Raw genomic sequence first — 54,843 nt, forward strand, 5'->3', positions numbered from 1 at the left:
GCGCGACGGGGTGACGGTGGTGATCTCGCCGCTGATCGCGCTCATGCGGGATCAGGTGCGCGGCCTGCGCGAGGCGGGCGTCGAGGCCGGCGCGCTGACCTCGGGCAACACGCCCGAGGAGACCGATGCGGTGCTGGCGGCCCTACGCGAGGGGCGGCTGAAGCTTCTTTACATGGCGCCCGAGCGGCTGGCCTCCGGGGCGACGGTGCCGCTTCTGAAGCGGGCGGGCGCCGCGCTCATCGCCGTGGACGAGGCGCATTGCGTCAGCCAATGGGGGCACGACTTCCGTCCCGATTATCTGCGCATCGGCGATCTCAAGCGTCAGCTCGGCGTGCCGCTCGCGGCCTTCACGGCGACGGCGGATGCCGAAACGCGCGAGGAGATCGTCCAGAAGCTCTTCGAGGGCAAACAGCCCGAGACCTTCCTGCGCGGTTTCGATCGGCCCAACATCCACCTCGCCTTTGCGGTCAAGGACAGTCCCCGGCGTCAGATCCTCGACTTTGCCGACCGAAGGCGGGGCCAGTCCGGCATTGTCTATTGCGGCACCCGCGCCAAGACCGAGGCGCTCGCTGGCGCATTGCGCGAGACCGGGCATTCGGCGCTGCATTACCACGGTGGCATGGAGGCGGGTGATCGGCGCGAGGCCGAGACACGGTTTCAGCAAGAAGACGGGCTTATCGTCGCGGCGACCGTCGCCTTTGGCATGGGCATCGACAAGCCCGACATTCGCTGGGTCGCCCATGCCGACCTGCCCAAATCCATCGAGGCCTACTATCAGGAGATCGGCCGGGCGGGCCGCGACGGCGCGCCCGCCGAGACGCTGACGCTCTATGGCCCCGACGACATCCGCTACCGCCGCCAGCAGATTGACGAGGGGCTGGCCCCCCCCGAGCGCCGCGCCGCCGATCATGGTCGGCTCAACGCGCTGCTGGGCCTTGCCGAGGCGCTGGACTGCCGCCGCAGCGTGCTCTTGGGCTATTTTGGCGAGGCGCCCGGCGCGCCCTGCGGCTATTGCGACCTCTGCGACAAGCCGCCCGAAACGTTTGACGCGACCCAGCCGGTGCGCATGGCGCTTTCGGCGGCGCTCAGGACCGACGAGCGGTTCGGCGCGGGGCACCTGATCGACATTGTCATGGGCAACGCCACCGACAAGGTTAAGCAGCGCGGCCACGAGGACCTGCCGACCTTTGGCGTCGGCAAGGATCATTCCAAGGCGCAGTGGCAGGCGATCTTCCGGCAGATCATGGGCCGCGATCTGATGCGCCCCGACCCCGAGCGCCACGGTGCGCTGCGCATGACCGAGGCCGCACGTCCGATCTTGCGGGGCGAAGAGAGCATCACCCTGCGCAAGGACACGATCAAATCTGCACGCTCCGGGCCCAAGGTCCGCGAGATGGTGTCAGAAGAGGACGCTCCGCTGCTCTCGGCGCTCAAGGCCAAGCGGCGCGCTCTGGCCGAGGCCGCGAGCCTGCCCGCTTATATCATCTTCACCGACCGCACCCTGATCGAGATGGCCGAAACCAAGCCCGTCAACCTCGACGCGATGGCACGAATCGGCGGCGTGGGGGCCAAGAAGCTCGAAAGCTACGGGCGCGAGTTCCTTGCCGTGATCACCGGCGCCTCCGAGGACATTCATCCGGCGCGCCGCAAGCTCGCCACGCGCGGCGCGGGGTCGGTCTATGACCGGCTGATGGCGGCGCAGGCGGATCTGCTGCGCGGCGAGGAGGGGCACGACAAGCCGATGTCCTGCTCGGCCAAGGAACTGGCCCGCGTGGCCAGCGCCAAGCCGCGCGATCTGGAGGCGATGGAGCGCCTGCTCGGGCCGCGTCATGCCGAGCGCTTCGGCGCGGCCTTTCTGCGGGTCTTCGAGGACGATTCCGAGACCTCCTGAGCCGAGGCGTCACGCCGGACCCCAAGGGGCGCAACCCCCCAGAATCGTGGACAGGATGGCGATAGCCATGCCACGATCGGCCCAACTCGACAGGAGAGACGCGCGATGACCGGCACCACCGTGGCCAGCGTGATCTGGCACAGGCTCGACCGCGACGGCACCGATCGCTGCCGCCTGGCTCGGCTCGACACGGGTTGGCTGATCATGGGTCACGCGCGCTGGGACGAGGCGGGCGAAGCGGTGGCTTTGGACTATGCCCTGCGCTGCGACGCGGGCTGGAACTGCACCTCTGCGGATGTGACCGGGCTGCGTGGTGAGCGTCCGGTGGCCTATCGCATCACCCAACAGGATGCCGGTTTTGCGCTCGAAGGTTGCGCCCCGGTGCCCGCTACCGATCTCGATCTCGGTTTTACCCCGGCGTGGTTGCTGGTGCCTCTCAACCGTCTAGAGCTGCCAGAGGCCCGGCCCCATCTGGTCGAGACGGCGCGGCTGCGCGCCAGCGATGGTGGGCGGCTCGAGCCGCTCGGCCACAGCTTTGCCCGCGTGCGGGATGGCATGGATCACGCGATCCCGGCGCTGGGCCGCGACGCGCGGCTTGCGTTGCACGAGACCGGCTTTGTCACCGACGATCCGGGGCTCTGGCACGGGGCGGTCACCCGGGAGGGCTGAGACGGAGGAACCGCGCCGCGCCCGCATCGGTTGAGACCGACTGTCCGGACGCCGAAGGATTTCCCCAATGCAGTTCAATCTCGACATCAACGGCGAGACGCACGCGCTCGACCTCGACACCCGCACCACGCTTCTCGACGCGCTGCGCGACCACCTCGGGCTCACCGGGTCCAAGAAGGGTTGCGACCACGGCCAATGCGGGGCCTGCACCGTCATCGTCAACGGGCGGCGCATCAACTCCTGTCTGACGCTGGCCTGCATGCACGACGGCGATGAGATCACCACGGTCGAGGGGCTGGGCAAGCCCGAGGACCTGTCGCCGCTGCAACGCGCCTTCGTCGAGCACGACGGCTACCAATGCGGCTACTGCACGCCGGGACAGATATGCTCGGCTACCGCGATGCTGGACGAGATCAAAGCGGGCTGGCCCAGCAATGTGACGGACGATCTGGAGGCGCAGGTGGACGCCTCGATCGAAGAGATTTCCGAGCGGATGAGCGGCAACCTGTGCCGATGCTCGTGCTACCCCGGCATTGTCGACGCGATCCGGCAGGTGGCCAAAGAGGAGGCCAAGGCATGAGGGCGTTCGATTATCTGCGCGCGGGCGACACGGCCGAGGCGGTGCGCGAAGGCAGCCATGACGACACACGCTTCATTGCTGGCGGCACCAACCTGCTGGACCTGATGAAGCTCGAGGTGATGGCGCCGGGCAAGCTCGTCGACATCACAAGGCTAGATCTCGGCGGCATCGAGGAGACCGAGGCCGGCGGGCTGCGCATCGGCGCGCTCGTCACTAACTCCGACCTCGCCGCCGACGCGCGCGTGCGCAAGGGATGGCCGGTGCTGAGCCGGGCCTTGCTCGCCGGGGCCAGCGGGCAGCTGCGCAACAAGGCGACGACGGGCGGCAACCTGCTGCAACGCACGCGGTGCTATTACTTCTATGACCGGGGCGAGCCTTGCAACAAGCGCGAGCCGGGCACCGGCTGCGCGGCCAAGGACGGGATGAACCGCATCCTCGCGATTTTGGGCACCTCCGAGCACTGCATCGCCACGCATCCGTCGGACATGGCCGTCGCCATGCGTTGTCTCGGCGCCAAGGTCGAGATCGAGGGCACCCGAGGCCGCCGAGAAGTGGCGCTTGACGCTTTCTACCGCAGCCCCGGCGACACGCCGCATATCGAGACGGTGCTGGAAGCGGGCGAGTTGATCACCGCCGTGATCCTGCCCGCCCCCGCTGGTGGCCGCCAGATCTATCGCAAGGTGCGCGACCGCTCATCCTATGCCTTCGCGCTGGTCTCGGTCGCTGCCGTGGTGTCGGTCGAGGATGGCAGGATCACGCAGGCGCAGCTCGCCTTCGGCGGTCTGGGTCCGATGCCATGGCGCGATGCCGAGGTCGAAAAGGCCCTCGTGGGCGAGGTGCCGTCCAAGGCGCTGTTCGACCGCGCCGCCGATATCCTGCTGGCCGAGGCCAAAGGCCATGGCGGCAATGATTTCAAGATCCCGCTGACGCGGCGCACCCTTGCCGCCGTTCTGACGCAGGCGACGGAGACCGATCAATGACACTGGAAACCACGCGTCACCTCAAGCACGACACCCCCGACACCGACCGCCGCCTCGACGGCATGGCCCAAGGCGTGCTGGGCACCGACATGGACCGCCCCGAAGGGCCGCTCAAGGTATCGGGGCAGGCAACCTATGCCGCTGAGGCCCACCCCGAGGGGCTGGCCTATGGCTATCTCGTGGTGGCGGCCACGATCGGCCGGATCACCGGGTCGAATGCCCAGGACATCATGGCGATGCCCGGCGTGCTGCACGTGGTCGAAGACGAGCGGATGATCCGCAACGCGGCCCAAGGCATGGCCGGGAAATCCCCGATCCAGAAGCAGGGTCAGGTCTGGTACGTCGGTCAGCCGGTGGCCTGCGTCGTGGCCGAGACCTTCGAGCAGGCGCGTCACGCGGCACAGGCGATGCTGGTGACGATCGAGCCCGATGGCACCCATGTCTTCGACCCCGAAAGCCCCGAGGCCGAGGTCGAGACGCCCGAGAAGAAGCAGCTTTTGCAGGGCGACTTCGAGGGGGCCATGACCAGTGCGGCCTTCTCGATCGACAACAACTACCGCACCTCCTCGATGTCGAGCGCGGCAATGGAGCCGCATGCCTCGATCGCCCAGTGGGATGAGGACGGCGCCGTGACGCTGCGCGGCTCCTACCAGCTGCTTCGCTTCAACAAGAAGGAGCTGGCCGACGTGCTGGACCTCGCACCCGAGAAGGTCCGCATCCTGTCGCCCTATGTCGGCGGCGGTTTCGGCTCCAAGCTTGGCCTCGCACCCGAGGCGGTGGCCGCATCGCTGGCGGCCAAGGCGCTCGCCCGGCCCGTGTCCGTGGTGATGCACCGCCGACAGGTGTTCGAAACCGTCACCCGTCGCTCGGAGACCAAGCAGCGCATCCGGCTCGCCTGCGACGCGGAGGGCAAGCTCGCGGCCATCGGTCACGAGAACCTCGTGAGCCAGCTTCCGGGCGAGGTGTTCTCGGAGCCGGTAGCCCAAGGCACGCATTTCCAATACGCCGCGCCCAATCGGCTGGTGGGGCACCACATTGCCCGCATCCGACGCCCCGCCGCCGGGTCGGTCCGCGCGCCGGGCGAGGCGGTGGGCGTCACCGCCTTCGAGATCGCGGTGGACGAACTGGCCAAGAAGGCGGGCATCGACCCGCTGGAATTCCGGCTGCGCAACGTGCCCGACAAACACCCCGAGAACGGCAAGCCGTTCTCGTCTTCGACCATGGAGGCGACGCTGCGCGAGGGAGCCAAGCGTTTTGGTTGGACGCACACGGCTCCGCGTCAGCGGCGCGAGGGCGAATGGTGGATCGGCACCGGTATGGCGGGCTGCGTGCGCGTTAACTCGATGATCGAGGCGCGCGCGCGGGTCGTACTGACCGGGCAGGGCGTGCGGGTCGAATGCGACATGACCGACATCGGCACCGGCTCCTACGCGATCCTGACACAGGTGGCGGCCGAAATGCTGGGCTTTGCGCCGGCACAGGTCGAGACGGTTCTGGGTGACACCGACCTGCCGCCCGCCTCGGGCTCTGGCGGCAGCTTCGGCGCGGCCTCGACCTCGACGGCGGTCTATCTCGCCTGCATGGAGCTGCGCGAGCGGTTGGCGGCGAAGATCGGCGTCAAGGAAACCGAGCTGACGCTGAAGGACGGCCACGCGATCCACGACAACCGCAAGACGCCGCTGGGCGAGGTGCTGGACGACGAGGAATGGCGCGCGCTGGGCCATCTGGAGCCGGGCAAGGCCGGGCAGGACGTGCGGCAGGCGACCTGGGGCGCGGTCTTCGCCGAGGTCGCGGTGTCGGACATCACCGGCGAGACGCGAGTGCGGCGCATGGACGGCACCTTTGCCTGCGGACGCATCCTCAACCTCAAGACCGCGCGCTCGCAATGCCATGGCGGCATGATCTGGGGGATCGGCATCGCGCTGACCGAGGCGCTGGAGCACGATCCGCGCGACGGTCACATGGTGAACCGCGATCTGGCCGAATACCACGTGCCGGTGAACCTCGACGTGCCGCAACTCGGCGTGCACTTCCTCGAGGAGCGCGACGACTGGGCCAACCCGCTGCAAGCCAAGGGCATCGGTGAGCTGGCGATCTGCGGATCGGGCTCGGCGGTGATCAATGCCATCGAAAACGCCTGTGGCGTGCGCGTGCGCAACCTGCCCGCGACGCTCGATCAGGTGATGGAGGGGCTGATCTCCCAAGACTGACCCCGGCCCTTCGCGACACGGTGACGTGTCGCGAAGGGGGATTGGATGCCCCGCGCCGAGCATATATCTGCTAGACTGACTGGGGCATCGGTCGCTTACGGGTTCAAGGAGATCTCGATGAATTTGCTGTCACGAAGCGCGGCGATGGCTTTGGCCGGGCTGGGGCTTTGGTCGGCCCCGGCACTGGCGCAGGATGTCGCCAATGGCGAGATGCAGTTCGGTCGGCAGTGCGTGTCTTGCCATGTGGTGCAAGACCCCGATGGCCGCGTGCTGGCCGGGCGCAATGCCCGCACCGGACCCAACCTCTATGGTCTGGAAGGGCGGGTGATCGGCTCGGTCGAGGGATTCCGCTATGGCGATGCCATGGAAGAGTTGAACGCTCGTGGCGTCCAGTGGAGCGAGGAGCGGTTTCTGGGCTATGTTCAGGATCCGACCGCTTGGCTGCGCGCGGCGCTGGATGATCGGAGGGCGCGGGGCAAGATGGCCTACCGGGTGCGCGATCCGCAGAACGCCGCCGACATCTATGCCTATCTCGGGACGCTGACCTCTCAGGCCGCAGCCAGCAAGTGATAGGATCTCACAGCGCCAGCCCCGTCTCGGCGAGGTAGATCCGGAGCCACGGGGTATAGCGATCCGGGCGCGCCGCGATGTCGGCGCGCAGGGCTTCCAGCGTGATCCAGTCCGTGTCCTGAACCTCCGCCGGATCGGGCATGGGTCGGGGTTCGTGCAAAGGCTCCGCCAGAAACACTTCGACCAGTTCGTGCTCGATCAGATCCGCGCCCACCGGGGCGCGGTATTCGATCTGGCCCAGCCGCCGCAGTGGCAGATCGCGTAGTCCCAACTCCTCGTCGATCCTACGTCGGGCACAATCCTCGGCGGCCTCGCCCCAGTGCGGGTGGGTGCAGCAGCTGTTGGCCCAAAGGCCGGGGGTGTGGTACTTGGCCGCCGCGCGTTGCTGCAGCAAGGTGCGCCCTTCCCACATCACGAAGATGCTCACCGCCGGGTGGCGCAACCCGCGTCGATGCACCTCGATCTTGTCGACCGGCACCAGCCGATCGTCCACCCATGCGGGGATCTCCACATCGTCGCGGTGCTCGTCCATCGCAGGTCCCCCGAGGGTCCGGGCCAAACCCGGTCTTGGCACAATCGGATCGGTGCGGCCCGGTTTCCTGCGCCGAACGGCGCGGGACGGGGCCGCGCGAACCCCTCAGAAGCTCGCGACGGTCTCGACCGGGGCGGGACGTGTCTGCACCACCATGCGCGCGGTCGCGGCGTCGCAGGTGACGGTGACGATTTCGCCCTGGTCGCGAAAGCGCACGATGCGGCTGTCGGAGGTCTCGGCCAGCATGGCCGGCGTCTGACCGATCCGCGTCGCCGTCGCGTCGATGCGCGACAGGCAGTCGGAAAAGGCCATGGGCACGGCCTGATCGGAAGGGGCCGCCGATGGCAGCGCCTCGCAACCCGCCAGAACCGCCAGTGCTGCCAGAGCGGTCATGCCGCGCCCCGTCGATCCGACCATGCCTTCGTCTCCCGTTCGATGATACCGGCGGCAGACTGCCCCGCCCGCGCAGCGAGGTCCAGACCGCATCGGCACCCGCCCTCAGTCCACGCCGCGCAGCAAGGCATGGAAACCCGCCTGAACGCTGCGCTTGGTATAAGGCTTTTTCAGGATTACCGCCTCGGGATAGGCTTCGGCGATGCCGTCGGTGGCCCCATAGCCCGTCGCCAGCAGGAACGGCACACCGCGCGCGCGCAGCGCGTCGGCCACCGGCACCGAGGTTTCGTGACCGAGGTTCACGTCGAGCAGCGCGATGTCGAAATGCCCCGCCTCGATCAGCCGCAGCGCCTCGCCCACGCCGCTGGCGGTCGCGACATCCTCGCAGCCCAGCTCGGCCAGAATGTCGGCGCCGTCCATCGCGATGATCATGTTATCCTCGACGATCAACGCGCGCCCCGACAGTTGCATCGACTGCTCGTCGGGCATCGACGCGCCGCTCTGGTCGGGTGCCGATACCGGGCGCTCGGGGGCGGTCGAGACGAAGCGCGCCGGAATGGAAAAGCTGGCCTCCGTGCCGGTGAGCGCGAAGCGCAGCTCCGCTTCGCCACCCAGCTCGAAGGGGATCGAGCGTTCGATTACCGTGGTGCCAAAGCCGCGCCCTTCGGGGGCCTTCACCGCGGCGCCGCCGCGCTCGCGCCAATCCATCCTGAGCCCATGGTCGTTGAGCCGGGTCAGGGTGATGTTCACCGTGCCATGGTCATGCTTGAGCGCACCGTATTTCGCGGCGTTGGTCACCAGCTCGTGCACCACCAGCGCCAGTGTCGAAAACGCCTCTGGCGCCAGCAGCACGTCGTCGCCGGTGATCCGGACCCGGTCGCGCTGCGCTGAGACGAAAGCGGTGACTTCGGTCTCGATCAGCTCCTTGAGAGACGCCGCCTCCCAGTCCGAGCCGGTGAGCTGGTCATGCGCGCGGGCCAGCGCGTCGATGCGTCCGTCGAGGATGCGGGTGTAGTCGCCCACAGAGGTGACGCCCGAGCGGCTTTGCGACACGAGGCCCCGGATCAGGTTGAGAATGTTGCGCACCCGGTGGTTCAGCTCGGCGATGAGCAGCTCCTGACGCTCCTGCGCGCGCTTGCGCTCGGCGATGGAATCGTCGGCGAACTTGAGCACCACTTCGAGCAGGGTGATGCGGATCGTCTCGGCGGCGGCGATCTCGCTGTCGGTCCAGGGCGCGCTTTGGTGACGCACCGTCTCGGTCCAGGCTTCGAAACTCTTGCGCGGGGTAAGCCTCAACCCGTTGGGGCCCGGCTGCACTGGCTTGGACGGATCGCCCGCCCAAGTCACCTCCTGCACCTGTTCGCGGCGAAACAGCACGATGTAATCGCGCGGGCCGCGACTGATCGGCAGCGACAGCATCCCCGCCGCGCGCTCCACGAAGCCATCGGCCGCCGGGTAGCGGTCCATCAGGCGATCCGTGGTGTGAACCCGCCCCGCCGCCACGCCGTGCAGATGCCGCAGCAGCCCCATGAACTCCTCGCGTGTCGGCGCGGAGCCAATCGCGTGAAACCGGTCGTTGATCCAGATGGCGATGCCGTCGAAGGGGATCACCTCGCCGATCGCGCGGGCGATGTGTTCGAAGTTCTGGCCGATGGCGGTGATGTCGGTCATGCGCTCGACCAGCCCCGTGTGCAGCATCCGCGCCTGCAAGGTTTGCTGGCGCTCTGCGTCGGTCTCGACGGCGGCGATCTCGTAGGAAAATAGCTGCGTGAACAGCTCCACCGTCGAGCGTTTTTCATAGTCGATGTAATGCGGCGTGTTGTGGTGACAGGCGATGAGCCCCCAAAGACGCCCTTCGCGCAGGATCGAGACCGACATCGACGCGGCCACGCCCATGTTGCGCAGATATTCGAGATGGATCGGCGACACCGCCCGCGTCACCGACAGCGACAGGTCGAGCGGCGACCCTTCGGGGCCGAGAGCTGGCAGGATCGGCTGCGGCGCGGCATCCACATCCATGATGAGCCGGATCGGGCTGCGCAGATAGAGATCGCGCGCCTGCTTGGGGATGTCGCTGGCCGGAAAGCGCAGCCCGAGGAACGGCGTCATCCCGGGACTGGCGGCTTCTGCGATGACCGACCCGCTGTCGTCGCGCTGGAACTGATAGACCATCACCCGATCGAAGCCGGTCAGGGCCTTCATCGCGCGCGCCGCCTCGCGTGCCATCGCCGGGATTTCGCGGCGGCGGCGCACACGGGCGATCAGAGGCTGCACGAGAGACATCTCGTCTCGCATCGCCAACTGGTTCTTGGGCTCGAACTCGAACAGGTAGCTCGACCCCGAGGCGTGCACCGAGACGTCGAAAAACCGCCCGTCCTCGAACAGGTCGACGCCGTAGATCCGCGCGGCCCCCGAATCCTGCCCGAGGATCTGGATCCGGCCCCGCAGGTGATGCACCACCTCGCGCGGAAACAGCTCAAGGAACCGCGCGCCGATCGCGGCCTCGGGATCGAGGCCGAGCATGTCGTCGATATTGGCCGAGACATGCTGCACCACCCAGTCGCCGGAGACGGAGATCAGGCAGCCATAAGGCTGCACATGACCCAGAAACTGGATCTGTTCGCGGTCGCAATTGCTGAGCTCTACTGGCGCAGAGGCCGCTGTGTCGGTCATTCAGGCGGTCCGTTGGCTAGGGGAGGTGGCAATATCGCGACGCGCAGCATGACCCGCCGCCAGAAAGAGTTCAAACAGCAGGCACGCTTGCGCCAGTTCGGCGTCCGCTTCCGTACCTTCGGCGGGCCGTGCCCCGGCCGCCTCGCAATAGGCGCGCCAGCGGTCGGTCAGGGGCGGCAGCGACAGATAGGCCTCAGCCCCCTGCAATAGCGGGTCCGTCGCCCCCTGCCAGCGCCGTCGCAGCACCTGACTGCCGAGCCGGGAGCCGAGCAGCACGTAGTCCTGCGCACCGGCATGGGTCAGCGTCAGGGCGGGCATCAGTGGCGGCGGCGGCGCCTGCAGATGCCGCAGATCCGCGTCGATGGCCGCGATCATCGTATCGAGAAGGGGCTGGCCGGTGCGCCCGCCCGGTGCGGGCCGGATGGCGGCAAAGGCGGCGCGGTGCGCGCGCAAAAACAGCGAAAGGCCGGACCAGGTGGCCAGGTCTATGTCGGAAAAGAAACGGTCGAGCTGGTCGTGGCAGGGCGCGAGATCCGATCTCAGCCGCTGTCGCAGGCTCCGTGGGGGGGTCAAATCGGTGCGCGTCCTCAGGGTCTGTCGGTCCTCCAAGGTTGAAGGACGGCGGTTTGTACCTACAAAACCCCGAAACCCGCCCGCTGCACAAGGGGGCGGGTCCTTGGGGCGGGCCTGCGTCCCCGAACCCAAGGCCCGGGAAGCCTGCGACACCATTGCTGTTTCCCGCCGCCCCGAATGGCCTAGCTTGGCCACATGCTGTTGAAACTCCGTAACATCCGAAAGAGCTTTGCCGGTGCCGAGGGGCCGGTGCCGGTGCTGCGCGGCATCGACCTCGATCTGGACGAGGGCGAGAGCATGGCCCTGACCGGAGAAAGCGGATCGGGCAAGTCGACGCTGCTGCATCTGGTGGGCGGGCTGGATCGGCCCGACGCGGGGCGCATCGACGTGGGCGGGGTGGAGGTCACCGCGCTCGACGATTCCGGTCGCGCGGCGCTGCGGCGCGGCACTGTGGGGGTAGTGTTTCAGCAGTTCAACCTGATCCCCTCGCTGAATGTTGGCGACAACATCGCCTTTCAGGCACGCCTCGCGGGGCGGCACGACGCCGCGATGACGGCCGCGCTGGCCGAACGCCTCGGCCTCGGCCCGCATCTGGCGAAATACCCCGAGCAGCTTTCGGGCGGTCAGCAACAGCGCACCGCCATTGCCCGGACCCTCGCCGCGCGGCCCCGCCTCGTTCTGGCCGACGAGCCCACCGGCAATCTCGACGAGGCCACCGCCGAGGCGGTGCTGGGCGCGATGCTCGAACTGGTCGCCGAGACGGGCGCGGCGCTGCTCATGGTCACGCATTCGACGCATCACGCCGCCCGGATGGGACGGCGGCTGCACCTGCACGCGGGGCGCATCGCGTGACCCCCACCGTGCTCTGGGCGCTGCTGTCGCATTGGCGGCGCGCGCCGCTGCAACTTTTCACGCTGATCGCTGGGCTGGCGCTCGCCACGGGGCTGTGGTCCGGGGTGCAGGCGATCAACGCCGAGGCCCGGGCGAGCTACGACGCCGCCGCCGCGACCTTGGGCGAGGGGCAATACGCCCGGATCGAGGCCACGTCGGGGGGCGAGATCGCGCTCTCGGATTACGTGGCGCTGCGCCGCGCGGGCTGGCAGGTCAGCCCGGTGGTGCAGGGCCGTCTGGGCGATGTGCAGATGGTGGGGATCGAGCCCCTGACCGCGCCAGGCGGCATCGGACCGGGGGCCGAAGGAGCCGACATCGCGGCGTTTCTGGGCGGCGCGGGGCAGGTCTTTGGCCGCGCCGAGGCGCTCGCCGCGCTGCCCGAGGTCGAGGCCGAACGGGTGGTGGCGCCCGACGTGGCACCCGGCACCGTCGTTACCGATATTTCCGTGGCGCAGCGGCTGCTGGGCCGTGACGGCGTCGATCTGCTTCTGGTAGCGGCCGAACAGCCCTTGGGTCGTGCCGACCTCTTTGACATCGCGCCCGACCTCGTGCTGCGCCCGGCGCAAGGGGGATCGGAGATCGGACGGCTCACCGACAGCTTTCACCTCAACCTCACTGCCTTTGGCCTTTTGTGTTTCGCGGTGGGCATCTTCATCGTGCACGGCGCAGTGGGTCTCGCCTTCGAGCAGCGCCGCCCGGTACTGCGCACCATGCGGGCGCTGGGCGTGCCGCTGGGGCGGCTGGTCGTCCTGATGGTGGCCGAACTGGTCGGGATTTCGCTGGTGGCGGGCACGCTCGGCGTCGGCTTGGGCTGGCTGCTGGCGGCCAGCCTGCTGCCCGACGTGGCCGCGACGCTGCGCGGGCTCTACGGGGCCGAGGTGGCGGGGGGGCTGGCCTTTCGCCCGGTCTGGTGGCTGTCGGGCCTTGGCATTGCGGTGCTGGGAACGGCGCTGGCGGCGGGGGCGGCGCTGTGGCGCATCGCGACGATGCCGCTTTTGGCGGCGGGCGGCAGGCGGGCCTGGGCCATGGCGGATGCACGCAGCGCGCGCTGGCAGGGCGCGCTGGCGCTCGTGCTGATCGGTGTGGCGGCGGGGCTGGCACTCTGGGGCGAAGGGCTGGTCGCGGGCTTCGGCATTCTAGGCGCGGGTCTCGTTGGCGCGGCGCTGGCGCTGCCGCTGCTGCTGGGCGCGGCGCTGGCGGCGGCGGCACGGCTGGCGCGTGGCCCGTTGGCGCAGTGGTTCTGGGCTGACACGCGGCAGCAGCTGCCGGGCCTGTCGCTGGCGTTGATGGCGCTGCTGCTGGCGATGGCCGCCAACATCGGCGTCTCGACCATGGTCGGCTCCTTCCGCCAGACCTTCACCGGCTTTCTCGACCAACGCCTCGCGCCGGAGCTCTACATCGAGGCGGCGGACGACGCGCAGGCCCGTACGGTCGAGGCCTTCCTCGCCCCTCGCGTCCGGTCGGTGCTGCCGCTGGCCTCGGTCGAGACCCAAGTCGCGGGGTTGCCAGCCGAGTTGAACCTCGCGCGGCCCGATCCGACCTACCCTGAGAACTGGCGCTTTTTGCAATCGGTGCCGCGCCCGTGGGAGCATCTCGCTGTGCGCGAAGGCGTGCTGATCAACGAGCAGCTTTCCCGCCGCGCGGGGCTCGGCTTGGGTGACACGGTGTCCTTGGGCCCCCAGACCGCACTGCCGGTGCTGGGCATCTACGGCGATTATGGCAACCCGGTGGGGCAGGTGATCGTCACCGAGGCGCTGTTCAGGACCCTGCACCCCGAGATCGTGCCGCACCGCTTCGGCCTGCGGCTCGACCCGGAGCAGGTGCCCGACATCCGCGCAGCACTGCTGGCCGAGGGTGTGGCCGAGGCCGCGATTACCGATCAGGTGGCGCTCAAGCGGTTTTCGCTGCAGGTGTTCGAGCGCACCTTCGCGGTGACAGCGGCGCTCAACGTGCTAACGCTGGCGGTCGCGGGGTTCGCAATCCTGATGTCGCTCCTGACGCTGGCTGCACTCAGGCTGCCACAGCTGGCTCCGGTCTGGGCGCTGGGCCTGACGCGTCGCCGCCTCGCGGGGCTGGAGATGCTGCGCGCGGTGCTTCTGGCGGCGCTGACGGCGCTGGTGGCGCTGCCGCTGGGCCTTGCGCTGGCCTGGGTGCTGCTCTCGGTCGTCAACGTCGCGGCCTTTGGCTGGCGGCTGCCAATGTACCTGTTTCCGGCGGCCTATGCACAGCTTGGCCTGTTTGCGCTGCTCGCCGCCGGGCTCGCGGCGCTGTGGCCCGCGATCCGGCTGGCGCGCACGCCGCCCGCGGCGCTCTTGGGAGTTTTCGCCAGTGAACGCTAGGATCCTGCTGCTGGTCTGCCTGCCCGGCCTTGCCCAAGCGCAGGGCTTTGCCGGGCTCGGGGGCGAGGCGGGGGGCTTTGCCCTGCCCGAGAAGGGGCAGGCTCTCGCCTTTCCCGCCGATCACGGCGCGCATCCGGAGTTTCGTATCGAATGGTGGTATCTTACCGCCAATCTTACCGGCCCCGACGGCACGCCTTACGGGCTGCAATGGACGCTGTTTCGCTCGGCCCTCGCCCCGCACGAGGCGGCGGGATGGGACAGCCCGCAGATCTGGCTCGGCCACGCCGCCGTCACCACGCCCGACGACCACCTCTTCACCCAGCGTCTCGCCCGCGGCGGCATCGGGCAGGCGGGGGTGACGGCCACCCCGTTCGAGGCATGGATCGACGACTGGCGCATGGCGGGGCCGGATTTCGATGCGATGCGGCTTGCCGCCTCCGGCCCGGAGTTCGCCTATGACATGACCCTCACCGCGCAGGGGCCGCTGGTGCGGCACGGCGAGGAGGGGTTTTCGGTCAAATCCGGAGAGGGGCAGGCGAGCTATTATTATTCGCAACCCTTCTTCGATATCGCGGGACGCCTGAGCCTGCCCGAGGGGCCGGTCGAGGTCACCGGCACGGCGTGGTTCGACCATGAATGGTCCTCGCAGCCGCTCTCGGATCGGCAGACCGGTTGGGACTGGTTCTCGCTGTCCTTCGAGGACGGTGCCAAGCTGATGGGCTTCCAGCTTCGCGAAAACGACGCGGCAGGCTACAGTTATGCCAGTTGGATCGCGCCCGACGGGACGTTGACGCCCTATGTCGGGGCCTTTGAAGCCGAACCGCTGGAGACGGCGCGGCTCGACGGGGCGGAGGTGCCGGTGCGCTGGTCGGTACGCCTGCCCGCAGAGGGCGTCGCGGTCGAGGTCGAGGCGTTGAACGACGCCGCGTGGAACGCGCTGTCGCCGTCCTATTGGGAAGGGCCGGTGACCGTCACGGGAAGCCACGCGGGCAGGGGGTATCTGGAGATGACGGGTTATGAGTGACATCACGACGCTATCGGGGCTGCTGGATCTGGTGCGCAGGCGCATCGCGGCAGGGATGACGGACAAGGACGCCGCGTCCCGGCTGCCGGTGTTGGCCACACGCGACGCCCAAGGCTGGCCCACGGCGCGAACCATGGTGCTGCGCGGCTTTGACGCCGAGAACTGGACGCTCGACCTGCATTCCGACGCCGACGCCGCCAAGGTGCTGCAACTGACCGACGGGCCGCGCGCCATGTTGCAGTTCTGGGACGCCGAGGCTGCCTTGCAGGTGCGGATGCGCGCCCATGTGATCCGTCTGCCGCACGAGGAGGAGAAGGCGCTGTGGCAGCATGTGCCCGAGCCTGCGCGCGCCCAATACGGCACGGTGCCGCCGCCCGGCACGCCGATCGCCGCCGCCGACGCGTGGCATCCGAACCCGCGCCCTGCGCGCTTTGCGGTGCTGCGCGCGCGCATCATGCGGATCGAAGCGCTGCATCTGGGCGAGATCCACCGCCGTGCCCGGTTCGAGCGCGAGGAGGGCTGGCAGGGCAGCTGGCTGGTGCCATGAACCTGTGGCGCTCTGGCGCGCCGCGGCGCGCCGGGATAGATCCCCACGCATGACACCCCTCATCCCCCTGACCCGCGATCTCGTGCTCATCGGCGGTGGCCATTCCCATGCGCTGGTGCTGAAACGCTGGGGCATGAAGCCGCTGCCCGGCGTGCGTCTCACGCTGATCGACCCCGGCCCGCTTACCGCCTATTCGGGGATGCTGCCGGGCTATGTCGCGGGTCACTACGACGCGGATACCCTCCAGATCGACCTCGTGCGGCTGGCGCGTTTTGCCGGCGCGCGGCTGATCCTCGGGCGGGCCGAGGGTCTTGACCCCGCCGCGCGCGAGGTGATCGTGGGGGCGCGGCGCATCGGCTTTGACGCGGCCTCGCTCGACATCGGCGTGACCAGCCGGATGCCGCAGCTCAAAGGCTTTGCCGAACACGGTGTCCCGGCCAAGCCGCTGGGCGTCCTCGCCCACGCTTGGGGGCGGTACCGCGCAGGCGATGGCCCGGCGCGCGTCGCGGTGATCGGCGGCGGCGTGGCGGGGGCCGAACTGGCGATGGCGGCGGCGCATGGGTTGCGCCACCGCGCCACGACCGTGACGGTGATCGACAAGGACTGTGTGTTGTCCGAGGCCTCCGACAGCGCCCGCCGCCTCGTTCTGGGTCGCATGACCGCGCTCGGGGTCACGGTGATCGAAGGCACCGGCGTGGCGCGGATCGAAGCCGATCGGGTGCTGCTCGACGACGGCCGCGATGTGGCCTCGGATTTTACCATCGGCGCAGCGGGGGCGCGGCCGTATGGATGGCTGGCCGAAACCGGGCTGGCGACCACGAATGGGTTCGTCGACGTCGCACCGACGCTGGAGACCAGCGCGCCCCATGTCTTTGCCGTCGGCGACTGCGCCCACATGTCCAAAACGCCGCGGTCCAAGGCCGGGGTCTTTGCTGTGCGGCAGGCCCCGGTGCTCTATGACAACCTGCGTGCGGCGCTCTCGGGCGGCGAGATGCGCGCGTATCGCCCGCAAAAGGACTACCTCAAGCTCGTCTCGCTCGGCGACAAGGCGGCGATGGCCGAGAAATGGGGGCGCGCGGTCGCCCACCCTCTTCTCTGGCGCTGGAAGGATCGGATCGACCGGACCTTCATGCAAAAGCTTTCGGACTTGCCCGAGATGGCGGTCCCCCGGCTTCCCGATCCGGTGGCCGAGGGCGTGGTCGAGGCGCTGGGCGACAAGCCGATGTGCGGCGGCTGCGGCGCCAAGGTCGGGCGCGGCGCGCTGCGCGAAGCTTTGGGCGCCTTGCCCGCGCGCACCCGCGCCGACGTGCTGCCGCTGCCCGGTGATGACGCGGGGCTGATCGTCACCGGCGGCGCGAAACAGGTGATCTCGACCGACCACCTGCGCAGCTTTGTCGAAGACCCCGACCTGATGACCCGCATCACGGCCATCCATGCGCTGGGCGACGTCTGGGCCATGGGAGCGCGTCCGCAGGCCGCGACCGTCAGCCTGATCCTGCCGCGCATGAGCGCCGAGATGCAGCGCCGCACCATGGCCGAGATCATGGCCGCCGCGCGCGAGGTGATGGACGCGGCGGGGGCGCATATCCTTGGCGGCCACAGCTCGCTCGGCTCCGAGCTGACGGTGGGCTTTACGGTTACCGGCATCTGCGAAGGCGATCCGGTGACGCTCGGCGGGGCCAGACCCGGCGCGGTGCTGATCCTTACCAAGCCCATCGGCTCGGGCACGATCCTCGCCGCCGAAATGGCGCGCGCGGCTCCGGGGCCGGTCGTGGCGCAGGCGTGGGACATGATGCAGCGCGAACAGGGAGAGGCCTCCGCGATCCTGAGAGACGCGCAGGCGATGACCGACGTGACCGGCTTTGGCCTTGCCGGGCATCTGTCGGGCATTTGCGAGGCGTCGGGCTGCGGCGCGGAGTTGCGTCTCGCCGACGTGCCACTGATGGAGGGCGCGCTGGAACTGGCCGAGGCGGGAACGCGCTCGACGCTCTTTGCTGACAACATGTCGGGGGCGGGTGCCGTCATCATGGGGGCGGGCGGTGCGCGCGCCGACCTGATGTTCGACCCGCAAACGGCGGGCGGGCTGCTCGCCGCCGTCGCCGAACAGGAGGCCGAGCGGCTGCTGTCGGAGTTGCGGGCCGCGGGCTACCCGGCGGCGGTGGTCGGGCGGATGATCGAAGGGGCGGGGCTGCGCCTCGTGTGAAGCGATGCGCCGCGCCGCGACCTCGGAATGAGTATTTTCGGAGAAAAGTAGCCAAGGCCCGCGCCCGGGTGGGCGGGCGTCTTGCGCCTGACCTGCGGGCGGCCTAAGCCCTCGCGCCATGTTCACCGTCGCCGCCCTGTATCATTTCGCCCCGCTCGCGGATGCCGACGCGCGTCGCGCCGCGCTCCATGACTTCTGCGCCGAACGCGGCATCCTGGGCACGCTGATCCTCGCGCACGAGGGGATCAACGGCACCGTCGCCGCGCCCGACCGCAACGCGATCCTCGACCTGATCGCGCATCTGCGCGGCTGGCCGGGATTCGCCGGGTTGGAGTGGAAGGAAAGCGGCGCCGGAGCGGCCCCCTTTCGTCGGCTGAAGGTCCGGCTCAAGCGCGAGATCGTCACCATGGGCCAGCCGGGCGTCGACCCGCTGGGGCAGGTCGGCACCCATGTCGACGCCACCGAGTGGAACGCGCTGATCACCGCCCCCGATGTCGCGGTGATCGACACGCGCAACGGCTACGAGGTTGCGGTGGGCAGCTTCGAAGGTGCCGTGGACCCGCAGACTGAGAGCTTTCGCGAGTTTCCCGATTGGTGGGAGGCCAACCGCGAGGCCCTCGCGGGCAAGCGCATCGCCATGTTCTGCACCGGCGGCATCCGCTGCGAGAAATCGACTTCGTTCCTCAAGGCACAGGGCGTGGACGACGTGTTCCACCTCAAGGGCGGTATCCTGAAGTACCTCGAAGAGGTGCCGCAGGAGCAGAGCCTGTGGCGCGGCGAATGCTTTGTCTTCGATGAGCGCGTCTCGGTGGGCCATGGCCTCTCGCAAGGCACGCATACGTTGTGCCGCGCCTGCCGGATGCCGGTCTCGCCCGAGGCGATGCGGGACGCGGCCTATGTCGAAGGCATCTCCTGCCCCGGCTGCATCGATGAGCGCAGCGATGCAGATCGGGCGCGCTATGCCGAGAGGCAGCGGCAGTTGCGGCGCTGACCCCTCTACACCTCGGACGGGTGTGACGCTAAGCAGGCGGTATGAATGATGTCGTCATGTATTTGCGCGGCCTCGTGCCGGGGCGCCGCGCCGTCTTCGCGCTGGCCATCGGCGCGCTGTCGGGTTGGATTGCCAGCGTCGCGGGCATGCCGCTGCCGTGGATGCTCGGGCCGATGATCGGCAACACGCTGGCCGCGGTTCTGGCCCTGCCGGTGCGCGGGCCGGACCGGCTGCGCCCGCTGGTGATCCCGGTGATCGGCGTCATGCTCGGCTCGGCGATGCGACCCGAGATGTTCGGCGCGGCCTCGCGCTATGCCGCGAGCTTCGCGCTTTTGCTGCCGTTCCTCGGGCTGACGGCGCTTGTGTCCTATGCCATCTACCGCCGGATCGGGCGGTATGACCCGGTCACCGCGTTCTTCTCGGCCATGCCCGGCGGGCTCAACGACATGCTGATTTTGGGCGGGGCCGCCGGTGGCAACGAAAAGCGCATTGCGTTGGCCCACGCGGCGCGGGTGCTTCTGGTGATCCTCTTCGTGGTGCTGTTCTACGGCTATGCGCTCGACGTGAACTCGGGCGATGTGGCGCGCGGCACCGCGGCTTCCGCGCTCACCGGGCTCGACTGGCTGCTTCTGGGGGCGGCGGCGGTTGCGGGCGTGCCCATGGGCAAGGCGCTGCGCCTGCCCGCGCCGCAGATCACCGGGCCGATGCTGCTCAGCGGCGCGCTGCACCTCGCGGGGCTGGTCTCGGTGGCGCCGCCGAGCTTTCTCATCATCGTGGCGCAGGTGGTGATCGGCACGGTGATCGGCTGTCGCTTCATCGGGGTGAGCGCGGCGCAGATCGGGCGCGACCTATCGCTTGGCGCGCTGTCATCGGTGGCGATGATCGCGGTGGCCGTGATCTTTGCCTCGGCCCTTACCGCGATCACCGGCCTGCCGCTGTCGCTGAGCTTTCTGGGCTATTCGCCTGGCGGGCTCACCGAAATGAGCCTGCTGGCGCTCGCGATGGGCCAAGACGTGGCCTATGTCTCGGTCTTGCACCTCGTGCGGATCATGCTGGTGATCTTTGCCGCGCAGCCGGTGTTCCGGGCCACGCGGCGACGCGATCAGAGCGGAACGAAGCGGTCCTGATCGGGATCGTAGCCGTCGAGCCCGCCGCCGCCGATGTCGTTCCACAGCCCATGCAGCGTCAGCGTGCCGCCTTCGACCGCCGCCTTCACGAAGGGGAAGGTCATCAGGTTTTCGAGCGAGATCAGCACCGCCTGCTTTTCGAGCACCGCGACCCGCTCCGCAGGCGTGCCCTCGGGCAGCCGCTCGAAGCCGGGACGCAGCATGTCCATCCAGCGGCCCACGAAGCTCGACTTCTCCTCAAGCTCCGGCGCATCGCCCGAACACATGTCGTAGCAGCCTTTGACGCCGCCGCAACCCGAATGGCCCAGCACGATGATGTGCGGCACCTTGAGCGCGGTCACCGCGTATTCCACGGCCGCCGAGGTGCCGTGCTGATTGCCGTCGGGGGCATAGGGCGGCACGAGATTGGCGACGTTGCGATGAATGAAGAACTCACCCGAATCGGCACCGAAGATCGAGGTGACATGCACCCGGCTGTCACAGCACGAGATCACCATGGCGCGCGGATGCTGGCCGTCGTCGGCAAGCTTGCGATACCAGCTGCTGTTGTCGGAATAGGTGGTGGCTTTCCAGCCATGATAGCGCTTCACGAGGTAGTCGGGGAGGGGTCTGGCGATGGTCATGCGGTTCTCCATGCGTCGTCCCGCCGCAGATAAGCGGAATTGCAACAAGATTCGAGACATATCTCGGCTCTGACGCAACGGTTTCGGAACGCATTGCAGCCTAGGCTGCGCTCATGAACCTTGTCGATACACGCCCCGCCCCGCGCCCTCTCGTGCCGATGATGCCGCTCCCCGAGCCGCCCGCCGAGGCGCTGCTGCGGGCTCGCCTGTTGACCGCGCTGGGGGCGGCGCATCGGCGCGGCGTGCCGCCTTCGGCCGAGCTGTTGTCTCGCCTGACCCGAATCGAGGCGCATCTTTCGGGCTGTGCCTTTGGCCGGCTGCGCGCCGATGCGCGCGGCCTGCGCCGTCTTGCCGCGCGGCTTGGCCTGTCGGAAATGGCGCGCGTCGCGGCCAGTGTCGAGGATTGCGCCGAGCGGGGCGATGCGGCGGCGCTGGGGGCGACGGTGGCGCGGCTGGGGCGTTGCGGTGCGGGGGCCCTGAGCGCGCTCAGACGCTCGGGCTGACGCGCGATCCGGGTTGCGGCGGCGGCGGCGGGGGCTAGTCTCGCCCCCGATACTGCGCCGACACTGCGCGGTCCCCGCGCACCCCGAGGAGCCCCGATCATGCCGACACCCGATTTCGCCGCCCCCCGCACCGATGCCCTGACGCTGCGCCTCGTGGCACCCGACGGGCTGGAGGCCGCCTTGGGCGATCTGCCGCCCGTGGCACAGGCTTGGGCGCAGGCACAGGGGTTCAAGGCCGGGCCGGGGGCGGTGTTGGCCCTGCCCGACGCGTCGGGTGGTCTCTGGGGCGCGCTGGTGGGTCTTGGCGACGACAAGGCCCGCGCGCGGGGTCGTTTCATCGCGGCCTCCGCCGCCTCGAAACTTCCCGAAGGCATCTATGCCCTCGATCCCGCCACGGACCCCGATCTCGCGCGCGAGACGGCGCTGGGCTGGCTTTTGGAGAGCTACCGCTTCGATCGCTATGCCAGCCAAGGCGCGGCCAAGGCACAGCTGGTTGCCCCCGGCGGCGTCGATGTCGAGCGTATCCGCATCATCGCGGCGGGCGAGGCGCTGACCCGCGACCTCATAAACACCCCCGCCTCCGACATGGGCCCTGCCGATCTCGAGGCCGCCGCCGCCGATCTGGCGGCGCGGTTTGGCGCGGGCATGACGGTGACCACGGGCGAAGAGCTTCTGACGGGCAACTTGCCGCTGATCCATACCGTGGGCCGCGCCGCTGCCGCCGACCGCGCGCCGCGGCTGATCGACCTGCGCTGGGGCGATCAGGGCCCATCGCTGACGCTGGTGGGCAAGGGCGTGTGTTTCGACACCGGGGGTCTGAACCTCAAGCCCGGCGCCTCGATGGGGCTGATGAAAAAGGACATGGGCGGGGCGGCGACCGTTCTCGGTCTGGCGCAGATGATCATGGCGCTGGGGCTCAGGATCCGGCTGCGGGTGCTGATCCCGGCGGTGGAGAATTCGGTCTCGGCCAATGCCTTCCGCCCCGGCGATATCCTCGCCTCCCGCAAGGGTCTCACGGTCGAGAACAACAACACCGACGCCGAAGGGCGGCTGGTGCTGGCCGATGCGCTGACGCTGGGGGCCGAGGATCACCCCGACCTGATGATCTCCATGGCGACCCTCACCGGGGCGGCGCGGGTGGCGGTGGGCCCCGATCTCGCACCGTTCTACACCGATGCCGACGCCGACGCGGCGGCGATCTCGGCGGCGGCCGCACGGGTGGCCGACCCGGTCTGGCGGATGCCGTTCCACGACCCCTACGAGCCGATGATCGAGCCGGGCATTGCCGATCTCGACAACGCGCCTTCTGGCGGCATGGCGGGCTCGATCACCGCCGCATTGTTCCTGCGCCGCTTTGCCGAAGGCACGCGCTACGCGCATTTCGACATCTATGGCTGGAACCCCCGGCCCGCCCCGGCACGCCCCAAGGGGGGTGTTGGCATGGGCGCCCGGGCGCTGCTGGAGGCGATGCCCGATCTGCTGGGGCTGGAATGACCGCGATGGACCGCCGCCTGACCCCCGCCAACGGGCGCGTCGCCGCATTGGAACTGGCGGGCAAGGTCGCGGCCGACCGCTTCGTGCCGGGGCAGGGCGCGCGGGTGTTGCGGCCGGTCGTCGATCTGCTCGCCGCTCCGGATGGCGCGCGCGAGCGGCAGCTTCTGGCGGGCGAGGCGGTGGAGTTGTTCGAGACGTATGAAGGCTGGGGTTTCGTGCGCGCCGCGCGTGACGGCTATTGCGGCTATATCGAGGCCGAGGCTTTGGGCGCGCCTCGGGCCGCCACCCATATCGTCGCCACCCCGGCCACGCATCTCTATGCCGAGGCCGACATCAAGTCGCCCGATCGCGCGCATCTGTCCTTCGGTAGCCGGATCACCGTGCTGCACGAGCTGAAGACCTTGTTCGAAACGCCCGAAGGTTTCATCCCCAAGAAGCACCTGCGCGAGATCGACCGACCGTTCTCGGACCCGGTGACGGTGGCGCAGATGTTCTTCGGCACGCCCTATCTATGGGGCGGCAACTCGCGCATGGGCATCGATTGTTCGGGGCTGGTGCAGGCGGCGCTGCTGGCCTGCGGCGTGCCCTGTCCGGGCGACAGCGATCTGCAACAGACGCTGGGCCGCGACGTGGGCGATGATACCCCACAGCGCGGCGATCTGTGGTTCTGGAAGGGACATGTAGCGATGCTGGTCGATCCCGAGACGATCATCCACGCCAATGGCCATGCGATGGCCGTGACCTATGAGGATGAGCGAAAGGCCGCGCTCAGGATCGAGGCGCAGGGCGGAGGACCGGTGACGCATCGCCGCAGGCTCTGAGGGCTATTCGATCACCCGGAAACGCCGCGCCTCGAAGACCTTGAGCACTTGGGCAAGGTCGTCGCCTCGCCGCAGCACCTGCCCCTCGGGGCCGATCACCGAAAACTGCCCCTGCCGCTGGCGTAGTTTGGGGCGTTTTTCGATGCGGTAGAGCGGCGTTTCGGCGGTGCGACGAAACACCGAGAAGACAGCCAGTTCGCGCAAGGAAGAGATCGCGTAATCGCGCCATTCGCCCGCGGCGACCATGCGCCCGTAGACCGACAGGATCGGCCCCAGCTCGGTCCGGTGAAAGGCGACCTGCTCGGGAAGGCGGCCCGGAAACGGCGTGGGGGGCTGAAGCGTCATGTCTTTAGAGTTACGCGCGCGGCGCGGCATTTCAAGCCTGACGGGTATCACCTCCGGGTGCGCCACGCGAATGCCGCGAAAACGTCGCCGCATTGGCCGCGCCGCACCGCATCCGTGCCGCGACTCGCTGTCACAAGAGGGTCAGCGGCAGGCAACTCGCCCCCTCGCGGTGATAAAAGCCCCCACCTGATCCACGGCGGGGCGGGGCCTGTTCGCAAATTTCTACGGCCCGGGCGCGGCTTGACCGCGTCCGGGCCGGATTGCGTTCAAGCCACGGGGGCCGACCCGGCTTCGACCCTGCTATGATCCTGCGGGATCAGCCGCAGTAGACCCGCGCGATCCGCTCCAGGGCGTCGATCTCGAAATTGATGCGATCCTCGCGGTAATCCATCGTCACCATGCTGTTTGGCCGGATCACCCGCACCTGGCCCAGAATCAGCTCGCGCTCCAGCGCGGTGGCGGGCGCGCCGACGAGGCGCTGCCGTTCGGCTGCGCCGCATCGGCCCGGATCGGCGGAGGCAGGCGCTGGTGCAGGTGCGGGGCCGGGGGGCTGCGGCAGGGGCGCGCAGGCGGCGAGCAGGAGGGGCAGGATCAGGTATCGCATAGGGCAAACCCTGACCTGTCGTGCAACCCTGCACAAGAGGCTGCGCCATTGATCTCGGGCCCGGTTTCCGCGACCCTGCGCGCCAACGCGCGCCGCCCCCCGGCGTCCCCCATCACGGAGATCATCCCATGCGCACACGTGCCGCCGTCGCCGTCCAGGCCGGAAAGCCGCTCGAAATCATGGAGGTCAACCTCGAAGGGCCGAAGGCCGGCGAGGTCCTGGTCGAGATCAAGGCCACCGGCATTTGCCACACCGATGAGTTCACCCTGTCGGGCGCGGACCCCGAGGGGATGTTTCCCGCCATTCTCGGCCACGAGGGCGCGGGAGTGGTGGTCGAGGTCGGCGCCGGCGTCACCTCGCTCAAGCCCGGTGACCACGTCATTCCGCTCTATACGCCCGAATGCCGCCAGTGCCCGTCGTGTCTCAGCCAGAAGACCAACCTGTGCACCTCGATCCGCTCGACCCAAGGTCAGGGCCTGATGCCCGATGGCACATCGCGCTTTTCGACGCTCGATGGCGATCCGATCCTGCACTACATGGGCTGCTCGACCTTCGCCAACCACACGGTGCTCCCAGAGATCGCGCTGGCCAAGGTGCGCGAGGACGCGCCCTTCGACAAGATCTGCTACATCGGCTGCGGCGTCACCACCGGGGTCGGCGCGGTGATCAACACCGCTCAGGTCGAGATCGGCTCCACCGCCGTGGTCTTCGGCCTCGGTGGCATCGGCCTCAATGTGCTTCAGGGGCTCAGGCTTGCGGGTGCCGACATGATCATCGGCGTCGACATCAACAACGACCGCAAGGAATGGGGCGAGCGCTTCGGCATGACCCATTTCGTGAACCCCACCGAGATCGACGGCGACATCGTCGCGCATATCGTCAACATGACCAAGCGGCGCGGCGACCTGATCGGCGGGGCCGACTACACCTTCGATTGCACCGGCAACGTCACGGTGATGCGGCAGGCGCTGGAATCGGCGCATCGCGGCTGGGGCGTGTCGGTGGTGATCGGCGTGGCCCCCGCCGGGGCCGAGATCTCGACCCGTCCGTTCCAGCTCGTCACCGGGCGCACCTGGAAGGGCACGGCCTTTGGCGGCGCGCGCGGTCGGACGGACGTGCCCAAGATCGTCGACTGGTACATGGAGGGCAAGATCGAGATCGATCCGATGATCACCCACAAGCTCAAGCTCGACGAGATCAACAAGGGCTTCGATCTGATGCACGCGGGCGAGAGCATCCGCTCGGTCGTGGTCTACTGATCCCTGCTCCCCCGGGGTCCGGCTTGACGCCGAGCCCCGGGGGAGCGACAGGCGGGGAGACCCGCTACAGGAGGCCCGATATGCCCGAGACCCGTCCGCTCTATGCCGTGCTGATCGACGCCGACAACATCCCGGCGCGGTTCGCCAAGCCGATTCTCAAGGAGATCACCTCCTTCGGTGAACCCGCCCTGCGTCGCGTCTATGGCGACTGGTCCGCCGAGCGGCTGCGCGGCTGGGCCGACAATGTGCGGGCTCTGGGCCTCGTCGCGCATCAGGAGACCGCGAACACCAAGGGCAAGAACGCCTCGGATATCGGTCTGGTGATCGACGCGATGGACATCCTGCACACCGGCCGCTTCGACGGCTTCGTGCTGGTGTCGTCGGACAGCGACTTCACCGCGCTCGCCAATCGCATCCGCGAGCAGGGGCTCGACGTGATCGGCATCGGCGAGGCCAAGGCCCCCGAAAGCCTGCGCAACGTCTGCAACCGCTTCGTGATGATCGAGAACATCATGGATGAGCCGGTGGCCGCCCCCAAGCCGGACCAGCCTCAGGTCGAGGGAGAGGCCCCCGCCGCCCCTTCGGGCAAGAAGCCCCCGCTCGAGGCGGTGCCGCTTATCCTGCGCGCGATGGACAAGATCGAGCAGGACGACGACGAGTGGTATCCGCTGGGGCCACTTGGCCAGTACATCACCGCCGACAACCCCGATTTCGACGTGCGCAGCTATGGCAAGCGCAAGCTGTCGGACCTCGTGCAGGATCTCAAGCGCTTCGAGACCCGCAAGCAGGGCAATCAGCTTCAGGTGCGGCGCAAGGACTAGGTGCCATAGCGGGCAAGGAAGGTCTCGACAGCACCGCGCGCCACGCGGGCGCATTCCTCGGGTGTGAAGCTGTCGGTGACGTTGAGGATCGCCCGGTAGAACAGATCGGCGCGGCACAGCTCGTGGAACTGGTCCGCCGCAAGCGGCAGGTCGTCGATGACAAGCTCGCCGCGAGCCACGGCCTGCTCGAAATAATTGACGAGGTAGTCGCGCGCCATCTGTGGGCCAGTGCTGTAGAAGGCACGGCCAATGTCGGGAAACCGCGCGCTCTCGGCTATGAAGACCCGAAAGATCCGCAGCCCGAAATCCGAGGTGTAAAAGGCGATCATCCGCTCCGCCGTTTCGCGCAGCACTTCGGCCACCGGGCGCGCGGTGTTGATCTCCGAGAGGGCCGCCCCGGCCTGCGCCGTGCATTCGGTGCGCGTCACTTCGAGAAACAGCAGCCGCTTGTCGGGAAAGTAGCTGTAGAGCGTCGCCTTGGACACGCCTGCCGCACGGGCGATGTCGTCGACGCTCGCGCCTTCGAATCCCTCGCCCATGAAGACCTCGCGTGCGCCCTGAAGCACCTGCTCGTATTTGCGACCCTTGCGGATCTGGGTGATCTGGGCGGTCATCTGATCTCCTGCGGATTCCATGGAGTCTAGCGCGCTGTGCGTGGTACCGCCAGCGAAGCGACAGGACAGGGTTGCGGCAGGGCACAAAGCCCGTAGATTGGAATCGTTCTAAAAAGGGGTGGCGCCATGATTCCCGGATTCTCCTCCCGTCGCAGGTTCAACGATCTCAGCGAGCAGGAGATCCTTGCCCTGGCCATCTCCTCCGAGGAGGACGACGCGCAGATCTACCGGCTCTATGCCGAACGCCTGCGCGCCGGTTTCCCGGCCTCCGCGGCGGTGTTCGATGGCATGGCGCGCGAGGAGGACGAGCATCGCCGCCAGTTGATCGCGTTGCACCGCGACCGCTTTGGCGAGGTGATCCCGCTGTTGCGCCGCGAGCACGTGGCCGGGTTTCACACGCGACGTCCCGTCTGGCTGGTCGAAAATCTGGGGCTCGAAACGATCCGCGCGCAGGCCTCCGAGATGGAGCGCGAGGCGGGGGCCTTCTATGCCCGTGCCGCCGCCCATGCGAGCGATGCCGCGACGCGCAGGCTTCTGGGCGATCTCGCCGCCGCCGAAGCCAGCCATCAGGGCACGGCGCAGGCGCTCGAGGACGAGCATCTTCACGACGAGGCCCGCGAGGGCGAGGACCATGCGGCGCGGCGGCAGTTCCTGCTGACCTATGTGCAGCCGGGGCTGGCCGGGCTGATGGATGGCTCGGTTTCGACGCTGGCGCCGATCTTCGCCACCGCCTTTGCGACGCAGGACACGCATACGACCTTTCTCGTGGGTCTGGCGGCCAGCGTCGGCGCGGGCATCTCCATGGGCTTCACCGAGGCCGCCTCTGACGACGGGCAGCTCTCGGGGCGCGGCTCGCCGGTCAAGCGCGGCATTGCCACGGGGGTGATGACCACCGTGGGCGGCCTCGGCCATGCGTTGCCCTATCTGATCCCGCATTTCTGGGCGGCGACGATCACCGCCATCATCGTCGTTTTCGTCGAGCTTTGGGCCATCGCCTGGATCCAGAGCCGCTATATGGAAACGCCCTTTCTACGCGCGACCTTTCAGGTGGTGCTGGGGGGCGCATTGGTCTTCGCGGCGGGGGTGCTGATCGGCGGCGGCTGATGCGGCGGTCGTGGCGGGTTGCACCTCGCGGCGGCAGCGGAGAGACTGCCTATTCGCAGAGGGGAGGGCAGGATGAGGATCAAGTCGACGGGCTACACCCCTTCACCCCTGCCGCTTCGCCCGCAGATGGACGATGCCGAGATGGAAGCCGCCGCGCGGGCGCATCACGACGCGATGCTGACACGCCACACGGTGCGCGAGTTTTCCGACCGGCCCGTGCCGCGCGCGGTGATCGAGACCGCGATCGCCACCGCCGGGCGGGCGCCATCGGGCGCCAACCAGCAGCCTTGGCACTTTGTGGCGATCTCGGACCCTGCCATGAAGACGCGCATTCGTGCCGCCGCCGAGGAGGAGGAAGTCGCCTTCTACGGGGGTGGCGCGCCGGATGAATGGATCGCGGCGCTCGAGCCGATCGGCACCGGCGCCTCCAAGCCGCATCTGGAGGTCGCGCCGTGGCTGATCGTGGTGTTCGCGCAGCGCTGGGGCACGCGGGAGGACGGCTCGCGGTACAAGCATTACTACGTGCCCGAAAGCGTCGGTCTCGCCACCGGCTTTCTGATCGGGGCACTGCACCTGTCGGGGCTGTCGGTGCTCACCCATACGCCGAACCCGATGAAGTTCCTTACCGAACTGTGCGATCGCCCGGTGGCGGAAAAGCCGCTGATGATCCTTGCCGTGGGACACCCCGCCCCGGAGGCGACCGTTCCGGCCGCGGCCAAAATCAAGAAACCGCTCGGAGAGATCCTTACCGTGATCTCGGCGGATACGGAGACGACATGAAGACAATAAGCGAAAACACCTGTTTCGGCGGCGTGCAGGGGGTCTATTCGCATGCCAGCGAGGCCACCGGCACCGAGATGACCTTCGGGCTGTTCCTGCCCGTCGAGGCGCAGGAGGGGCCGGTGCCGGTGCTGTGGTTCCTGTCGGGCCTGACCTGCACCCATGAGAACGCGATGACCAAGTCGGGCGCGCAGCGCTGGGCCGCCGAGCAGGGCATCGCGTTGGTGTTTCCCGACACCTCGCCGCGGGGCGAGGGCGTGGCCGACGACGCGGATTTCGACATGGGGCAAGGGGCGGGGTTCTACCTCAATGCCACGCAGGACCCTTGGGCCAAACACTACCAGATGTGGGATTACGTGTCAGAGGAACTGCCCGCGCTGCTCGAAGGGCAATTCGCCATCGACGAGGCGCGGCAGGCGATCACCGGTCATTCGATGGGCGGGCACGGCGCGCTGACCATGGCGATGCGGTTGCCGGGGCGATACCGAAGCGTCTCGGCCTTCGCGCCGATCTGTCACCCGACTCAGAGCGAATGGGGCCGCCGCCAGTTCACCGCCTATCTCGGCGAGGACGAGGCGGCTTGGGCGCGCCACGACGCGACGCTCTTGATGACCAAGACCGGCTTTGACGGGCCGCTCCTCATCGACACCGGCACCGCCGACCAGTTCGGTGACAAGCTCGGGACCGAACATTTTGCCCGCGCCATGGCCGAGCGGCGCCAGCCCGGCACGCTGCGGCTCCAGCGCGGCTATGATCACAGCTACTACTTCGTGTCCTCCTTCATCGAGGATCACGTGGACTTCCATGCGGCGGCGCTCTGGGCATGATCTACGTCGATGCCGATGCCTGCCCGGTGAAGTCCGAATGCGAGACGGTGGGCACGCGCCACAAGGTCAAGGTGGCCATCGTCTCGAACGGCGGGCTGCGCCCCTCGCAGAACCCCTTCGTGGAGACCGTCATCGTCCCCGAGGGGCCGGACGTGGCCGACATGTGGATTGCCGACCGGGCGATCAAGGGCGACGTGGTGATCACCAACGACATCCCGCTCGCTGCGAAATGCGTGGAAGCCGGGGCGCAGGTGCTCAAGCACAATGGTGAGTTCCTGACGCAGGCCAACATCGGCAACGTGCTGGCGACGCGCGATCTCATGGCCGACCTGCGTGCCGCCGACCCGTTCCGACAGGGCGGCGGCAAGGGATATACCAAGGCGGACCGCTCGCGTTTTCTCGATGCGCTGGAACGGGCGTTGCGAAAGGCCAAGACCGAAGGGCCGGGGTCATGAGCGTCAAAGCGGTCGTCTTCGACATCGGCAACGTGCTGATCGAGTGGAACCCCGAAAGGTTCTTCGATGCGCAAATCGGGGCGGCGCGTCGGGCCGAGATGTTCGCCGCCGTCGATCTGCATGCGATGAACGAGCGCGTCGATCTGGGCGAGCCGTTTCGACCGCAGGTCATGGCGCTGGCCGAGGCGCATCCCGACTGGGCGTCCGAGATCGCGCTCTGGCACGACCGCTGGATCGAGATGGCCAGCCCCGCGATCCCGCGCTCGGTGCGGCTGCTGCGGGCGCTCAGGGCGCGCGGCGTGCCGGTCTTCGCGCTGTCGAACTTCGGGGTCGAGACCTTTGCGATCGCCGAGGCGCATTACCCGTTCTTTGCCGAGTTCGACGCGCGCTTTGTCTCGGGGCACCTGCGCATGGCCAAGCCCGAGGCGCCGATCTACGCGGCGCTTGAGCGGGGGACAGGTATGGCGCCTGAAAACCTGCTCTTCACCGACGACCGCGCAGACAACATTGCCGCGGCGCAGGCACGCGGCTGGCAGGTGCATCACTTCACCGGGTCCGACGGGCTGGCCGAGAGGCTGGTGGTCGAAGGGCTGCTCACGGAGGCGGAGGCCGCATGACCGAAATCGTCCCCTTCGAGGCCGAGGCCAAGCTCGACTGGATCGCCATGGCCCGTGCGATCGAGGCAGGGCACAAGTTGCCGCCCGCGCAGGTCACCGACAGTTTTCTTTACCGGGGCGAGGACACGCTGCTCAATCGCTCCGCCTGGATCGAGGGGCTGGGCATCGCCGTGAAGGTGGCCTCGATCTTTCCGGGCAACCGCGACAAGCCGAGCGTCAACGGCGCGATGAACCTGCTGTCGGACACAGACGGGACGTTGGAGGCGGTGGTCGATTTTCACCTCGTAACCAAGTGGAAGACCGCCGCCGACAGTCTCTTGGGCGCGATGAAGCTCGCACAGCCCGACAGCCGCGAGATCCTGATCGTCGGCGCGGGCAATGTGGCGGCCTCGCTGCGCGAGGCTTACGGCGCGGCGTTTCCCGAGGCGCGCTTCACGGTCTGGAATCGTTCGGTCGAAGGGGCCGAACGGTTGCAGGCCCGGCATCCGGATGTGGAGATCGCCAGGGATCTGGAAGCGGCGGTGCGCCGGGCCGACATCATTACCTGTGCCACCATGGCCAAGGCCCCGGTGATCCGAGGCGAATGGCTCAGGCCCGGCCAGCACGTCGACCTGATCGGGGCCTTCACGCCCCAGATGCGCGAGGCCGACGACCTTGCGCTGCAACGGGCGCGGATCTTCGTGGATGCACGGGCCACCACGCTCGACCACATCGGCGAATTGAAGATCCCGCTGCAAGCAGGCGCAATCACGCGCGAGGATGTGGTCGCAGAATTTTCGGAGCCGGAACCATTCAGGCGCGAGAGCAGGGAGGAGATCACGCTGTTCAAGAATGGCGGCGGCGCGCATCTCGACCTGATGGTGGCCCGGCACATCCTCGACCGCTGGCGGTCGGCCTAGAACTACCGCTGGCGGTCGGCCTAGAACTGCCGCTGGTAGTCGGTCTGGAACTGCCGCTGGCGGTCGGCCTGACGCTGCCTTTGGAGGGGGCCAAGCCGCTCCGCAGATGCGATCAGTCGACCAACCCTGGCTCGTCCAGAAGCGTCCGCCCGGCGCGGTCCTCGACCTCGATCACCCACAGGTCGGGATCGAAGCGCTTCTGCTTTTCGATGCTCGCGTCGACCTCCGGCTCCGGTCCCTCGGCCAGAACGATCCAGACCCGCGCGCCCGTCATCAGATCGAGGCTGCGCTGGAACAGCCGCGCCTGCCCGTCGAGCGTGTTGAGCTTGACCAGCACCGCCCCCGCCGTCTCGTCACCCTTGGCGGTGACGAAGGCGGGGATGTCCGAAAGCCTGAGCCGCGTCAGATAGGCCGAGACCCAGATGCCAGCGGCAAGACGGCTCAAGAATTGCCGTCCTTGAAATCGAGACCCATCTCGGAATAGCGCTCTTTCTCTTCGAGCCAGTTGGGCCGCACCTTCACCTGCAGGAACAGGTGCACCTTGCGCCCGAGGAACTCCGACAGCTCCTCGCGGGCGGCCTTGGAGACGGACTTCACCGTTTCGCCGGCCTTGCCCAGAACGATGCCCTTGTGGCCGTCTCGGGCCACATAGATGATCTGGTCGACGCGGGCCGAGCCGTCGTCGCGCTCCTGCCAGCTCTCGGTTTCGACGGTGAGCTCGTAGGGCAGCTCCTGATGAAGCCGGAGCGTCAGCTTCTCGCGCGTCATCTCGGCGGCGATCATCCGCAGCGGCAGATCGGCGAGCTGATCCTCGGGGTAAAGCCAAGGGCTCTGCGGCATCTGTTCGGCGAGCCATTCCTTGAGGTCGGCGCAGCCATGGCCACGCTCGGCCGAGATCATGAAGGTCTTCACGAAGGGATGCGCGGTGTTGAGGTCTTGGGTCAGCTGCAACAGCGCCTCGGACTTCACCTTGTCGATCTTGTTGATGGCGAGCGCGACCGGCGTGCGACCGACGCGGTCGGTCAGCGAACCCAGAATCGACTTCACGCCCTCGGTGATGCCGCGATGCGCCTCGATCAGGAGCACCACAACATCGGCGTCGGCCACCCCGCCCCAAGCGGCGGCAACCATGGCACGGTCGAGCCTGCGGCGCGGCCGGAACAGGCCCGGGGTGTCGACGAAGACGATCTGGGTGCGGTCCTCCATCGCGACGCCGCGGATGCGGGCGCGGGTGGTCTGCACCTTGTGGGTGACGATCGAGACCTTAGCTCCGACCATGCGGTTCAAGAGCGTCGACTTGCCCGCGTTCGGCTCACCGATCAGCGCGACATAGCCCGCGTGGGTCGGCCCCTGCGCGCCGTCCTGATCGCCGCCGATGGGCGCGCCGGGCAGGCCGTCCTCGTGCAGCGCTTCGGCGTCACCCTGTTGCGTTTCCGGGGTCTCGCCCTGAGCGGCACCCGGGGTGTCGTCGCCTTTCGGCGTCTCGTCGTGCTCGCTCATTCGCTCACCTGTTTCAGTAGCGCGGCCGCAGCCGCCTGTTCCGCCTGCCGCTTGGATCCGGCCGTGGCGCTGTGCGACGCGCCCGAGGCCAGCGTCACTTCGATCGTGAAGACCGGCGCGTGGTCGGGGCCCTCGCGGCCGGTTTCGGCATAGACGGGCGGCGGCTCGCCTCGCGCCTGCGCCCATTCCTGAAGCGCGGTCTTGGGGTCGCGCGCGTCGTCCTCGACGCGGTTGATCCGCTCGCCCCAGAGGCCCCGCACCACGGCCCGCGCCGCCTCGAAGCCCGCGTCGAGATAGACGGCGGCGATCACTGCCTCCATCGCGTCGGCGAGCAGCGCCTCCTTGCGGCGCCCGCCCGATTTCATCTCGGACCGGCCCAGCCGCAGCACGGCGCCGATCTCGATCTCGCGGGCCACCTCGGCGCAGGTCTCGCGGCGCACCAGCGCATTGAAGCGCGGCGCGATCTGGCCCTCGGTGGCGCCGCGGTCCGCGTCGAGCAGCGCCTCGGCCATCACGAGGCCAAGCACCCGGTCGCCGAGGAATTCGAGCCGCTGGTTGTCATCGCGCATCGGCCCGGAGATCGAGCCATGGGTGACGGCGCGCGACAATAGCTCGGGCCGCGAGAACTCGTGACCCAACCGTGCCGCGAAGGCGCGCAGTTCGGCCGAAAGCTTCACTCGACCGCCTTGAAGAAGCGGTCCGACCGCCATGTCCAGAAGGCCAGCATCGAGCGGCCCGCCGAGGAGAACATGATCCGGTCGGCCCGGCCCACGAGATCCTCGAAGGGCACGAAGCCCACGCCGCGCGCGTTCTGCGGCACCCGGCTGTCGGTCGAATTGTCGCGGTTGTCGCCCATGAAGAACAGATGCCCCTCGGGAACGGTGTAGACACCGGTATTGTCGGACGACTGGTTGCCGATGTCGAGGATGTCGTGGCTCACCCCATTGGGCAGCGTCTCGGTGTAGCGGGTCTTTTCGCAAATCGCCCCCATGCCGACCGCCCCGTTGCGGCAGCGCGGCAGGAGGCCCTGCGGCCCCTGACGCTCCATCACTTCGGTGAAGGTGCCCGCGGGCTCCTGTCCGACCGCTTCGTCATTGATGAAGAGCCGCCCCTCGCGCACCTGCAGCCGGTCGCCCGGCAGGCCGATGGCCCGCTTGATGAAATCCTCGCCGGTCACGGGATGGCGGAACACCACAACGTCGCCGCGCGTGGGATACTCGCCCCAGAGCCGGTCGTTGTCGCCCTTGGCCCAGCCGCAAACGTCCTCGGCCGAGATGTCGACACCCAAAGAGGCCAGCCGCACCGAGGGGCAGGAGGCGTAGGAGTAGCCGTAAGCCATCTTGTTGACGAAGAGGAAGTCGCCGATCAGCAGCGTGTCCTTCATCGAGCCCGAGGGAATCCAGAAGGGCTGGAAGAACAGCGTGCGAAAGATGCCCGCGATCAGCAGCGCCCAGAACACCGTCTTGACGGTTTCCCAGACGCTGTGGACGAAGCCCTGCTTCTCTGTTTCGGATCTGCTGGCCATGCGGAGGGTCCCTTGGGGTTTCGGGGCTACATGCGGGGGGCGGGGGAATTAGTCAAGGAATCCGCCAAGCGCGCGGTCTATCCCGCTCGAAAGCGCAGCGCCAGCCCCTGTGCCGCCAGCGCTTTGCCAACGCCGAAGGCCGCTTCGTGACCGCCCGGCTCAGTGCCCGGCGAGTGGCCGTGCCTCGATCACCACGAAGGCCTGCGCCCAAGGGTGGTCGTCGGTCAGCGTGACGTGGATGATCGCTTCATGGCCCACGGGGGTCATCGCGTCGAGCCGTTCCCGGGCCCAGCCTGTCACCTCCATCACCGGCTGGCCGGTGCGAAGGTTCGACACCGCCATGTCCTTCCAAGCAATGCCCATGCGCAGACCGGTGCCGAGCGCCTTGGAACAGGCTTCCTTGGCGGCCCAGCGCTTGGCATAGGTGCCCGCCACGTCGCGGCGTCGTTCGGCCTTGGCCTGCTCTACATCAGTGAAGACGCGGTTGCGGAACCTGTCGCCGTGGCGCTCCAGCACGCCGGCGATACGGTCGATGTTTGCGAGGTCGGTGCCGATGCCCAGGATCATGCCGATACCGGTAGCCTTTGCGTTGGGATGGCGCAACCTGCCGGACTGCCATGAAAAAGCGCCGCCCCCGAAGGGACGGCGCGATTGGAACCGAAAAGGTCGAAGGATCAGGCGGCGTGACGGCTCTTCTCGGACCGTGCCTCGGTGATTGCCTTGTGCACGTCGGCGCGCTGGCTCGACAGGAAGCTCCACTCGGGCTTGCCAGCCGTGGCGGCGATGGCCTCGTCGTAAAGCTTCAGGAGCTGCTCTTCGCCGGTGATGATCTCGTCATAGACCGCCTCGTCGTTGCCGGTCAGCGCATCCTTTAGCGACAGCCAGCCCCGGTGGGCGGCGGCGGCGGCGGAGCCGCTTTCGCTCACGTCGACGCCTTCGGCTCCAAGCTGGCGGTGAATCACCGAATGGAACTGCTCGCGCTCGGCGATGCGGCGGTCAAAGAAGCCGACAAAGCCGCGTTCATCCTGCACTTCGTCCCGCGACCGCTTGTAGCCGTCACGGCTGTCGATGACGCGGGTGTGGAGCTTTTTAAGCGTGTCGATATGGTCGGTCATATGTCTCTCCGAAATGGTGGGTGCCCCCTCGGGGGCCGCTTGCAGATACAACGCACGAGGCCACGGATCGGTCCGTGATTCGGGCGATATTCTGACCTGATCCCCAATGAAAAAAGGCGCCCGGGAGACCGGACGCCTTACGAAGCAAAGCTTCGGGGCGGATCAGTTGGTGACGGTATCGGTCACGGTGTCCGTCGCCGTGTCGGCCGCATCGGTGGCGGTGTCGACCGTGTCGGTTGCGTCAGCCGGGGCATCCGTGGTCTCGGTGATACCCGAGGTGTCGATGCCATTCTCGGCAGCCTGCTCCTGGGTGATGTCGCAAGCACTCTCGTCGCTGCCCTTGAACTGCTTGGCGAGCACGTTGGCGTCGACATCACAGACGTTGGCGGCGACGCCGATCGGGGCCTGCACCGTGTTGCCGTCGAGCGAGAGGTTCACGAGCCCCTCCTGCTTGCCGTTGTTGCCTTGGGCATTGTTGGTGCCGTTCGACTTGATGCCGTTCTGGGCCGCGGTCTTCTGGTCGATCTCGCAAGCGGTCTCGTCGGTGCCGGCAAACTGGCTCGACAGCACGTTCACGTCGAGGTCGCAGACGTTGGCTGCGACATCGACGGGCACCTGCACGGTGTTGTCGTCGACCGAAACATTGACGAGGCCTTCTTGGCCCTGGGCGAATGCGCCCGAAGCGGCCACGGTGAGAGCGGCAGCGGCGACGAGGCTCTTGGACTTCATGAACATGTGCGTTCCTTTCCTCCAGTGTCATGACCGCCGGGGCAGGGGGGAGTGGTGCCCGGCGGTCTCGGAGGGCAGAACGGCGGAGACGGGATCGTGTTCCTGTGCCGTATCGAGGTCGTCGCAATGGCCTGAGATGTTGAGCAAGAAGGCGCTGCCGCATCGGCAAACTCTCGCGAAATCAGGTGTTTCTGCCCCGCGCGGGCAAATCGTGATCGCCCCTTGCGGGAACCGGATCAGCGCATCACCCGTCGTGCAGCCTCCATTCGGCGGCGCATCTCGGCAATGGCAGGAGACAGGCCGCGAAAGATCGCCTCGCCAATCAGGAAGTGCCCGATGTTGAGTTCGCGGATCTCCGGCAGCCCGGCGATCGGGCCGACCGTGTCGTAGGTGAGCCCGTGCCCGGCGTGCACCTCGAGCCCGAGCGCATGGGCGTGGGTCGCCATTTCGGTGATCCGGGCAAGTTCGGCGTCGCGCGCCGTGATGTCGCCAGCGGCATGGGCGTCGCAATAGGCCCCGGTGTGCAGTTCCACCACCTGCGCGCCGATGCGGGCGGCGGCGTCGATCTGGGGGCGGTCGGCGGCGATGAAGATCGACACCCGGCAGCCCGCTTCGCGCAAGGGCGCTATGAACCGCGCCAATCGGTTATCGTCGCGTGCCACCTCGAGCCCGCCTTCGGTGGTGCGCTCCTCGCGCTTTTCGGGGACGATGCAGACGGCGTGCGGCTTGTGGCGCAGCGCGATGGCCTGCATTTCCTCGGTTGCCGCCATCTCGAAGTTGAGCGGCAGCGTGAGTGCTGCCATCAGCGCTTCGATATCGGCGTCCGAGATGTGGCGGCGGTCTTCGCGCAGATGCGCGGTGATGCCATCGGCGCCTGCCTCTTCGGCCAGCTTGGCGGCCCGGACGGGCGATGGGGTGTCGCCGCCACGGGCGTTGCGCACTGTGGCCACGTGGTCGATGTTCACGCCGAGTCTGAGGTCCGTCATGGGCAGGTCTCCTTTGGAGGCGAAGACTAGCCCGGTCCCGTGCCGTCGTCAGCCGGTGGAGGGGTGTTTTTTCCCAAGGCCTGCAATTTGGTGCGCAGCTTCTTGCGGCGGCGGTTCTGGTAGGCGGTGACCACTGGCACGAAGAGCCAGTAGCAGGCCAGCGCCGAGATCAGCCCCGGCAACAGACCACCCACGAGATAGGGCAGGAACACCTCGTGATAGAACAGCCCCAACCCACGCCAATCGGCGCGGTCGGGGCCGAACAGCGCACCGAAGTTGTGCCACAGGTCGCGCCCGGCGGCCGCGAACTTGCCCATGAGCGAGGTTTCGATCTCGCGCCCCGGTGGCCGCCCGAGGATGAAGTGCCCGGTCTGCAGTGCCACCACGCCGATCGGCACATAGGTGAGCGGATTGCCGAAGAAGGTGCCCAGAAGGGCCGCGAGCAGATTGCCGCGCCCGATCTTGGCAAAGATCAAGGCGATGATGAAATGCAGCCCGTAGAATGGCGTCCAGCTTGCCAGCACACCGGCAAAGATGCCGCGCCCGATCTTTTCGGGCGTGTCCGGCAGGCGCTGGAGCCGGTGCTTGACGTAGCCGAACGCCCGACGCCAGCCGCCGCGTGGATAGAGCGTCTCGGCCACCGCGCGGCCTACCGATCGCCTGTCGCGCCGCTTGAAGACCACCGCGCCCCCGATCAGGCCCCGGCCGTCACCGTCGGCGTCGCGGGGGCGACGGCGCGGCTCGGGTCGCGGTGGCGTTCGATCGAGGAGACGTGGCTCTCGGCCTCGAGCGCGGTCATCACCCGGTGCAGATGCTCGGCATCGCGCAGGTCCACGTCGACGAGGATGCGGTAGAAGTCGGGCTTGCGATCGAGAAAGGTCATGTCGGAGATGTTGGCCGACTGCTCGCCGATCAATGTGCAAAGCCGCCCCAGCACGCCTGCGTCGTTGGTCACGGTGAGATCGAGGCTCACGGTGTTGACGGCGGCATGGGTGCCCTCCTGCCAGCGCAGATCGACCCAGCGTTCGGGCTGTTCCTCGTAATGGGCCAGCGCCGGGCAATCGATCGTGTGGATCACCACACCCTGACCCCGAAAGGCGATGCCGACGATCCGCTCGCCGGGGACCGGCTGGCAGCAGGGCGCGCGGCGAAAGCTCTGCCCCGCGGCAAGGCCGGCCACGGCGCGTTCCTTGGAGATCTCATGCGCGTCGCCGCGCGCGGCCAGTTCGGGGTAGAGCGCCTGCACCACTTCGCGGGTGGTGAGATCGGCCGATCCGAGGCGCGCAAGTAGCTCGGTCGCACTCTCCAATCCCAGCGTCTTGGCAGCCGTGCGCAGCGCCTTGTCGGTGGAGCGGCGGCCGACGTTCTCGAAGGCCACGCGCACCAGCTCGGAGCCGAGCTTCACGAAGCGCTCGCGGTCTTCTTCGCGCAAGGAACGGCGGATCGTGGCCTTGGCGCGGCCCGTGACGGCGATCTCGATCCAGCTGGCCTGCGGGCGCTGCCCGTCGGCGGTGATGATCTCGACCGACTGGCCGTTCTTGAGCCGGGTCCAGAGCGGCACCCGCAGCCCGTCGACCTTGGCGCCGACGCAGGCCGAGCCGATCCGGGTGTGGATCGCGAAGGCGAAGTCGATTGGCGTAGCGCCACGCGGCAGCTTGATCACTTCGCCCTTGGGCGTGAAGCAGAACACTTGGTCCTGGTACATCTCGAGCTTCACGGCCTCGAGGAAATCCTCGTCGTCATGCCCCGTTTCAAGCCGCTCGGTCAGCTGCGCGATCCAGCGCGCCGGATCGACGGCAAAGCGGTTCTCGACCCGCAGGCCGTCGCGGTAGGACCAGTGCGCCGCGACCCCGGTCTCGGCGACCTCGTGCATCTCGCGGGTGCGGATCTGCACCTCGACGCGCTTGCCGTCGCGCCCCGAGACAGTGGTGTGAATGCTTCGATACCCGTTGGACTTGGGCTGGCTGATGTAATCCTTGAACCGGCCCGGTACGGCGCGCCAGCGCTGATGGATCACACCGAGCACGCGGTAGGCGTCGGCCTCGTTGTCGGTGACGACGCGAAACCCGTAGATGTCCGACAGCCGCGAGAAGCCCTGATCCTTCTCCTGCATCTTGCGCCAGATCGAGTAGGGCTTCTTGGCGCGACCGAACAGCTCGGCGGTGATTCCGGCACGATCAAGTTCGAGCCGCATATCGGAGGTGATCCTCTCGACGACGTCGCCCGCCTCCTTCTGGAGCATGATGAAGCGGCGGATGATCGAGTTGCGGGCCTCGGGGTTGAGCACCTGAAACGACAGGTCCTCGAGCTCCTCGCGCATCCACTGCATACCCATGCGGCCCGCGAGCGGCGCATAGATCTCCATCGTCTCGCGCGCCTTCTGGGCCTGCTTTTCGGGCCGCATCGAGCGGATCGTGCGCATGTTGTGGAGCCGGTCGGCCAGCTTCACCAACGTCACCCGCAAATCGCGCGAGGTCGCCATGAACAGCTTGCGAAAGTTCTCGGCCTGCTTGGTGCGGGTCGAAGAGAGCTGCAGGTTGGTGAGCTTGGTCACCCCGTCGACCAGTTCGGCGATCTCGCGACCAAAGCGCTTGGAGACCACCGCGAAGGAGGCGCGGGTGTCCTCGATCGTGTCATGCAGAAGGGCGGTGACGATCGTCGCGTCATCCATCTGCTGCTTGGCGAGGATGACCGCCACGGCAACGGGATGCATGAAGTAGGGCTCGCCCGACTTGCGGAACTGCCCCTCGTGCATCTCTTCGCCGAAAGCATAGGCGTCGCGGATCAGCGCGTCGCGGGTGGCCGGGTTGTAGCTGCGGACCAGAGCGATCAGCTCGTCTGCGGATGTCATCTGGGTCGTCCTACCCCCGGCCTTGGCGGGCTGCGATCAGCCCTCTTTCTGGACCTGCATCAGTTCGCGCAGCAGGCGCTCTTCGCTCATGTCGTCCTGCGCCGGCTTGTCGGCTTCCTGGCTCATCAACAGCGACATCGAATCGGCCTCGGGCTCGTCGACCTCGATCTGGGTCTGGTGCGCCTCGATCATCCGCTCGCGCAGATCATCGGCCTGTTGGGTCTCGTCGGCGATCTCGCGCAGCGCGACGACGGGGTTCTTGTCGTTGTCGCGGCTAACCGTCAGCGGCGCGCCTGCGGTGATCTCGCGGGCGCGATGCGCAGCGAGCATCACCAGCTCGAACCGGTTCGGAACCTTGTCAACGCAATCTTCGACTGTCACGCGGGCCATCGGACGACTCCCATCTCGGGTTGGGCAAAGGGCGGCCGCACGCGGAATCGCGCGGCACGGCTTCGAAAGCGCACGCATACAGCGCCCGCAGTTGGAACACAAGGCGCGCCGGGGCGGTCAGTCAAGCGGCTCCAGCCCGTCCAGAGCAGCAGGGGGCAGCGCGTCGCGCATCGTCACCACGTCCAGCCCGGTGACGGGGTGGCGCCAGTCCGGCGCGACCTCGGCCAGGGGCACCAGCACGAATCCGCGATCCTGAAGCCGCGGATGCGGCAGGATCAGCCGATCCGGCGTCTCGCGGGCCTGCGCCTCGGGGGTGAGATCGCGCCAGAGCGACCAAGCGGCGAGATCGGGCATTACCGCGTCATCGAGCGTCAGCAGATCCAGATCGAGGCTGCGCGGCCCCCAACGGGTCTGACGCTCGCGGCCGAACGCCGCCTCGATGCGGTGCAACTCGGCCAGAAGGTCGTCGGCGCCGCGCTCGGTGTCCATTGCCATGGCGGCATTGATGAAATCCGGGCCGATGCCCGCCGGATAGGCGGGGCTGCGCCAGAGCCTGCTGACGCGCACCTCAGATCCCAATGCAGCGACCTGCGCCATCGCCGCGCTCAGGCTCTCGGCAGGCGATCCCTGCACCGATGCCGCATTCGCCCCAAGTGCGATCAATGCTCGCCGGATGACGGGTCGCGTGCCAAGATTGTCCTGCGATATCATACGGTGTGTTTCCAGAGCTTGATTTTCACGGGCAAAGAAAGGCAGGGAAGAAGATAGCCGTGCTCGGTTTCGGGTCCCGGTCGGGCTCGGCGATATTTTAGTAGGGAATTTTTGACAATGTTTTATCGCGACGAACGTCTCGCGCTCTTCATCGACGGCGCAAACCTGCACGCCACCGGCAAGGCTTTGGGCTTTGACATCGACTACAAGCTGTTGCGGCAGGAATTCATGCGCCGGGGCCGGTTGATCCGGGCCTATTACTATACGGCTCTTCTCGACGGCGACGAATATTCGCCGATCCGACCGCTGGTGGATTGGTTGCAGTACAACGGCTTTACCATGCGCACCAAGCCCGCGCGCGAATTCACCGACGCGCAGGGCCGTCGCAAGATCAAGGGCAACATGGACGTGGAGCTCGCGGTCGACGCGCTCGATATTGCGGATCGGATCGACCACGCGGTGCTGTTTTCGGGCGATGGCGATTTCCGCCCGCTGGCCGAGGCGCTGCAGCGGCGCGGGGTCCGGGTCTCGGTGGTCTCCTCGGTGCGTTCCTCGCCGTCGATGATCTCCGACGAGCTGCGCCGACAGGCCGATAATTTCATCGATCTGGAGGAGTTGCGCGAGGTCGTGGGTCGCGCGCCGCGCCAGCAGACCTCCTCCCACGAGCGAAACGAGCACGACGACTGATTACCCCGCCCGGGCGGGGTGCTGGACCTCGCCGCCCGGAATGCTTAGCTGTGCGGCATCCCATGCGATGTCCCACGCGACCGGCCAAGCGTGCCCCGGAGGCTTCCCGATGACCGAGACCACCCTGCCGCCCCTGACCCTGCACCTTGCAGCACCACGCGGCTTTTGCGCGGGCGTCGACCGCGCCATCAAGATCGTCGAGATGGCGCTCTCGAAATGGGGCGCTCCGGTCTATGTGCGCCACGAGATCGTCCACAACCGCTATGTCGTGGAGGATCTGCGCGCCAAGGGGGCGGTCTTCGTTGAGGAGCTGGACGAGGCCCCCGACGACCGGCCGGTAATCTTCTCTGCGCATGGTGTCGCCAAGGCGGTGCCTGCCGAGGCGACCCGGCGTGGCATGATCCAGGTCGACGCCACCTGTCCGCTGGTGACCAAGGTGCACAACGAGGCGGCGCGTCACTCCGCCGAAGGGCTGCAGATGATCATGATCGGCCATGCGGGCCACCCCGAGACCGTGGGCACCATGGGCCAGCTGCCCGAGGGCGAGGTGCTGCTGGTCGAGACCGAGGCCGATGTGGCGACGGTCGAGGTGCGCGACCCCGAGCATCTCGCCTATGTCACACAGACCACGCTGTCGGTCGATGACACGGCGGGCATCGTCGCGGCGCTCAAGGCGCGGTTTCCCGCGATCAAGGGGCCCGGCAAGGAAGACATCTGCTACGCCACCACCAACCGTCAGGAGGCGGTGAAGGCGATGGCCCCTGCGTGCGACGCGCTGCTGGTCGTCGGCGCGCCGAACTCCTCGAACTCCAAGCGTCTCGTCGAGGTCGCCTCGAAGGCGGGCTGCTCTTATGCGCAGCTCGTGCAGCGCGCCGCCGATATCGACTGGCGCGCGCTCGAAGGCATCGGCTCACTGGGTCTGACCGCGGGAGCCAGCGCGCCCGAGGTGTTGGTCGAGGAGGTGATCGAGGCCTTCCGCGCGCGCTTCGACGTGACAGTGAAGCTGGTGGAGACGGCGCAGGAGAACGTGGAGTTCAAGGTGCCGCGCATCCTGCGCGAGCCCGCCTGATCCGGCCTGCTTTCGGTCGTCGTTTTCAGGCAAGCTCCGCTCTTCGATCGGACATCGCCGGGAGGGTGAGGCGTCACATGCCTGACCCAGCCCGCTCTTTGGTTTGGACGCACTGCGACGGCTGAACGCGCGCTATGGCAACTTTGCTCTTCAAATACTCAAATCCCACGGTGCCGCTCGGGCGCAGCCTTGGGATTTGAGTATTTACAGATTGAAGTTCGAGGTGGGCAGGCCCAGAGGCCCGCCCGTTTCGCTCATTCCTGCTCTGACTGGGCGCCCGATCCGGGCCTTGCACGGCCGAGGTCCGGCTTCTGGCCCAGCGGCTCGGGCTTGTCCTTCTTGGAAAAGGTGCCGCGTCCGTCGAGCGAGGGACCGGAGGTCCAGCGACCTTCGGGCGTCGGCTCGTCGAGCGAGGTATTGAGGAAGTAGTAGCTGTGCTCGGTCGCCTCATGTTCCTCGGGGGTGGAGTTCGGAATCGGCAGCGCCGCCTCCCAGCCGCCCAACTCCTCGATCACCGCGAGCCACTGCTGCTGGTGCATCGTGTCGCGCGCGATCAGGAAGGACAGCATGTCCTTCATGCCTGCATCGTCGGTCATGTTGTAGAGCCGCGAGGCCAGCACCCGGCCACCCGATTCGGCGGTGGCGTTGGCCATCATGTCCGCGGCGAGGTTGCCGGTGGCATAGACGTGGCTCATATCGAATGGCACGCCGTTGGCGTTGACCGGCATCGCCGAAAGGCCCGAGGACAGGATGTGGCGCGGGTTCATGCCGCCCAGGATCGCATGCACGATCGGGTCTTTTGCGGCCTCGTCCTGCACCTCGACCGGTGCGCCTTCGAGGTTGAGGGCGACGGCATGGCCGAGGAACTCGATATGGCTCAGCTCCTCGGTGGCGGTCATCATCAGCATGTCGCGGTATTTGGAATCGCCGCGCGCGCCCATGGCCTGAAAGAAATACTGCATCGCGACGCGGATCTCGCCCTCGACGCCGCCGATCGCCTGCTGGAGATATTTGGCGAAGGCGGGAGAGGGTTTGTCGACGCGCACCTGGTACTGAAGCTTGGAGGAATGGTGGAACATGGGGAAGGCTCCGGTTGGGGTGAAGTCACGCCGGAGAACCCTTTCACCCATAGGGTGAGTTCCCGAGGGTACGTTGCCGGACGGCAAAGCTTCGCCTAAACGGGACGCCCCGATCCCTCCGACCAAGGACGCCTCTCAATGGCCAAGATCTTCGCCTTCACCGATGGTGCCTGTTCGGGCAATCCCGGCCCCGGCGGCTGGGGCGCGCTGCTGCAGGCCAAGGACGGCGAAACCGTCACCAAGGAACGCGAGCTCAAGGGTGGCGAGCAGATGACCACCAACAACCGTATGGAGCTGATGGCCGCGATCGCGGCGCTCGAGGCGCTGGGCAAGCCCTCGAAGCTTACCGTCGTGACCGACAGCGCCTATGTGAAAGGGGGCATCACCGAATGGATGGCGGGATGGAAGCGCAAGGGATGGCGGACCTCGGCCGGCAAGCCGGTCAAGAACGAGGACCTTTGGCGCAGGCTCGACGAGGCGGCGGCACGGCACACGGTGGTCTGGACCTGGGTCAAGGGCCACGCCGGTCACCCCGAGAACGAGCGCGCCGACGAGTTGGCCCGCGCGGGCATGGCGCCGTTCAAACCGGGCCGCGCCCGCGCGTGAGCCGCCCATGATCGAGTGGCGCGAAGAGGGGGCGCTGCTCCGGGTGCGCCGCCATGGCGAGGGCTCGGCCATCGTCGAGGTCTTCACCCGTGGCCACGGACTGCACGCCGGAGTGGTCCGGGGCGGCGGCTCGCGCCGTATCGCCCCTTTGCTGCAGCCCGGCGCGCAGCTCGATCTGACGTGGAAGGCCCGTTTGGGCGAGCATCTGGGTAACTTCACCTTCGAGCCGGTCCGTTCGCGCGCGGCGCAGGTGATGGAGGATCGGCTGGCGCTGGCCGGGCTCAACGCCGTCGCGGCGCTGCTCGTCACCGTGCTGCCCGAGCGCGACCCGCATGCGCCGCTCTATGACCGGACCATGGCGCTGCTGGATCTGCTGGGCGAGAGCGAAGTCTGGCCGCTGGCCTATCTGCGCTGGGAGCTGGCGCTGCTGGAGGAGATGGGCTTCGCGCTCGATCTCGACCGCTGCGCCGTCACCGGTGCGACCGAGGGGCTGGATCTGGTTAGCCCGAAATCGGGCCGCGCGGTAAGCCGCGAAGGCGCGGGCGAATGGGCGTCGAAGCTGCTGCCGCTGCCAGCGGTGCTACGCGGTGAGGGGGAGGCCGAGGCCGCGGACATCGTCGCGGCGCTCAAGACCACCGGCTGGTTCATCGAACACCGGCTCGTGCCCGGCTCGGGCGACCGACCGCTGCCCCCGGCGCGGGGTCGGCTGATCGAGGCGATCGAAAGAGCCGGCTGAGGCCCCTTGCCCCGCTGACGCTTTCCCGCCACCAGTGCGACGATTGAACGTTCCGTGAGAGTCGCATGTATCCATTCGCCGAGCTGATGCCGCCGCAGCTTTTGTTGTTGTCCGTTCTCGTGGGCTTTGGCGCGGGCATCGTGAAGGGGATGGTGGGCTTCGCCATGCCGATGATCATGATCTCGGCGATGTCGATGTTCCTGCCGCCCGAACTCGCGCTCGCGGCGTTGATCGCGCCGACGCTGGTGACCAATGGCATGCAGGCCCTGCGGCAGGGCGGGACAGCGGCGTTCACCACCGTGAAGCGGTTTCGCGTCTACCTGATCGCGGGGGGGCTGATGCTCGCCCTGAGCGCGCAGTTGGTGCGGGTGCTGAGCACCGAGGCGCTGTTCTTGCTGATCGGCGCGCCGGTCTCTGCCTTTGCCATTCTCCAGCTTTCGGGCTGGAAGCCGAAGATTCCCGAAAAAACCACCGGCATCGAGGCGCTGATCGGCGGGTTCTCGGGCTTCGTGGGCGGTGTCTCGGGTGTCTGGGGGCCGCCGACGGTGGCTTATCTCACGGCGATCGACACGCCCAAGGGCGATTCGATCCGGGTGCAGGGGGTGATCTACGGGCTCGGCGCACTGGCGCTCTCGGGCGCGCATCTGCAGTCGGGCGTGCTGAACGGCGCGACGCTGCCATTCTCGCTGTTCATGATCGTGCCAGCGGTGGCGGGCATGATGCTCGGCGGGCTGGCGCACGACCGGATCGACCAGAAGGCGTTCAGGCAGGTGACGCTGATCGTGCTTCTGGTCGCCGGGCTCAATCTCGTGCGGCGTGCGGTGTTCTAGACCACGAACACGCGGGAGGGGTGCAGCTCCGGCCCCATGACCCGGCCCACGGCCACGGCGTGGCCCTCATGCGCGGCCCAGGCCTCTTCACCGTAGTCGAGCCCCGAGGCGATCACCGGCGCGGGGTTGCCGTTGCGGAGCCGCGTGGCCGATTCGGCCGAGCATGTCACGCGCGGCAGATCGGCGAGGCCGTCTTCCAGCGGACGCAGGAACCGGTCTAGCGCCTCGGACTTGGCCTCGGCCTCGATCTGCGCCAGCGTCACGCCCTCGGCGGCGGTGAACGGCCCCGACCAGACCCGGCGCAGTTCGCGCACATGGCCCAGGCAACCGAGCTTTTCGCCCAGATCGCGCGCGATGGAGCGCACGTAGCCACCCTTGCCACAGACCATTTCGAGCTTCGCGTGATCGGCGTCGGGCCGATCCATGAGGATCAGGCTTTCGACCCAGAGCGGTCGCGCGGCCAGCTCCATCTCCTCGCCCGCCCTCGCGCGGGCATAGGCGCGCTGGCCATCGACCTTCACCGCCGAGAAGGCGGGCGGCACCTGTTCGATGTCGCCGACAAAGGAATGCAGCGCCTCCTTGATCTCGGCATCCGTGGGGCGCGCGTCGGAGCGCGCCGTGACCTCGCCCTCGGCGTCGTCGGTGTTCGTCGCGGCCCCGAAGGTCACGGTGAACTCATAGGCTTTCAACGCGTCGGTGATGTAGGGCACGGTCTTGGTCGCCTCGCCCAGCGCCACTGCGAGCACGCCGGTGGCGTCGGGGTCGAGCGTGCCCGCATGGCCCGCCTTCTTGGCGTCGAAGGCCCATTTGACCTTGTTGACCACCGCCGTGGAGGTCAGGCCCGCGGGCTTGTCCACCACCAGCCAGCCCGAGATGTCGCGTCCCTTGCGCTTGCGTGCCATGTCGCCCCCGTTGATCCCGTAAGGTCGCGGGGCCTAGCCGCCGGGGCGCGCCTCGTCAACGGGCGACAGCACGCCGACGATCGGACCCATGGCAAAGCCGAAGTCCGAACGGTTCAGCTCGGGCGCATGCAGGCGGCTGACATTGCCGTCGAAATACAGCGCCTGCGGCAGGCCGAGATGGTCGCGAAAGAACGATCCGAACTCGTGAAACGTCACCGGCGCATTGGCGATGACAAAGACCGCGCGGTCGCCCGCATCGGTCGTGCCGACGCCGTTGCGAATATTGCGCGAGGTGCTGTCGGGCAGAAAGCGCGGGTGCAATTCGCCGTCGATCACCAGCATCGGACCGGATTGGGTGGCGTAGCGGCACGCAGGGGCCTCGGTCTCGTAGCGCAAGGTTTCGATGGCGCGGGCGGTGTCGTCGCCGATGCAGAACACACCGTTGGGCAGCATGCCGAAGTTGCCGGGCCCGGCGTTGGTGACGAGGCGCATGACCTCTTCGCCGTTCTCGAGATACTGGCCCACGGGGCGACGATCGGGGTGATACATGCCCGCGTTCATCGCAAAATCGAGCTTGGCCCCGTCGGCCTCGCGGTCGATCGCCTGAAAGCTGCCGTAGAGCCCACCGCGCGGATCGGTCAGGAACAGGCGCAGGTCATCGGCGGCGGGATCGACCTCGCAGACCGTGTAGGACAGCCCCTCATAGTCCACATCCTCGCAGGCCGATGCCTCGACAGGGGCGGGCAGGGCGCAGGCCACGCCGAGGCCGAGCACGGCCAGAGCGAGGCGCGAGATCATTCCCCGCCCTCCTCCGCGCCGCCCGAGCCGGCCTCGTTCGGCGCAACATCGTCGCCCTCGACGTCGCGGCGGACCTTTTCGTCCGACAGCAGGCGGCGGGTTTCGTCCATGCGATCAAAGGTGCGATCGATCTCGAACTTGAGGTCGGGCGCGTGCTTGAGCTTCATGTTGCGCGCCAGCAGGAAGCGGATCTCGGGCTTGGCGCGACGCAGCGCGGCCAGCATCACCTCTTCGTCGCCGCCGCCCAGCGGCAGCACGAAGCAGGTAGCGCGCTTGAGGTCGGGCGTGGCCCGGACCTCGCCCACGGTGATCGACATGCCCGACAGCTCGGGCTCGTGCAGGTCGCCACGGGTCAGCAGCTCGGACAGGCTGCGGCGGATGAGTTCGCCCACGCGCAGCTGACGCTGCGAAGGGCCACGGGGCTCGGAGGAACGGGTTTTGCTCATGCGGCTTCATCTAGTCTCCGAGGCCGGTCTTGCCAAGCGGGCGCGGCTCGCGCGAGGAAGGGACAGCATTCGAGAGGACAGGCACATGACCGAGACAGCACCGGGGATCGTGATCATGGGGGCGGCGGGCCGGATGGGGCAGATGCTCGTGCGCGCCGTCTGCGACAGCGGCGAAGCGCGGCTCGCAGGGGCCGTGGTGCGCACTGGCCACGACTGGGTCGGCCAGGACATCGGCCACGCGATGGGCGGCCCGGCCATGGGCGTCGTGGTCAGCGACGACCCGCTCGAGGCAATGGCGCGTGCGCAGGCGGCGATCGACTTCACCACGCCCGAGACGACGCTGGAGGTCGCGCATCTCGCGGCACAGGCCCGCGCCGTGCATGTGATCGGCACCACCGGCTTCGACGATGCGCAGCTAGAACGGCTGATCCCGGCCTCGCGCCATGCGGTGCAGGTGCGCGCGGGCAACATGAGCCTCGGGGTGAACCTGCTCACGGGTCTGACCCGAATGGTCGCCGCCGCGCTGGACGACGGCTGGGACATCGAGGTGGTCGAGGCGCATCACAGCCGCAAGGCCGATGCGCCCTCGGGCACCGCCCTAATGCTAGGCGAGGCCGCAGCCGAGGGGCGCGGCGTGACGCTCGGCCAGGTCGCGGACCGGGCGCGTGACGGTATTACCGGGGCGCGCATCCGCGGCCACATCGGCTTTTCGGCGATTCGTGGCGGTGACATCGTGGGCGAGCACGACGTGATCTTCGCGGGTCAGGGCGAGCGCATCGTGCTGCGCCACATGGCGACCGACCGGATGATCTTTGCGCGCGGGGCCTTGCGGGCGGCCCTCTGGGGGCAGGGGCGCTCGCCCGGCGCCTACGACATGATCGACGTACTCGGGCTCGCGCGCTGAAGCTCTAGAAGTCGATGGCGAGGCCCTGCTTTTCCCAGTCGCCATAGCGCACGGGCTCGGGGCCATCGCGGCCACCAAGCTCGGGGGGAAGCTTCGCGGCCTCGTCCAGGGCCGCCCGGCGGGCGCGCGCCTCTTCGAGGGCGCGCTTGGCGGCTTCGGGCATGTCGGGGGTCTTGTCGGCCATGGCGTCTCTCCTGAGGCGGCGCTTGTGCGGCGGATGCTCGGGATATACGTGCTGATCCGTCTCCAACAACCCCCGGACCCGCCATGACACAGGACCGCGCCACGGCCCCAGCCACGGCTTCAGACGACGGCATCGCCGCGCGCCGCGCCGCGCTGCACCTCATCGAGCAGGCGACGGGGGGGCAGCGGCTGTTGTCCGAAACCATCGCGGCAGGCGCGCTCGAGCGTCTCTCGCCCCCCGACCGGGCCCGCGCCCAGCGTCTCGCGACGCAAGCGCTGCGGCAGTTGCCGACGGCGGACCGGGCGCTCAAGCCGTTTCTCGCGAAACAGCCGCCCCTCGCGGTGCGCAACGCGCTGCGGCTTGGCGCGGTCGAGATCATGGAAGGGGCCGCGGCGCATGGCGTGGTCAACGCCATGGTGCAGATCATGTCCAAGGGCAAACGCACCCAGAGCTACAAGGGGCTCGTCAACGCGGTGCTGCGCAAGCTCGGCGAGCAGCCGCCGGAGGCTTTTGCCAAACTGCCGGTGCCAAAGCTGCCAAACTGGCTGCGCGGGCCGATGGTCGAAGCCTGGGGCCGCAAATCGGTCGAGGAGATGGAGGCGGTGCAGGCCGTCCCGGCGCCGCTCGATCTCACGCCCAAGGGCGACGCGGCGGCGCTGGCCGAGGCTTTGGGTGGCGAGCTGCTGCCCACGGGGTCGGTCCGGCTCGCGGGGGCCGGGCAGGTCTCGGCGCTGCCCGGTTTCGAGACGGGCGACTGGTGGGTGCAGGACGCCGCCGCCGCTGTGGCGGCGCGCGTGCTCGACGCGAAACCGGGCGAGCGGGTGCTCGATCTGTGCGCCGCGCCGGGCGGCAAGACGATGCAGCTCGCCGCCGCGGGGGCCGAGGTCACCGCGCTCGATCTCTCGGAGGCGCGGCTCGGGCGGCTGCGGGAGAACCTCGAGCGCACCGGCCTTTCGGCCGGCATCGTGCAGGCCGACGCGCTGGAGTACGACGAGGGCGGCTTCGACGCGATCCTGCTCGACGCGCCTTGTTCGGCGACCGGCACGATCCGCCGCCATCCGGACCTGCCGCACGCCAAGGACGGCTCGGAGTTCGGTGCGCTGATCGAGCTGCAGGCCGAGATGATCGATCACGCGCTGACGCTTTTGAAACCCGGCGGGCGGCTTGTCTTCTGCACCTGTTCGCTTTTGCCCGATGAGGGCGAGGTGCAGATCGAGGAGGCGCTGGCCCGTCATGAAGGGCTGCTCAACGACCGCGAAGCCTTGGTTCGGCCCGGCATCGACCCCGACTGGATCGGCCCCGAGGGGCTGCGCCTGCGGCCCGACTTCTGGGCCGAGCGCGGCGGCATGGACGGCTTTTTCATCGCTTGCCTGCGGCCCGGCGCGCGGGACGGGTGACAAAGGCCCGCACCCGGCCCTAGCATGACGTCGCGCGGGGCAGGGCGCGGGGCAGCGGGAGATGGGCCGGTGGCGGTCATGCAACACCGATGGGGGATCGAGCGGCTTTGGTGGCGGATGGATGCGCGCGCGCCCGTGCCCGACGCGCTGGCGCGCCCCGCCACACCAGAGGGGTTCGGCGATCCCAAGCGCGGCCGCGACCTGCTGGCCGGGCGACACCTCAGGGCCGGGCAACAGGTCCAGAGCCGGGGCCGCCCGATCTGGTCGCTTGGCCCCGAAACCGATCCCGAAAGCGCGGCGCAGCACCGTTTTGGCTGGCTCGACGACCTCGCGGCTCAGGGCGGTCCCGCAGCGCGCGATCTCGCTTGGGACTGGCTCAAGGACTGGATCACCCGATATGGCGACGGGCGCGGACCGGGCTGGACCTTTGAGGCTACCGCCAAGCGGCTGACGGTCTGGGTGTCCAACGGGGCCTGGCTGACCCAGAGCCCGTCGCCGCGTTCGGACGAGGCCGCGTTCCTGCGCAGCCTGTCGCTGCAATCGCGCTGGCTGGCGCGGCATTGGCACAAGGCGCAGGCCGGGCCGGGGCGCGTCATGGCGCTCTCGGCACTGTTGCAGGCCGAGATGGCGCTCTACGCCGCGCCGCGCCAGCCCGCCCGCCGCGCGGCGGCGTTGGGGCAGGCGGCGGCCACCGCCATCGGTCAGGACGGTGCCATCGCCTCTCGCGATCCCGAGGCGCTGCTCGATTTGCTCTGTTCGCTCAACACTGCCGCCGCGATTCTCGGGGCGGCCACCACCTCCGCCCAGCGCGACGCGATGGACGCGGCGGCCCGGCTGTTGCGGGCTCTGCGCCATGCCGACGGCGAGCTGGCGCGGTTTCACGGCGGCGGGCGAGGGGCCGAGGGGCGTCTGGAACGGGCGCTGCTCGAGGCGGAAGTGCCTGTGGGCGCGCCACCGGTCGGGCTGCGCATGGGGTACGCGCGGCTCGCGGCGGCGCGCACTACCGTGCTGCTCGACGCGGCAAGGCCACCGAGTGGTCCGCTCGCGACGCGGGCCCACGCCTCGACGCTGGCCTTCGAGATGACCTGCGGCCGCCGACCCCTGATCGTCAGCTGTGGCTCCGGTGCGCATCACGGGCCCGACTGGCGCCGTGCCGGGCGCGCCACACCGTCGCATTCCACGCTCTGCCTCGACGGGCACTCCTCGGCGCGCCTCGGGATGGGCCTGGGCGGGGCCGAGCCTTTGGTCGAGGGGCCGGGAGAGGTGCTGGCGCACCGCGCCGATGCCGATGGGATGCAACGGATCGAGGCTAGCCATGACGCTTGGCGTGCAAACTTCGGGCTGACGCATGATCGCAGGCTCGGGCTCGACCGAGGCGGCCTGACGCTCGTGGGCGAGGACCTGCTGACCACGCTCGGCCCCGCGGACGAGCGGGCCTTCGACGCCGCGAGCCATGCCGGGCGCGATCCGGGCGTCGCCTTCACGATCCGGTTCCACCTGCACCCCGACGTGGAGGCCGCGCTCGACGCGCAAGGGGCCGTGGCGCTGCTCCGGCTGCGCTCGGGCGAGGTCTGGCGTCTCGCGCATGACGGCGGCGCACGCCTGTCGCTGGCACCCTCGGTCTACCTCGAAAAGAGCCGTTCACGACCCGTGCCGACGCAACAGGTGGTTTTATCCGGCCGCGCGATGGCCTATGCGACCCTCGTCCGCTGGTCGCTCGTGCGATCGGGCGACGCCGTGCTGGCTCCGCGCGACCTGTGGCGCGGGGAGGGTGATCCGGCGTGAGGCCGGCGGACCAGGATCAGGAAGGACGACCCATGACCTCGCTTGCCCCGCTGCGCCGCGCGCTGCTCTCCGTTTCCGACAAGACCGGCCTCGTGGACCTCGCGCGCGCGCTCGACGCCCGCGGCGTCGAGCTGCTCTCCACCGGCGGCTCGGCCAAGGCGCTGCGCGAGGCGGGGCTGCCCGTCCGGGACGTGGCCGAGATCACCGGCTTTCCCGAGATGATGGACGGTCGCGTCAAGACGTTGCACCCCCGCGTGCACGGCGGCCTGCTCGCGGTGCGGAGCGATGACAGCCACACGGCGGCGATGGCCGAGCACGGCATCCCGGCGATCGACCTGCTGGTGGTCAACCTCTACCCCTTCGAGGAGACGGTGGCCAAAGGCGCCGACTACGACACCTGCATCGAGAACATCGACATCGGCGGCCCGGCGATGATCCGCGCCGCCGCCAAGAACCACGCCGATGTCTGCGTGGTGACGGATGTCGAGGACTACGAGGCGCTGCTGTCGGAGCTGGAGAACAACGACGGCCAGACCGATCTGCCCTTCCGCAAGCGGCTCGCCCAGACCGCCTATGCCCGCACCGCCGCCTATGACGCCGCCGTCTCGACCTGGATGGCACGGGCCATCGGCGAGACGACGCCGCGCCGCCGCGCCTTTGCCGGCACGCTGGTCCAGACGCTGCGTTATGGCGAGAACCCGCACCAGCAGGCGGCCTTCTACACCGACGGCACCTCGCGTCCGGGCGTCGCCACCGCGCGGCAGATCCAGGGCAAGGAGCTGAGCTACAACAACATCAACGACACCGACGCGGCCTATGAGCTGGTGGCCGAGTTCGGCGGTGACGCACCTGCCTGCGCGATCATCAAGCACGCCAACCCCTGCGGCGTCGCCACCGGCGGCTCGCTGGTCGAGGCCTATGCGCGCGCCTTCGATTGCGACCGCACCTCGGCCTTTGGCGGCATCGTGGCGCTGAACCGGCCGCTCGACGGCGCGACTGCCGCGGAGATCGCGAAGATCTTCACCGAGGTCGTCATCGCGCCCGGCGCCGACGAAGAGGCCCGCGCCATCTTCGCCGCCAAGAAGAACCTGCGCCTGCTGGTAACCGAGGCGCTGCCCGATCCGCGCGCGCCGCGTCTGACCTATCGGCAGGTCGCCGGTGGCCTGCTGGTGCAGGACCACGATTCGGGCTTCGTGAGCCGCGACGACCTCAAGGTCGTGACCAAGCGCGCGCCCTCGGCGCAGGAGATCGAAGACCTGATGTTCGCTTGGACCGTGGCGCGGCACGTGAAGTCGAACGCCATCGTCTATGCCAAGGACGGCCAGACGGTGGGTGTCGGCGCAGGCCAGATGAGCCGGCTCGACAGCGCGCTGATCGCGGCTGCCAAGGCGGGCCGCATGGGCGAGGCGCTGGGCCTGTCCGAAACCCCCGCCAAGGGTTCGGTCGTGGCGTCGGATGCGTTCTTTCCCTTTGCCGACGGGTTGATGGAAGCGGCGGGCGCGGGCGTCACGGCGGTGATCCAGCCGGGTGGTTCGATGCGCGACGACGAGGTGATCGCCGCCGCCGACGAGGCAGGTCTGGCGATGGTGCTGACCGGCATGCGTCATTTCCGGCACTGAGGAGAGCGCGGTGCGATTGACCCTCTGGACCGGCT

At 68.3% G+C, this 54,843-nt stretch carries 59 protein-coding genes (2 of these 59 only partly in view); 34 read left to right on the forward strand and 25 right to left on the reverse strand.

All coding sequences use genetic code 11. The features are described 5' to 3' along the window. The 6 genes from recQ to AADJ02_RS00320 form a co-directional block, all read left to right on the forward strand. Positions 1-1,891, forward strand: partial view of a DNA helicase RecQ gene (recQ, locus tag AADJ02_RS00295; protein ID WP_341211002.1) — the 3' portion only. It extends 158 nt beyond the left edge of the window; only the last 1,891 of its 2,049 coding nucleotides appear in the window; its start codon lies off the left edge, out of view; it ends in the stop codon at positions 1,889-1,891. 105 nt (positions 1,892-1,996) lie between these two features. Next, on the forward strand, positions 1,997-2,560 hold the full coding sequence (locus AADJ02_RS00300; protein ID WP_341211003.1) for a putative glycolipid-binding domain-containing protein: 564 nt from the start codon (positions 1,997-1,999) through the stop codon (positions 2,558-2,560). A gap of 67 nt (positions 2,561-2,627) precedes the next feature. Then, on the forward strand, positions 2,628-3,140 hold the full coding sequence (locus AADJ02_RS00305) for a 2Fe-2S iron-sulfur cluster-binding protein (protein WP_341211004.1): 513 nt from the start codon (positions 2,628-2,630) through the stop codon (positions 3,138-3,140). Next, the gene (locus tag AADJ02_RS00310) at positions 3,137-4,120 is read left to right on the forward strand and encodes a xanthine dehydrogenase family protein subunit M (protein ID WP_341211005.1); all 984 of its coding nucleotides are present in this window, start codon (positions 3,137-3,139) and stop codon (positions 4,118-4,120) included. The genes AADJ02_RS00305 and AADJ02_RS00310 overlap by 4 nt, the downstream gene beginning before the upstream one ends. Further along, on the forward strand, positions 4,117-6,330 hold the full coding sequence (locus AADJ02_RS00315) for a xanthine dehydrogenase family protein molybdopterin-binding subunit (RefSeq protein ID WP_341211006.1): 2,214 nt from the start codon (positions 4,117-4,119) through the stop codon (positions 6,328-6,330). Before AADJ02_RS00310 ends, AADJ02_RS00315 begins: the two co-directional genes overlap by 4 nt. Before the next feature lie 117 nt (positions 6,331-6,447). Then, positions 6,448-6,900: a cytochrome C gene (locus AADJ02_RS00320; protein WP_341211007.1), complete on the forward strand. Its 453-nt coding sequence runs from the start codon at positions 6,448-6,450 to the stop codon at positions 6,898-6,900. A 7-nt stretch (positions 6,901-6,907) separates the two neighbouring features. Here the strand turns inward: AADJ02_RS00320 and idi are convergent, their stop codons facing one another. The 4 genes from idi to AADJ02_RS00340 all read right to left on the reverse strand — a co-directional run bounded on the left by idi (position 6,908) and on the right by AADJ02_RS00340 (position 11,071). Then, positions 6,908-7,432, reverse strand: a complete 525-nt coding sequence (idi, locus tag AADJ02_RS00325) for an isopentenyl-diphosphate delta-isomerase (RefSeq protein ID WP_341211008.1) — start codon at positions 7,430-7,432, stop codon at positions 6,908-6,910. A 105-nt stretch (positions 7,433-7,537) separates the two neighbouring features. After that, entirely contained in the window at positions 7,538-7,849 is a 312-nt protein-coding gene (locus AADJ02_RS00330) for a hypothetical protein (RefSeq protein ID WP_341211009.1), read from the reverse strand. Positions 7,850-7,930: 81 nt separating this feature from the next. Continuing rightward, a complete protein-coding gene (locus AADJ02_RS00335; protein WP_341211010.1) occupies positions 7,931-10,498 on the reverse strand; it encodes an HWE histidine kinase domain-containing protein in 2,568 nt (855 codons plus the stop codon). Next, a complete protein-coding gene (locus AADJ02_RS00340; RefSeq protein ID WP_341211011.1) occupies positions 10,499-11,071 on the reverse strand; it encodes a hypothetical protein in 573 nt (190 codons plus the stop codon). It abuts the gene before it with no gap. A gap of 195 nt (positions 11,072-11,266) precedes the next feature. Here AADJ02_RS00340 and AADJ02_RS00345 point away from each other — a divergent pair, with 195 nt between their 5' ends. From AADJ02_RS00345 to AADJ02_RS00375, 7 genes are all read left to right on the forward strand, one after another. Beyond that, on the forward strand, positions 11,267-11,923 hold the full coding sequence (locus AADJ02_RS00345) for an ABC transporter ATP-binding protein (RefSeq protein ID WP_341211012.1): 657 nt from the start codon (positions 11,267-11,269) through the stop codon (positions 11,921-11,923). After that, positions 11,920-14,301 (forward strand): FtsX-like permease family protein, encoded by a 2,382-nt coding sequence (locus AADJ02_RS00350; protein ID WP_341211013.1) that lies wholly within the window; start codon positions 11,920-11,922, stop codon positions 14,299-14,301. Before AADJ02_RS00345 ends, AADJ02_RS00350 begins: the two co-directional genes overlap by 4 nt. Then, the gene (locus AADJ02_RS00355) at positions 14,291-15,325 is read left to right on the forward strand and encodes a lipocalin-like domain-containing protein (protein WP_341211014.1); all 1,035 of its coding nucleotides are present in this window, start codon (positions 14,291-14,293) and stop codon (positions 15,323-15,325) included. The genes AADJ02_RS00350 and AADJ02_RS00355 overlap by 11 nt, the downstream gene beginning before the upstream one ends. Then, the gene (locus AADJ02_RS00360) at positions 15,318-15,872 is read left to right on the forward strand and encodes a pyridoxamine 5'-phosphate oxidase family protein (RefSeq protein WP_341211015.1); all 555 of its coding nucleotides are present in this window, start codon (positions 15,318-15,320) and stop codon (positions 15,870-15,872) included. Before AADJ02_RS00355 ends, AADJ02_RS00360 begins: the two co-directional genes overlap by 8 nt. Before the next feature lie 49 nt (positions 15,873-15,921). Next, positions 15,922-18,075, forward strand: coding sequence for a selenide, water dikinase SelD (gene selD, locus AADJ02_RS00365; RefSeq protein WP_341211016.1), 2,154 nt, complete (start codon positions 15,922-15,924; stop codon positions 18,073-18,075). Positions 18,076-18,193: 118 nt separating this feature from the next. Continuing rightward, positions 18,194-19,066: a rhodanese-related sulfurtransferase gene (locus AADJ02_RS00370; protein WP_341211017.1), complete on the forward strand. Its 873-nt coding sequence runs from the start codon at positions 18,194-18,196 to the stop codon at positions 19,064-19,066. Between the two features lie 41 nt (positions 19,067-19,107). Continuing rightward, entirely contained in the window at positions 19,108-20,193 is a 1,086-nt protein-coding gene (locus tag AADJ02_RS00375) for an AbrB family transcriptional regulator (RefSeq protein WP_341211018.1), read from the forward strand. Here AADJ02_RS00375 and AADJ02_RS00380 read toward each other — a convergent pair. Beyond that, positions 20,169-20,816, reverse strand: coding sequence for a carbonic anhydrase (locus AADJ02_RS00380; protein WP_341211019.1), 648 nt, complete (start codon positions 20,814-20,816; stop codon positions 20,169-20,171). The genes AADJ02_RS00375 and AADJ02_RS00380 overlap by 25 nt on opposite strands. A 113-nt stretch (positions 20,817-20,929) precedes the next feature. Between AADJ02_RS00380 and AADJ02_RS00385 the strand changes: the two genes are divergently transcribed. The 3 genes from AADJ02_RS00385 (at position 20,930) to AADJ02_RS00395 (ending at position 23,634) form a co-directional block, all read left to right on the forward strand. Beyond that, positions 20,930-21,319, forward strand: coding sequence for a hypothetical protein (locus AADJ02_RS00385; RefSeq protein ID WP_341211020.1), 390 nt, complete (start codon positions 20,930-20,932; stop codon positions 21,317-21,319). A gap of 99 nt (positions 21,320-21,418) precedes the next feature. Beyond that, the gene (locus AADJ02_RS00390) at positions 21,419-22,813 is read left to right on the forward strand and encodes a leucyl aminopeptidase family protein (protein WP_341211021.1); all 1,395 of its coding nucleotides are present in this window, start codon (positions 21,419-21,421) and stop codon (positions 22,811-22,813) included. Positions 22,814-22,818: 5 nt separating this feature from the next. After that, positions 22,819-23,634, forward strand: coding sequence for an NlpC/P60 family protein (locus tag AADJ02_RS00395; RefSeq protein WP_341211395.1), 816 nt, complete (start codon positions 22,819-22,821; stop codon positions 23,632-23,634). 3 nt (positions 23,635-23,637) lie between these two features. Here the strand turns inward: AADJ02_RS00395 and AADJ02_RS00400 are convergent, their stop codons facing one another. After that, positions 23,638-23,979, reverse strand: coding sequence for a DUF2794 domain-containing protein (locus tag AADJ02_RS00400; RefSeq protein WP_341211022.1), 342 nt, complete (start codon positions 23,977-23,979; stop codon positions 23,638-23,640). A gap of 316 nt (positions 23,980-24,295) precedes the next feature. Further along, positions 24,296-24,583: an I78 family peptidase inhibitor gene (locus tag AADJ02_RS00405; protein WP_341211023.1), complete on the reverse strand. Its 288-nt coding sequence runs from the start codon at positions 24,581-24,583 to the stop codon at positions 24,296-24,298. Between the two features lie 128 nt (positions 24,584-24,711). On the opposite strand from AADJ02_RS00405, the gene AADJ02_RS00410 reads away from it, so the two are divergent. Then, the gene (locus AADJ02_RS00410) at positions 24,712-25,842 is read left to right on the forward strand and encodes an S-(hydroxymethyl)glutathione dehydrogenase/class III alcohol dehydrogenase (RefSeq protein WP_341211024.1); all 1,131 of its coding nucleotides are present in this window, start codon (positions 24,712-24,714) and stop codon (positions 25,840-25,842) included. An 80-nt stretch (positions 25,843-25,922) separates the two neighbouring features. Continuing rightward, positions 25,923-26,663 carry an NYN domain-containing protein gene (locus AADJ02_RS00415; RefSeq protein ID WP_341211025.1) on the forward strand — a complete coding sequence of 247 codons (741 nt, stop codon included), beginning with the start codon at positions 25,923-25,925 and terminating at the stop codon, positions 26,661-26,663. On the opposite strand, the gene AADJ02_RS00420 is transcribed toward AADJ02_RS00415, so the two are convergent. Further along, entirely contained in the window at positions 26,660-27,277 is a 618-nt protein-coding gene (locus AADJ02_RS00420; RefSeq protein ID WP_341211026.1) for a TetR/AcrR family transcriptional regulator, read from the reverse strand. The genes AADJ02_RS00415 and AADJ02_RS00420 overlap by 4 nt on opposite strands. A 126-nt stretch (positions 27,278-27,403) precedes the next feature. Here AADJ02_RS00420 and mbfA point away from each other — a divergent pair, with 126 nt between their 5' ends. The 6 genes from mbfA to AADJ02_RS00450 all read left to right on the forward strand — a co-directional run bounded on the left by mbfA (position 27,404) and on the right by AADJ02_RS00450 (position 31,959). After that, positions 27,404-28,381, forward strand: a complete 978-nt coding sequence (gene mbfA, locus AADJ02_RS00425; protein WP_341211027.1) for an iron exporter MbfA — start codon at positions 27,404-27,406, stop codon at positions 28,379-28,381. A gap of 72 nt (positions 28,382-28,453) precedes the next feature. After that, entirely contained in the window at positions 28,454-29,161 is a 708-nt protein-coding gene (locus tag AADJ02_RS00430) for a nitroreductase family protein (RefSeq protein WP_341211028.1), read from the forward strand. Then, positions 29,158-29,988, forward strand: a complete 831-nt coding sequence (gene fghA / locus AADJ02_RS00435) for an S-formylglutathione hydrolase (protein WP_341211029.1) — start codon at positions 29,158-29,160, stop codon at positions 29,986-29,988. The genes AADJ02_RS00430 and fghA overlap by 4 nt, the downstream gene beginning before the upstream one ends. Further along, positions 29,985-30,443: a YaiI/YqxD family protein gene (locus AADJ02_RS00440; protein ID WP_341211030.1), complete on the forward strand. Its 459-nt coding sequence runs from the start codon at positions 29,985-29,987 to the stop codon at positions 30,441-30,443. The genes fghA and AADJ02_RS00440 overlap by 4 nt, the downstream gene beginning before the upstream one ends. Further along, on the forward strand, positions 30,440-31,060 hold the full coding sequence (locus AADJ02_RS00445) for an HAD family phosphatase (protein WP_341211031.1): 621 nt from the start codon (positions 30,440-30,442) through the stop codon (positions 31,058-31,060). Before AADJ02_RS00440 ends, AADJ02_RS00445 begins: the two co-directional genes overlap by 4 nt. Continuing rightward, complete coding sequence (locus tag AADJ02_RS00450) at positions 31,057-31,959, forward strand: ornithine cyclodeaminase (RefSeq protein ID WP_341211032.1); 903 nt, start codon at positions 31,057-31,059, stop codon at positions 31,957-31,959. The genes AADJ02_RS00445 and AADJ02_RS00450 overlap by 4 nt, the downstream gene beginning before the upstream one ends. 112 nt (positions 31,960-32,071) lie before the next feature. Here AADJ02_RS00450 and AADJ02_RS00455 read toward each other — a convergent pair whose 3' ends face one another. From AADJ02_RS00455 to folK, 12 genes are all read right to left on the reverse strand, one after another. Continuing rightward, positions 32,072-32,404 carry a DUF1491 family protein gene (locus tag AADJ02_RS00455; RefSeq protein WP_341211033.1) on the reverse strand — a complete coding sequence of 111 codons (333 nt, stop codon included), beginning with the start codon at positions 32,402-32,404 and terminating at the stop codon, positions 32,072-32,074. Further along, positions 32,401-33,459 (reverse strand): GTPase Era, encoded by a 1,059-nt coding sequence (era, locus tag AADJ02_RS00460; RefSeq protein WP_341211034.1) that lies wholly within the window; start codon positions 33,457-33,459, stop codon positions 32,401-32,403. The genes AADJ02_RS00455 and era overlap by 4 nt, the downstream gene beginning before the upstream one ends. Continuing rightward, positions 33,456-34,136 (reverse strand): ribonuclease III, encoded by a 681-nt coding sequence (rnc, locus tag AADJ02_RS00465; RefSeq protein WP_341211035.1) that lies wholly within the window; start codon positions 34,134-34,136, stop codon positions 33,456-33,458. Before rnc ends, era begins: the two co-directional genes overlap by 4 nt. After that, complete coding sequence (lepB, locus tag AADJ02_RS00470; protein WP_341211036.1) at positions 34,133-34,984, reverse strand: signal peptidase I; 852 nt, start codon at positions 34,982-34,984, stop codon at positions 34,133-34,135. The genes rnc and lepB overlap by 4 nt, the downstream gene beginning before the upstream one ends. Before the next feature lie 159 nt (positions 34,985-35,143). Then, positions 35,144-35,551 (reverse strand): holo-ACP synthase, encoded by a 408-nt coding sequence (gene acpS / locus AADJ02_RS00475; RefSeq protein WP_341211037.1) that lies wholly within the window; start codon positions 35,549-35,551, stop codon positions 35,144-35,146. A gap of 107 nt (positions 35,552-35,658) precedes the next feature. Continuing rightward, positions 35,659-36,099, reverse strand: coding sequence for a PA2169 family four-helix-bundle protein (locus AADJ02_RS00480; RefSeq protein WP_341211038.1), 441 nt, complete (start codon positions 36,097-36,099; stop codon positions 35,659-35,661). A 162-nt stretch (positions 36,100-36,261) separates the two neighbouring features. Continuing rightward, positions 36,262-36,834 carry a hypothetical protein gene (locus AADJ02_RS00485; RefSeq protein WP_341211039.1) on the reverse strand — a complete coding sequence of 191 codons (573 nt, stop codon included), beginning with the start codon at positions 36,832-36,834 and terminating at the stop codon, positions 36,262-36,264. A gap of 230 nt (positions 36,835-37,064) precedes the next feature. Then, positions 37,065-37,814, reverse strand: coding sequence for a pyridoxine 5'-phosphate synthase (locus tag AADJ02_RS00490; protein WP_341211040.1), 750 nt, complete (start codon positions 37,812-37,814; stop codon positions 37,065-37,067). A 26-nt stretch (positions 37,815-37,840) separates the two neighbouring features. Continuing rightward, the gene (locus AADJ02_RS00495; RefSeq protein ID WP_341211041.1) at positions 37,841-38,497 is read right to left on the reverse strand and encodes a DUF2062 domain-containing protein; all 657 of its coding nucleotides are present in this window, start codon (positions 38,495-38,497) and stop codon (positions 37,841-37,843) included. 11 nt (positions 38,498-38,508) lie between these two features. Then, positions 38,509-40,665, reverse strand: a complete 2,157-nt coding sequence (locus AADJ02_RS00500; RefSeq protein WP_341211042.1) for a bifunctional (p)ppGpp synthetase/guanosine-3',5'-bis(diphosphate) 3'-pyrophosphohydrolase — start codon at positions 40,663-40,665, stop codon at positions 38,509-38,511. Between the two features lie 36 nt (positions 40,666-40,701). Further along, positions 40,702-41,055: a DNA-directed RNA polymerase subunit omega gene (gene rpoZ / locus AADJ02_RS00505; RefSeq protein ID WP_341211043.1), complete on the reverse strand. Its 354-nt coding sequence runs from the start codon at positions 41,053-41,055 to the stop codon at positions 40,702-40,704. Between the two features lie 117 nt (positions 41,056-41,172). Continuing rightward, positions 41,173-41,766 (reverse strand): 2-amino-4-hydroxy-6-hydroxymethyldihydropteridine diphosphokinase, encoded by a 594-nt coding sequence (gene folK / locus AADJ02_RS00510; RefSeq protein ID WP_341211044.1) that lies wholly within the window; start codon positions 41,764-41,766, stop codon positions 41,173-41,175. A gap of 117 nt (positions 41,767-41,883) precedes the next feature. On the opposite strand from folK, the gene AADJ02_RS00515 reads away from it, so the two are divergent. Both AADJ02_RS00515 and ispH read left to right on the forward strand, forming a co-directional pair. After that, complete coding sequence (locus AADJ02_RS00515) at positions 41,884-42,453, forward strand: NYN domain-containing protein (protein ID WP_341211045.1); 570 nt, start codon at positions 41,884-41,886, stop codon at positions 42,451-42,453. 109 nt (positions 42,454-42,562) lie between these two features. Next, positions 42,563-43,522: a 4-hydroxy-3-methylbut-2-enyl diphosphate reductase gene (gene ispH, locus AADJ02_RS00520; protein ID WP_341211046.1), complete on the forward strand. Its 960-nt coding sequence runs from the start codon at positions 42,563-42,565 to the stop codon at positions 43,520-43,522. 254 nt (positions 43,523-43,776) lie between these two features. On the opposite strand, the gene AADJ02_RS00525 is transcribed toward ispH, so the two are convergent. Then, entirely contained in the window at positions 43,777-44,601 is an 825-nt protein-coding gene (locus tag AADJ02_RS00525) for a manganese catalase family protein (RefSeq protein ID WP_341211047.1), read from the reverse strand. Positions 44,602-44,739: 138 nt separating this feature from the next. Here AADJ02_RS00525 and rnhA point away from each other — a divergent pair, with 138 nt between their 5' ends. From rnhA to AADJ02_RS00540, 3 genes are all read left to right on the forward strand, one after another. Next, entirely contained in the window at positions 44,740-45,207 is a 468-nt protein-coding gene (gene rnhA / locus AADJ02_RS00530) for a ribonuclease HI (protein ID WP_341211048.1), read from the forward strand. A gap of 7 nt (positions 45,208-45,214) precedes the next feature. Then, positions 45,215-45,943 carry a DNA repair protein RecO gene (gene recO / locus AADJ02_RS00535; RefSeq protein WP_341211049.1) on the forward strand — a complete coding sequence of 243 codons (729 nt, stop codon included), beginning with the start codon at positions 45,215-45,217 and terminating at the stop codon, positions 45,941-45,943. 65 nt (positions 45,944-46,008) lie between these two features. Next, positions 46,009-46,773: a sulfite exporter TauE/SafE family protein gene (locus AADJ02_RS00540; protein WP_341211050.1), complete on the forward strand. Its 765-nt coding sequence runs from the start codon at positions 46,009-46,011 to the stop codon at positions 46,771-46,773. Here the strand turns inward: AADJ02_RS00540 and truB are convergent. The 3 genes from truB to rbfA are packed head-to-tail and all read right to left on the reverse strand — an operon-like array spanning position 46,770 to position 48,919. Beyond that, complete coding sequence (truB, locus tag AADJ02_RS00545) at positions 46,770-47,675, reverse strand: tRNA pseudouridine(55) synthase TruB (RefSeq protein WP_341211051.1); 906 nt, start codon at positions 47,673-47,675, stop codon at positions 46,770-46,772. The two genes, AADJ02_RS00540 and truB, sit on opposite strands and share 4 nt — an antisense overlap. 33 nt (positions 47,676-47,708) lie before the next feature. Then, on the reverse strand, positions 47,709-48,473 hold the full coding sequence (locus AADJ02_RS00550; protein WP_341211052.1) for a phosphodiester glycosidase family protein: 765 nt from the start codon (positions 48,471-48,473) through the stop codon (positions 47,709-47,711). Further along, on the reverse strand, positions 48,470-48,919 hold the full coding sequence (gene rbfA, locus AADJ02_RS00555; RefSeq protein ID WP_341211053.1) for a 30S ribosome-binding factor RbfA: 450 nt from the start codon (positions 48,917-48,919) through the stop codon (positions 48,470-48,472). The genes AADJ02_RS00550 and rbfA overlap by 4 nt, the downstream gene beginning before the upstream one ends. Before the next feature lie 85 nt (positions 48,920-49,004). Here rbfA and dapB point away from each other — a divergent pair, with 85 nt between their 5' ends. After that, the gene (gene dapB, locus AADJ02_RS00560; protein WP_341211054.1) at positions 49,005-49,823 is read left to right on the forward strand and encodes a 4-hydroxy-tetrahydrodipicolinate reductase; all 819 of its coding nucleotides are present in this window, start codon (positions 49,005-49,007) and stop codon (positions 49,821-49,823) included. A gap of 4 nt (positions 49,824-49,827) precedes the next feature. Here the strand turns inward: dapB and AADJ02_RS00565 are convergent, their stop codons facing one another. After that, positions 49,828-50,007, reverse strand: a complete 180-nt coding sequence (locus AADJ02_RS00565; RefSeq protein WP_341211055.1) for a DUF1674 domain-containing protein — start codon at positions 50,005-50,007, stop codon at positions 49,828-49,830. A gap of 83 nt (positions 50,008-50,090) precedes the next feature. On the opposite strand from AADJ02_RS00565, the gene AADJ02_RS00570 reads away from it, so the two are divergent. The 4 genes from AADJ02_RS00570 to lspA all read left to right on the forward strand — a co-directional run. Continuing rightward, a complete protein-coding gene (locus AADJ02_RS00570) occupies positions 50,091-51,404 on the forward strand; it encodes a transcription antitermination factor NusB (protein ID WP_341211056.1) in 1,314 nt (437 codons plus the stop codon). A 78-nt stretch (positions 51,405-51,482) separates the two neighbouring features. After that, positions 51,483-53,189: a heparinase II/III family protein gene (locus AADJ02_RS00575; protein WP_341211057.1), complete on the forward strand. Its 1,707-nt coding sequence runs from the start codon at positions 51,483-51,485 to the stop codon at positions 53,187-53,189. Between the two features lie 32 nt (positions 53,190-53,221). Beyond that, complete coding sequence (purH, locus tag AADJ02_RS00580) at positions 53,222-54,808, forward strand: bifunctional phosphoribosylaminoimidazolecarboxamide formyltransferase/IMP cyclohydrolase (protein ID WP_341211058.1); 1,587 nt, start codon at positions 53,222-53,224, stop codon at positions 54,806-54,808. A 10-nt stretch (positions 54,809-54,818) separates the two neighbouring features. After that, positions 54,819-54,843, forward strand: the beginning of a protein-coding gene (gene lspA / locus AADJ02_RS00585; RefSeq protein WP_341211059.1) for a signal peptidase II. The gene runs 500 nt beyond the window's last position; the window shows 25 of its 525 coding nt (coding positions 1-25); its start codon is at positions 54,819-54,821; the stop codon falls past the right edge of the window.

It is taken from the genome of uncultured Limimaricola sp. (assembly GCF_964022235.1).
Lineage (GTDB): Bacteria > Pseudomonadota > Alphaproteobacteria > Rhodobacterales > Rhodobacteraceae > Limimaricola.

Coding starts and splice junctions, on each gene's coding strand:
- AADJ02_RS00300 (WP_341211003.1), top strand. CDS start 1,997: ATGACCGGCACCACCGTGGCCAGCGTGATCTGGCACAGGCTCGACCGC.
- AADJ02_RS00305 (WP_341211004.1), top strand. CDS start 2,628: ATGCAGTTCAATCTCGACATCAACGGCGAGACGCACGCGCTCGACCTC.
- AADJ02_RS00310 (WP_341211005.1), top strand. CDS start 3,137: ATGAGGGCGTTCGATTATCTGCGCGCGGGCGACACGGCCGAGGCGGTG.
- AADJ02_RS00315 (WP_341211006.1), top strand. CDS start 4,117: ATGACACTGGAAACCACGCGTCACCTCAAGCACGACACCCCCGACACC.
- AADJ02_RS00320 (WP_341211007.1), top strand. CDS start 6,448: ATGAATTTGCTGTCACGAAGCGCGGCGATGGCTTTGGCCGGGCTGGGG.
- idi (WP_341211008.1), bottom strand. CDS start 7,432: ATGGACGAGCACCGCGACGATGTGGAGATCCCCGCATGGGTGGACGAT.
- AADJ02_RS00330 (WP_341211009.1), bottom strand. CDS start 7,849: ATGGTCGGATCGACGGGGCGCGGCATGACCGCTCTGGCAGCACTGGCG.
- AADJ02_RS00335 (WP_341211010.1), bottom strand. CDS start 10,498: ATGACCGACACAGCGGCCTCTGCGCCAGTAGAGCTCAGCAATTGCGAC.
- AADJ02_RS00345 (WP_341211012.1), top strand. CDS start 11,267: ATGCTGTTGAAACTCCGTAACATCCGAAAGAGCTTTGCCGGTGCCGAG.
- AADJ02_RS00360 (WP_341211015.1), top strand. CDS start 15,318: ATGAGTGACATCACGACGCTATCGGGGCTGCTGGATCTGGTGCGCAGG.
- selD (WP_341211016.1), top strand. CDS start 15,922: ATGACACCCCTCATCCCCCTGACCCGCGATCTCGTGCTCATCGGCGGT.
- AADJ02_RS00370 (WP_341211017.1), top strand. CDS start 18,194: ATGTTCACCGTCGCCGCCCTGTATCATTTCGCCCCGCTCGCGGATGCC.
- AADJ02_RS00375 (WP_341211018.1), top strand. CDS start 19,108: ATGAATGATGTCGTCATGTATTTGCGCGGCCTCGTGCCGGGGCGCCGC.
- AADJ02_RS00380 (WP_341211019.1), bottom strand. CDS start 20,816: ATGACCATCGCCAGACCCCTCCCCGACTACCTCGTGAAGCGCTATCAT.
- AADJ02_RS00385 (WP_341211020.1), top strand. CDS start 20,930: ATGAACCTTGTCGATACACGCCCCGCCCCGCGCCCTCTCGTGCCGATG.
- AADJ02_RS00390 (WP_341211021.1), top strand. CDS start 21,419: ATGCCGACACCCGATTTCGCCGCCCCCCGCACCGATGCCCTGACGCTG.
- AADJ02_RS00395 (WP_341211395.1), top strand. CDS start 22,819: ATGGACCGCCGCCTGACCCCCGCCAACGGGCGCGTCGCCGCATTGGAA.
- AADJ02_RS00400 (WP_341211022.1), bottom strand. CDS start 23,979: ATGACGCTTCAGCCCCCCACGCCGTTTCCGGGCCGCCTTCCCGAGCAG.
- AADJ02_RS00405 (WP_341211023.1), bottom strand. CDS start 24,583: ATGCGATACCTGATCCTGCCCCTCCTGCTCGCCGCCTGCGCGCCCCTG.
- AADJ02_RS00410 (WP_341211024.1), top strand. CDS start 24,712: ATGCGCACACGTGCCGCCGTCGCCGTCCAGGCCGGAAAGCCGCTCGAA.
- AADJ02_RS00415 (WP_341211025.1), top strand. CDS start 25,923: ATGCCCGAGACCCGTCCGCTCTATGCCGTGCTGATCGACGCCGACAAC.
- AADJ02_RS00420 (WP_341211026.1), bottom strand. CDS start 27,277: ATGACCGCCCAGATCACCCAGATCCGCAAGGGTCGCAAATACGAGCAG.
- mbfA (WP_341211027.1), top strand. CDS start 27,404: ATGATTCCCGGATTCTCCTCCCGTCGCAGGTTCAACGATCTCAGCGAG.
- AADJ02_RS00430 (WP_341211028.1), top strand. CDS start 28,454: ATGAGGATCAAGTCGACGGGCTACACCCCTTCACCCCTGCCGCTTCGC.
- fghA (WP_341211029.1), top strand. CDS start 29,158: ATGAAGACAATAAGCGAAAACACCTGTTTCGGCGGCGTGCAGGGGGTC.
- AADJ02_RS00440 (WP_341211030.1), top strand. CDS start 29,985: ATGATCTACGTCGATGCCGATGCCTGCCCGGTGAAGTCCGAATGCGAG.
- AADJ02_RS00445 (WP_341211031.1), top strand. CDS start 30,440: ATGAGCGTCAAAGCGGTCGTCTTCGACATCGGCAACGTGCTGATCGAG.
- AADJ02_RS00450 (WP_341211032.1), top strand. CDS start 31,057: ATGACCGAAATCGTCCCCTTCGAGGCCGAGGCCAAGCTCGACTGGATC.
- era (WP_341211034.1), bottom strand. CDS start 33,459: ATGAGCGAGCACGACGAGACGCCGAAAGGCGACGACACCCCGGGTGCC.
- lepB (WP_341211036.1), bottom strand. CDS start 34,984: ATGGCCAGCAGATCCGAAACAGAGAAGCAGGGCTTCGTCCACAGCGTC.
- acpS (WP_341211037.1), bottom strand. CDS start 35,551: ATGATCCTGGGCATCGGCACCGACCTCGCAAACATCGACCGTATCGCC.
- AADJ02_RS00480 (WP_341211038.1), bottom strand. CDS start 36,099: ATGACCGACCATATCGACACGCTTAAAAAGCTCCACACCCGCGTCATC.
- AADJ02_RS00485 (WP_341211039.1), bottom strand. CDS start 36,834: ATGTTCATGAAGTCCAAGAGCCTCGTCGCCGCTGCCGCTCTCACCGTG.
- AADJ02_RS00490 (WP_341211040.1), bottom strand. CDS start 37,814: ATGACGGACCTCAGACTCGGCGTGAACATCGACCACGTGGCCACAGTG.
- AADJ02_RS00500 (WP_341211042.1), bottom strand. CDS start 40,665: ATGACATCCGCAGACGAGCTGATCGCTCTGGTCCGCAGCTACAACCCG.
- rpoZ (WP_341211043.1), bottom strand. CDS start 41,055: ATGGCCCGCGTGACAGTCGAAGATTGCGTTGACAAGGTTCCGAACCGG.
- folK (WP_341211044.1), bottom strand. CDS start 41,766: ATGATATCGCAGGACAATCTTGGCACGCGACCCGTCATCCGGCGAGCA.
- AADJ02_RS00515 (WP_341211045.1), top strand. CDS start 41,884: ATGTTTTATCGCGACGAACGTCTCGCGCTCTTCATCGACGGCGCAAAC.
- ispH (WP_341211046.1), top strand. CDS start 42,563: ATGACCGAGACCACCCTGCCGCCCCTGACCCTGCACCTTGCAGCACCA.
- AADJ02_RS00525 (WP_341211047.1), bottom strand. CDS start 44,601: ATGTTCCACCATTCCTCCAAGCTTCAGTACCAGGTGCGCGTCGACAAA.
- rnhA (WP_341211048.1), top strand. CDS start 44,740: ATGGCCAAGATCTTCGCCTTCACCGATGGTGCCTGTTCGGGCAATCCC.
- recO (WP_341211049.1), top strand. CDS start 45,215: ATGATCGAGTGGCGCGAAGAGGGGGCGCTGCTCCGGGTGCGCCGCCAT.
- AADJ02_RS00540 (WP_341211050.1), top strand. CDS start 46,009: ATGTATCCATTCGCCGAGCTGATGCCGCCGCAGCTTTTGTTGTTGTCC.
- truB (WP_341211051.1), bottom strand. CDS start 47,675: ATGGCACGCAAGCGCAAGGGACGCGACATCTCGGGCTGGCTGGTGGTG.
- AADJ02_RS00550 (WP_341211052.1), bottom strand. CDS start 48,473: ATGATCTCGCGCCTCGCTCTGGCCGTGCTCGGCCTCGGCGTGGCCTGC.
- rbfA (WP_341211053.1), bottom strand. CDS start 48,919: ATGAGCAAAACCCGTTCCTCCGAGCCCCGTGGCCCTTCGCAGCGTCAG.
- dapB (WP_341211054.1), top strand. CDS start 49,005: ATGACCGAGACAGCACCGGGGATCGTGATCATGGGGGCGGCGGGCCGG.
- AADJ02_RS00565 (WP_341211055.1), bottom strand. CDS start 50,007: ATGGCCGACAAGACCCCCGACATGCCCGAAGCCGCCAAGCGCGCCCTC.
- AADJ02_RS00570 (WP_341211056.1), top strand. CDS start 50,091: ATGACACAGGACCGCGCCACGGCCCCAGCCACGGCTTCAGACGACGGC.
- AADJ02_RS00575 (WP_341211057.1), top strand. CDS start 51,483: ATGCAACACCGATGGGGGATCGAGCGGCTTTGGTGGCGGATGGATGCG.
- purH (WP_341211058.1), top strand. CDS start 53,222: ATGACCTCGCTTGCCCCGCTGCGCCGCGCGCTGCTCTCCGTTTCCGAC.